This is a genomic window from Pseudomonas sp. B13(2017), assembly GCF_002113245.1.
Classification (GTDB): domain Bacteria; phylum Pseudomonadota; class Gammaproteobacteria; order Pseudomonadales; family Pseudomonadaceae; genus Aquipseudomonas; species Aquipseudomonas putida_Z.
Genome location: NZ_NEJX01000021.1, coordinates 1 through 57,671 on the forward strand (window position 1 = coordinate 1; position 57,671 = coordinate 57,671).

Sequence of the window (57,671 nt, forward strand, 5' to 3'; positions counted from 1 at the left end):
GGCATCCATGCCCGTCACCTCCCTCCGCAGTCCCTTCGCTCGGCCTCCTGAAGTCGCAATCGGCGGCGCCTGAACTATCGCGCGCTTAGAAGCAAAAGCCGAAGCAAGAGCAAGAGCAAGAGCAAAGCGGTTCGCTGTGCTAGCGCGGTTTCAAGTCCAACCGGCGCAGATGGCAGGTCACTTCCTCGCGGTCGTGATACAGCTGCTTGCAAGCAATCGACACCTTGATCTTGCGCGCCTTGAAGGTCGCCTCCATGCGGTCGAGCAGCCGGCGTACTTCGGCATAGCGCTGTTTCATCGGCAGCTTCAGGTTGACCACAGCTTCACGGCACAACCCCTCGCCCAGCCAGGTCTCGATCAGCGAGGTGGTACGCGCCGGTTTCTCGACGATGTCGCACACCATCCAGTCCACCGGCTGCTTCGGTTGCCAGGTGAAACCATCGGCCATCAGGTGCTGGACCAAGCCGGTGTCCATCAGGCTTTCGGCCATCGGCCCGTTGTCGATGGCGGTCACCAGCATGCCCCGGCGCACCAGCTGGTAGGTCCAGCCACCCGGCGAGGCCCCCAGGTCGACACCGGTCATGTCATCGCCCAGGCGCTGCTCCCACTGCTCGCGCGGAATGAACTGGTGCCAGGCCTCTTCCAGCTTGAGCGTCGAGCGGCTGGGCGCCTCGCGGGGGAATTTCAGGCGCGGGATGCCCATGGGCCACAGCGCACTGTTGTTGGCCGGGGCAACACCGGCAAATACCCGGCGGCCGCTGATGAAGGTGAGCAGCAGGCGTGGGCGGCTGGGGTCGTCGACCAGGCGGCCGGCCTTTTCCAAAGCCTTGCGCAGCGGCACCTCGAACTTGCGGCAGAAGGTGGACAGTTCCTTGCCTTCGTTGCTGTCCAGCACCTCCAGCCACAGGCTACCGAATACCGGGAACCCGGCCAGGTGCGCCAGCAGCACACTGATGCGGTCGCTTTCCGGCAGCTCGACATAACCGCCACAGGCCCACTGCCGCGGGAAAATCAGCTGGTTGAAGCGCAGTTCCCCCATCAACCGCTCGGCACCGCCCTCCTCGCTACAGACAAACTCGGCACTGGCACTTTGCGGCTTGCCTTTGGCATAGCCGGCAACACCCAGGCGGGCGGCATGTTCGCTGATTTCGGCGCACACCTCACCCTCGAAACCGGGCCGGCAATGCATGAACAGGGTATTCATCTCTCACTCCACTTCGGCTGGCGCGCCACAGGCGCCGGCAGGGCGGCGATGATAAAGGAAGATCGGAACCTGCGACACGCCCCGCCGGTCCAGAAAAGGGTCAGGTGGCGCAAAGCGGTCTAACCTGACCTTTCAGCCAGGTCCGTGCCGTGCGGATCGATACAGAGCGGTGCCACCGGCAGATCTTGCCAGGCACCGGCGCAGAAGGAGTTGGCAATGCCCTCGCTCGATAGCCTGAATACCCTCAAATCCCTACAGGTCGGCGACAAGACCTACCACTACTTCAGCCTCACCGAAGCCGCCCGCCAACTGGGCGACCTGCAGCGCCTGCCCATGTCGCTGAAGGTGCTGCTGGAAAACCTGCTGCGCTGGGAAGACGGCAAGACCGTCACCGGCGACGACCTGCGCGCCCTCGCCCAATGGCTGGGCGAGCGACGCTCCGACCGCGAGATCCAGTACCGCCCGGCGCGGGTGCTGATGCAGGACTTTACCGGTGTGCCGGCCGTGGTCGACCTGGCCGCCATGCGCGCAGCCATGGCCAAGGCCGGCGGCGACCCGCAGCGGATCAACCCGCTGTCACCCGTGGACCTGGTGATCGACCATTCGGTGATGGTCGACCGCTACGGCACGCCGCAGGCCTTCAGCGAGAACGTCGACATCGAAATGCAGCGCAACGGCGAGCGTTACGCCTTCCTGCGCTGGGGCCAGAGCGCCTTCGACAACTTCCGCGTGGTACCGCCGGGCACCGGCATCTGCCACCAGGTCAACCTCGAATACCTCGGCCGCACCGTCTGGACCCGTGAGGCCGATGGCCGCACCTACGCCTTCCCCGACACCCTGGTCGGTACCGATTCGCATACCACCATGATCAATGGCCTGGGCGTGCTGGGCTGGGGCGTGGGCGGCATCGAAGCGGAGGCAGCCATGCTCGGCCAGCCGGTGTCGATGCTGATCCCCGAAGTGATCGGCTTCAAGCTGACCGGCAAGCTGGGCGAAGGCATCACCGCCACCGACCTGGTGCTGACGGTGACGCAGATGCTGCGCAAGAAGGGCGTGGTGGGCAAGTTCGTCGAGTTCTATGGTGATGGCCTGGCCGAGCTGCCCTTGGCCGACCGGGCGACCATCGCCAACATGGCCCCGGAATACGGCGCCACCTGCGGCTTCTTCCCGGTCGACCAGGTGACCCTGGACTATCTGCGCCTGTCCGGCCGCCCCGAAGCGACCGTGCAACTGGTCGAGCAGTACTGCAAAGCCCAGGGCCTGTGGCGGCAGCCCGGCCAGGAGCCACTGTTCAGCGATAGCCTGGCGCTGGACATGCATGAGGTCGAGGCCAGCCTGGCAGGGCCCAAGCGGCCGCAGGACCGGGTAGCCCTGGGCCAGGTCAGCCAGGCCTTCGACCACTTCATCGAACTGCAACCCAAGCCGCTGGCCAAAGAGGTCAGCCGCCTGGAAAGCGAAGGTGGCGGCGGCGTGGCGGTAGGCAACGCCGACCAGGCGGGGGAGATCGACTACAGCCATCAAGGCCAGACGCACACACTGCGCGATGGCGCCGTGGTGATTGCCGCGATCACCTCGTGTACCAACACCTCCAACCCCAGCGTGATGATGGCCGCCGGGCTGGTGGCGAAAAAGGCCCTGGAAAAAGGCCTGCAACGCAAACCCTGGGTCAAGAGCTCGCTGGCGCCGGGTTCCAAGGTGGTCACCGACTACTTCAAGGCCGCCGGGCTCACCACCTATCTGGACCAATTGGGGTTCGACCTGGTCGGCTATGGCTGCACCACCTGCATCGGCAACTCCGGCCCGCTGGATGAAGCGATCGAAAAAGCCATCGGCAGCGCCGACCTCACGGTGGCTTCGGTGTTGTCGGGCAACCGCAACTTCGAAGGCCGCGTGCACCCGCTGGTCAAGACCAACTGGCTGGCCTCGCCGCCGCTGGTGGTGGCCTATGCCCTGGCCGGCAGCGTGCGCCTGGACCTGACCCGCGACCCGTTGGGCACCGGCAAGGATGGCCAGCCGGTGTACCTGCGCGATATCTGGCCCAGCCAACAGGAAATCGCCGCTGCCGTGGCCAAGGTCGACACGGCGATGTTCCACAAGGAATATGCCGAGGTGTTCGCCGGCGATGCACAGTGGCAGGCCATCGAGGTACCGCAGGCGGCCACCTACGTGTGGCAGGCCGACTCCACCTATATCCAGCACCCGCCGTTCTTCGACGACATCGGCGGACCACCCCCGCAGATCACCGACATCCAGGGTGCGCGAATTCTGGCGCTGCTGGGTGACTCGGTGACCACCGACCACATTTCCCCGGCCGGCAACATCAAGGCCGACAGCCCGGCCGGGCGCTACCTGCGTGAGCAGGGCGTGGAGCCCCGCGACTTCAACTCCTACGGCTCGCGGCGTGGCAACCATGAAGTGATGATGCGCGGCACCTTCGCCAACATCCGCATCCGCAACGAAATGCTGGCGGGCGAAGAAGGTGGCAACACCCTGCACGTGCCCAGTGGCGAGAAGCTGTCGATCTACGACGCGGCCATGCGCTACCAGCAGGAAGGCACTCCGCTGGTGGTGATCGCCGGCCAGGAATACGGCACCGGCTCGAGCCGCGACTGGGCGGCCAAGGGCACCAACCTGCTGGGGGTCAAGGCGGTACTGGCGGAAAGCTTCGAGCGCATTCACCGCTCCAACCTGGTAGGCATGGGCGTACTGCCTCTGCAATTCAAGGCCGGACACAACCGCAAGCAACTGGGGCTGACCGGCAAGGAGAAGATCGATGTGCTTGGCTTGAACGGCGCACAGATCCGCCCGGGCATGAGCCTGCCCTTGCGCATCACCCGCGAGGACGGGCAGCAGGAGCAGATCGAGGTGCTGTGCCGGATCGATACCGTGAATGAGGTGGAGTACTTCAAGGCGGGGGGGATATTACATTATGTGTTGCGCCAGCTGATTGCGGGCTGAGGCGGGTATGCTTGGGGCTGCTGTGCAGCCCATCGCCGGCAAGCCAGCTCCCACAGGTAAGTACAGCCCTCAGCCTTGATGCTATCCCTGTGGGAGCTGGCTTGCCGGCGATGGGCCGCGCAGCGGCCCCAATATTGTTCAACGAGAAGGACCACTCGTGCCTCGCTTCCACCTGATCGCACTTTTACTCTTGGCACTCGGCTACACCCTCGCCCTGAGCCAGGGCAACCTCGGCATCACCACCCTGCCCACCTTTCTCGCCCTGCTTGCCAGCGCCTTGCTCGCTCGCCGCCCCCAGCGCTGGCAACAAGCCCTCGGCCACACGTTGTTCATCCTCCTGGCCATCGCCCTGGCATTGCACTGGCTGCCCGGCTTCAACGCTGCCAAGGTCATCGACGGCGTTGTCCTCAGCTCCGGCGCCCTGCCCTTCACGATGTACCTGAACCTGGACAAACCGCTGATCGGCGCCTGGCTGCTGCTGGCCTGCCCTTGGCTGTTCCTGTGGCGCAGCCAGGGCCTGGCGACCAGCCTGCTGTACGCCCTGCCCCTCACCCTGCTCGCCTGCCTGGGCGGCGCCTGGGCACTGGGCATGCTGGCCTGGGCCCCGAAATGGCCCGACCAGGCCTGGCTGTGGCTGCTGAACAACCTGCTGCTGGTAAGCCTGACCGAAGAACTGTTGTTCCGCGGTTACATCCAGGCCGGCCTGCAACGGCTGCTGCGCCACCAAGGGTTGGCGTTGTTCGCCGCCGCCTTGCTGTTCGGCCTGGCCCACCTGGGGGCCGGCTGGCAATGGGTGTACCTGGCCACCCTTGCCGGTATCGGCTACGGCCTGGCGTATCGCTGGGGCGGCGTGGCGGCGGCGGTGCTCTGCCATTTCGGCCTGAACCTGGTGCACTTCACCCTGTTCAGCTATCCGATGCTGGCTCTTGGCTAGCTAATCGGTCATCATTCGACTTATACGTCATGAAACAGCAGTAAAAACGTAATAATGACGCCAACTTGCTTGAACGTGCTCGCTGGCTAACCCAGTTCAGCTGATGGCTTATTGCCACAGATCAAGCACATTAATTATTCATTCAATAAAACCAGCGGCTTGCCGATACCTGTCGAAAGCCCTGCGGACTATCAACCCATGCGTAACAACCAGCCGATTACCCAGAGAGAACGGACTTTCCCTGCCCAGCAGCGGTTGATCTCCACCACCAATGCCAAAGGGGTGATCACTTACTGCAACGATGCTTTCATCGAGATCAGTGGTTTCACCCGCGAAGAGCTGACCGGTGCGCCGCACAACCTGGTGCGCCACCCCGACGTGCCGCCAGCGGTGTTTGCCCACATGTGGCAAACCCTCAAGCAGGGCCAGCCGTGGATGGGTATCGTCAAGAACCGCTGCAAGTCCGGCGACCACTACTGGGTCAACGCCTATGTCACGCCGATCTTCGACAACAACCAGGTGGTCGGCTTCGAGTCGGTGCGGGTCAAGCCTACCGCCGAGCAGGTCCGCCGCGCCGAGGCGCTGTACCAGCGCATCAACCAGGGCAAGCCGCCGGTACCACGCCGGGACAAGTGGCTGCCGGTGCTGCAGGACTGGTTGCCGTTCATCCTGATCAGCCAGGTGGGCTTCCTGATCGGCAACTGGCTGGGCCATTCCTGGGGCTTCGCCCTGGCTGCCGGGCTTTCCGTACCGCTGGGCCTGCTGGGCCTGAGCTGGCAGCAGCGCGGCCTCAAGCGCCTGCTGCGCCTGGCCGAACAGACCACTTCCGACCCGCTGATCGCGCAGATGTACACCGACAGCCGTGGCGTGCAGGCGCGCCTGGAAATGGCCATGCTCAGCCAGGACGCGCGCATGAAAACCTGCCTGACCCGCCTGCAGGACAGCGCCGAACACCTCAGCGAACAGGCGCGCCAGTCCGACGAGCTGGCGCACAAGAGTTCTTCGGGCCTGGAACGCCAGCGGGTGGAGACCGAGCAGGTTGCCGCTGCGGTCAACCAGATGGCCGCCACCACCCAGGAAGTGGCCAACCACGTGCAGCGCACCGCCGATGCCACCCAGGAAGCCAACCGCCTGACCAGCCAGGGCCGGCAGATTGCCGGTGAAACCCGCGAGGCCATCGAGCGCCTGTCGGCGGCGGTGGGCGAGACCGGCCAGACGGTGACGCAACTGGCCAAGGACAGCGACGAGATTGGTGGCGTGGTCGATGTGATCAAGGGCATCGCCGACCAGACCAACCTGCTGGCGCTGAACGCGGCCATTGAAGCGGCACGTGCCGGTGAAATGGGCCGAGGCTTTGCCGTGGTGGCCGACGAAGTACGCCAGCTGGCCCAGCGCACTGCCGAATCCACCGGGCAGATCCACGGCCTGATCGCCAAGCTGCAACAAACCGCCAGCAATGCCGTGCTGACCATGGAAACCGGCCATCGCCAGGCGCAGGAAGGCGTCGACCGTGTGATGCAGGCCGACGAGGCACTGGTGGGCATCAGTGAAGCGGTAGCCAACATTACCGACATGGCCACCCAGATTGCTGCGGCGACCGAGGAGCAGACTGCAGTGGCTGACGAGATCAGCCGCAACATCAGCACCATCGCCGACCTGGCCGACCAGACTGCCGAACAGGCCCAGCACTCGGCGCTGCTCAGCGAAGAGCTGACCAGCACGGCGGGTACCCAGTACTCGCTGGTGGAGCGGTTCAACCGCTAAGGCGGCTTCCACAGGTACGGCATGCACTTTATACCTGCGCCGTACCTGTGGGAGTAACTGTCTTGCTCAAAATCCAAAAGATTGCGCGATCACTGTGGGAGCGGGTTCACCCGCGAACACCGGCGAAGCCGGTGCCATCCAGCGCGCTGGCTTCTTCGCGGGTGAACCCGCTCCCACAGGGGACCGCGCAAGCCTTCAGAGTGCATTCACGGCAGTTGCTCATGCAACGAGCGTGTGAGCATTACCAATCCAGCTGCAAGCAGCTCTCGAAGTAGCGCTCTTCCCCGCTCAGCGGGTCTGCAAAGCGCAGGCTCTGCGCCAGCAACTTCAGCGGCCGCTGGTAGTCATCCTCTTCGTTGACCAACTGCGGATAGAACGGGTCATTGCAGATCCCTGCCCCCAATGCCGCCATGTGCACACGCAACTGATGGGTCTTGCCAGTCACCGGCGACAGCCCGTAACGCCACAGTTCGCCATTCTTTTCCAGCACTTCGGCCAGGGTTTCGCTGTTGGCCTCCCCCTCGACCTCATGCATGCGGAAAAACGGCTCGCCATGTACCAGGCGGCTTTTGTGCACCAGCGGGAAATCGTGCTGCGGCATGGCCGCGGCAATGGCCTGGTAGCGCTTGTCGATACGTCGTTCGGGGAACAGCCGCTGGTAGGCACTGCGGCTCTGCGGGTTGGCGGAAAACAGCACAAGCCCGGCGGTATGCCGGTCGATACGGTGCAACGGCACCAGATGCGGGTTGCCCAGGCGGCGGATCAGGCGGCGCAGCAAGGTCTGTTCGACGTATTCGCCAGTCGGCGTCACTGGCAGGAAATGCGGCTTGTCGGCTACCACCAGGTGCTCATCCACATGCAGTACGGTCTCCTGCACCGGGATCGGCCGCTCGTTCGGCACCTCACGGAAGTAGTGCAAACGCATACCGCGCTTGTAAGGCAGTTCGGCAGAAACCGCCCGCCCCTCGGCATCCAGTACCCGGCCCCGGGCAAAGCGGTCGAGCCACTGGGCACGGTCGATGGCCTTGAAATGGTCACACAGGCAGTCGAGCACCGTCGCCCAGTTACCGGGGGGCAGGCACACCGTGCTGGCTTGCTGGCGGGCGGGGTCGAAAGGCGTGGTCATGGCAGGGCTCGAAACGTTCACGGCCGCGCATTATCCCCCAAGCCCGCGCCCTCAACCAGCCTGGGCAATGGCCTCGCAGCGCTCCTTCAGCCAGCGCAACACCTGCACCGGCTCCCAGCGCCCAGGGTCGTAGAGGGCATACAGCAACCCCTGGTAGCCCACCACATCCAGCCCACGGTGGTAGCCGGCACGCTGGAACAGGGCCTCGATCTCGGCGAAACAGGTATTGAAGTGGACCTTGCCGAACGGCGTACGGTCGTCGGTCACCAGGCCTTCGAGGCGCAGTTCCAGAACAGCGTCGGCCACCCGCTCGACGGGCATGCGGTTGACGCTGTACTTGAGTTGCTCGACATTGAGCATGGCTTCACCTCGATACTGTATTTATATACAGCATACGAATATCCCCTTGGCGCCGTCAATGCGCTTCATTGCAGCCCCGGCAGATAGCCGGTGCCTTTGCGGATGGTCAGAACCTGGCGCCGGGGGGCGCTACGCGACACGGCCAGGTGCACCCAGTCATCGAATTCGAGGATCAGTTGGTCGAAGGGGATGGCGCTTTCGCTGATCCGGCGCACCACCTCGCGCGGGCTCACTTCAATCACCGTGAAGTCAGCTGCCAGCCCCTGCAGATGCTTGCTCGTCAGCGCCCCGCCAATGCGCTGGTTGACTGCGGGGCTGCGATAGCCGCTGCTGACGATGACTGGTGCACCGAACAGCGCGCGCACCTGCTCCAGTGCATTGCACAGCAATTGCAGGTTGGCACGCGCTTCGGCTGGAGGATTGTTGTCGAGCCCTTCCCTGGCGGCGAGCTGCGAAATGGTCATTTCATCGAGGGTGAAATGGGGGGAAATACGCATGGCTGGGTTCCTGATGACCGGTGAAGGATGCCGGCCTCAACGTGCCGGCAGCGGATCATCACAACGCACCACACCGCATGGAGCAGGGATAGACCTCCCCTGGCGCGATTACTGCGCGAGAAACGCCACCACCTGTTCGGCATCGAACGGCCAGTGCAGCTCGGCGCCATTGTCACAGCGGCGCAGCACCGGAATGATCAGGCCATAGCGTTCGAACAGGGCTTCGTTCTCGGCAATATCGACCAGCTCCACCAGTAGGCCATGGTCGACGAAGGGCATCAGCACGGCCTCGGCCACTTCACACAGGTGGCAGCCGAGGGTGCCGAACAGTTGGCATTCAGGCAGCATGGGGGCAAGTCCGGTTTGGCAGGGAGAAACCTATTCTAGGTCCGTCCTGCCGTCCGTGCACCTGACCTGGCTCAATCCTGGCTGGTGGCGCCGATACGGTGCAGCGACAGGTCCGCGCCCTGGAACTCCTGCTCATGGCTCAAGCGCAGCCCGTGCAGCGCGCGGATTGCGCCGTACACGGCAAAACCGCCGGCCAATGCCACCACCACGCCCATCAGGCTGCCCAGCAACTGGCTGACCAGGCTGACACCGCCCATGCCACCCAGCACCTCCTGGCCGAAGATGCCGCAGGCCATGCCACCCCAGACACCGCACAGGCCATGCAATGGCCACACACCCAGCACATCGTCGATCTTCCAGCGGTTCTGCGCCGCGGTGAAGGTCCAGACGAACAGCGCGCCCGCCACCAGGCCGGTGGCCAGCGCACCAATCGGGTGCATCAGGTCGGAACCGGCACAAACCGCTACCAGCCCGGCCAGCGGCCCGTTATGCAGGAAGCCCGGGTCGTTACGCCCGGCCAGCAAGGCCGACAGGGTGCCACCGACCATGGCCATCAGCGAGTTGATCGCCACCAGGCCGCTGACACCCTGCAAGGTCTGGGCACTCATGACGTTGAAGCCGAACCAGCCGATGATCAGGATCCACGACCCCAATGCCAGGAAAGGAATGCTCGACGGCGCAAACGCCACCAGCCGGCCATCGCGGTAGCGCCCGCGGCGCGCGCCCAGCAGCAGCACCGCCGCCAGCGCCAGCCAACCACCCATGGCATGCACCACCACCGAGCCGGCAAAGTCATGGAACGGCGCGCCGAAGCGTGCCTGCAACCAGGCCTGAACGCCCAGGTTGCCGTTCCACACCACACCCTCGAAGAACGGGTAGATGAACGCCACGATCAACGCCGTGGCACACAGTTGCGGCACGAAGCGCGCCCGCTCGGCGATGCCCCCGGAGATGATCGCAGGGATCGCCGCGGCAAAGGTCAGCAGGAAGAAGCACTTGACCAGCGCATAGCCATGGTCGGCCGCCAGCGCCGCCGCTGGCTGGAAGAAGTTGACGCCGTAGGCGATCCAGTAGCCGATGAAGAAGTACACCAATGCCGAGATAGCGAAGTCGCTGAGAATTTTCGACAAGGCGTTGACCTGGTTCTTGTGGCGCACCGTGCCCACTTCGAGAAACGCGAAGCCGGCGTGCATGGCCAGCACCAGAATGGCGCCCATGAGAATGAACAGGGTGTTGGAACCATGGACCAGGGAGTCCATCGCGCTGTGCATGTTTTCCATGAAATAGGCAGACCTGCTGAAAAAGGCACCAGGACAGTTCAAGAACCTGCATCCCTGCACCGAATCGGTGCCAGCCCCCTGCCCTGTTTCGGTGATACGGGCGGAGCCTGCGTGGTTTTTTCTTGGGTTTGTCGTGGATTGGGTTAAGGTTTATCGGTATCCGCTGCGCTGGCGCCCCTAATCGGCGCAATATCTGCCTGGAGCGCCCCGCAACGTGGCAAAGCCTTAGCAAGGCCCATACCAGCGCCGGCACTTGAACCTTCCGCGCGTGCTATCACTCGAACTACCAACATTCATCGACAGGGAGACACCCATGGCCAGCAAATCGGCAAAGACTGCACAAGAGATATTGATGGCTGACTTCCAGGCACTGGTCCGCGACACCGAGAAGCTGCTGGCCGACACCGCCAACCTGGCCGGCGACCAGGCTGACGAATTGCGTGAACAGATCCACGAACGCCTGGCCCAGGCCCGCGAAAGCCTGCAGCTGACCCAGGACTCGGTGCGCGAGCGCGGCCAGGCAGCACTGGGCAGTGCCGAACAGTACGTGCAGGAAAAACCATGGCAGGCGATCGGCATTGCCGCTGGCGTCGGCCTGTTGATCGGCCTGCTGGCCAACCGGCGCTAAGGGGTTCCCATGGAGAACGACGCCAACGGCGCCAGCGCCTCGGGCAGGCGCCTGGGCGCTGCTGCCCTGGGGCTGCTGCACAGCCATATCGAACTGTTTGGCATCGAGTTGCAGGAGCAGAAGGGCCGCACCTTGAGCCTGCTGCTGTTCGCCGGCCTGGCCCTGGTATTCGCCCTGCTGCTGCTGACGGCGCTGTCCGGGCTGTTGCTGGTGTTGCTGTGGGACAGCTATCGCCTGGCCGGCATCATCGGTCTGTGCGTGTTCTACGGCATCGCCGCGCTGTATTGCGGCCTGCGCCTGAAGGCAGCGGTGTTCGACCAGTCGTCGCCCTTCGGCGCCACCCTCGAGGAACTTGCCAAGGACCGGGAGCGCCTGTTGCCATGAGCCTGCCAGAACTGCCAAACACCCGAAACCCGCGCGAACTGCGCAAGGCGCTGCTGCGCCTGCGCATGGAAATGCACCGCCAGGAAATCCGCCACGAGTCCGCGCAGTTGCTTGAGCCACTGCGCCGTGTGCGCGGCATGGGCAGCTCGCTGCACGACGGGCTGGGCATCAAGCATGCGCCGCTGTGGGGGATTGGCGCCGTGGTGGCGCTGGGTTTCCTCACCGGCAAGGGCGTGCGCAGCGGCAACCTGGCGCGGCTGTTGCGCCTGGGCACCAGCCTGCTGCCGCTGCTGCGCCTGTACCTGCAAGGCAGCCGCCGCCCCTGAGCGTTTTCCGTCGACTGCACCGGCCCTATCGCCGGCAAGCCGGCTCCCACCTCGACCGCATCGGCCTCAAGCCATGTGCAATCCCTGTGGGAGCCGGCTTGCCGGCGATAAGGCATTACAGGCTTACCCCTTGCGCTGCCCTTCCGGACACCGGAAGCTATACCCCTCGATCCACAGGAGACCGCGCCTTGGACTGGCACACCCTGCTCACCCGCGAACGCCTGGGCAAAGCCCTGTACAGCGCCGATGAACTCGGGCGCAGCCCCTTCCACAAGGACCACGACCGCATCATCTTCTCCGGTGCCTTCCGCCGCCTCGGGCGCAAGACCCAGGTGCACCCGGTTTCCAGCAACGACCATATCCACACACGCTTGACCCACTCGCTGGAAGTCAGCTGCGTCGGCCGCTCGCTGGGCATGCGCGTCGGCGAAACCCTGCGCGACAGCCTGCCGGACTGGTGCGCCCCCAGCGACCTGGGGATGATCGTGCAGTCGGCCTGCCTGGCCCATGACATCGGCAACCCACCGTTCGGCCACTCCGGCGAAGACGCCATCCGCCACTGGTTCCAGCAGGCCGCGGGGCGTGGCTGGCTGGACGACATGAGCGACGACGAGCGCGCCGACTTCCTCAACTTCGAAGGCAACGCCCAAGGCTTTCGCGTACTCACCCAACTGGAATACCACCAGTTCGACGGCGGTACCCGGCTGACCTATGCCACTCTCGGCACTTACCTGAAGTACCCGTGGAGCGCACGCCACGCCGACGCCCTGGGCTACAAGAAGCACAAGTTCGGCAGTTACCAGAGCGAACTGCCGCTGCTCGAACAGATCGCCCGCAAGCTCGGCCTGCCGCAACTGGAACACCAGCGCTGGGCGCGCCACCCGCTGGTATACCTGATGGAGGCTGCGGATGACATCTGCTACGCGCTGATCGACCTGGAAGACGGCCTGGAAATGGAGTTGCTGCAGTACGCCGAAGTCGAAGCGCTGCTGCTCGACCTGGTCGGCGATGACCTGCCGGAAACCTACCGCCAGCTCGGCCCAGGTGACTCCCGGCGGCGCAAGCTGGCGATCCTGCGTGGCAAGGCCATCGAGCACCTGACCAACGCTGCCGCCCGCGCCTTCGTCGAACAGCAGCAAGCCTTGCTGGCCGGCCAGCTGGCGGGCGACCTGGTCGAACACATGCACGGCCCGGCCAAGCGCTGCGTGCTGCAGGCCAAGGACATGGCACGCAACAAGATCTTCCAGGACAAGCGCAAGACCCTGCATGAGATCGGCGCCTACACCACGCTGGAGATTCTGCTGAACACCTTCTGCGGCGCCGCCCTCGAACAGCACGGCGGACGTACGCCGTCGTTCAAGAGCCGCCGGGTACTGGACCTTATCGGCAACAATGCCCCCGACCCACACGGCTCGCTGCACAGCGCCTTCCTGCGCATGATCGACTTCATCGCCGGGATGACCGACAGCTATGCCAGCGAAATGGCCCGGGAAATGACCGGGCGCTCCAGCCCGACCTGAGCCCTGCCGGTGCAGCCCGGGCATTGCCCGAAGCTGCACCGTGTATTGTGGGAAACTTCCTACATATACTGGCGACAAGTTAAACAGCACGAATAAAAATAAATGAAAAGTTACCAATCACGCTTTGACATCGAGTTAAACGCGCCTGTCTCGTAGCCCGTTTTGTTTTATCTTGTAAGCCATTTCCCATATAGGGCTAATAGCCCTTCCTCGCATGCCTGACGACTTCCAACTGCGATAAGGTGCCGCCTGTCACCCTCAATAGCCCGCAGGGAAGTTGAACATGCATTCCATATTTATCGTCGACGACCATCCCGTCATCCGCCTGGCCGTTCGTATGTTGCTGGAAAACCAGAATTACAAGGTTGTCGGCGAGTCGGACAACGGCGTTGACGCCATGCAGATGATTCGCGAAACCGCGCCCGACCTGGTCATCCTCGACATCAGCATCCCCAAGCTGGATGGGCTGGAGGTGCTTGCCCGGTTCCAGGCCATGGCCCTGCCCATGAAGGTGCTGGTACTGACCGCGCAGTCTCCCGCATTGTTTGCCGTACGCTGCATGCACTCGGGTGCTGCAGGCTACGTGTGCAAGCAGGAAGACCTGAGCGAACTGCTCAGTGCAATCAAGGCCGTGCTGGCCGGTTACAACTACTTCCCCAGCCAGGCAATCAAGCATAACCAGGCGACAGATGCCGACTTGCAACTTTTCCGCCAGGTAAATGACCGCGAACTGATGGTACTGCAACTATTCGCCCAAGGCCGCAGCAACAAGGAAATTGCCAAGGGCATGTTCCTCAGCAGCAAGACCGTCAGTACCTACAAGAAGCGCCTCATGCACAAACTTCAGGTCAATACGCTGGTCGACCTGATTGAAATGGCCAAACGCAACGCGCTGGTCTGAGGGTAGTCATGGCGCACCTTATCGTTCGCCTGCTGCTCACCCTGCTCCTGTTCAGCGGCGCGGCACAGGCTACCCATCACGAAGCTTCGTCCTATACATTGCTGGCACGCTCATCGGCCAGGCCGGCACTGCCTGCCCTCACCAGCGAACAACGGCAATGGCTCGAAGGCCGTCAGGAACTGGTGCTGGGTACCTCGGCACCAGACTACCCGCCGTTCGACATCACCAGTGGGGGCCGCGACTACCAGGGCCTTACCGCCGAGTACGCGAGCCTGATCGGCAAGGCCCTGCAGTTGCCCGTGCGAGTGCTGCGCTTTACCAGCCGGCAAGCGGCGGTGGAGGCGCTCCGGCAGGGCGACATCGACCTGCTTGGCAGCTCCAATGGCTACGAAGCGGCCAGCGATGGCCTGGCCCTGTCGCACCCCTATGCCATCGACCAACCAGTGCTGGTAACGCGCGAGGACGAAAGCCGGGCGCTGGACATGGGCCTGGCCGGCATGCGCCTGGGCATGCTCTACCACTACCTGCCCCGGCAGGAGGTGAAAAGCGCCTACCCCAAGGCCGAGCTGCTGGCCTTCGGCTCGTCCAGCCAGGCCCTGAGTGCCGTGGCGTTCGGCCAGGCCGACGTGTTCATCGGCGATACCATTTCCACCCACTACCAGCTCAATCGCGGCCACCTGCCGCGCTTGCGCATGGCCAGTTTCGGCAAGCACGAAGCCATCGGCTTCGGTTTTGCCCTGCGCCACGAGGACAGGGTGCTGATGGAGATGGTGAACGCCACCCTGAACAGACAGACCTCGGCCATACGCGCCAGTATCTTCAAGCGCTGGAGCGCCGGTAGCGACCTGCTGCTGACCGACCGCAAGCTGCAACTGACCGACACCGAAGAACAATGGCTGAAGGACCACCCGGTGATGCGCGTGGCAATCGATGACACCGCTGCACCGGTCTCCTACTTCGATGGTTCGGGGCATTTTCGCGGCATCACCGCCGACCTGCTCGAGCTCCTTCGCCTGCGCACCGGCTTGCGTTTCGAAGTGCAGCGCGCCAGCGGCCTTGCCGACATGATTGCCCGCCTCAAGGATGGCCGCGCCGATGTCATCGCCGCACTGGCCACCGGCGGGGTGAACGAAGACGACCTGCAAATCAGCCAGCCCTACCTGGAAAGCGCCTATGTGCTGGTCAGCCGCAAGGACAAACAACCCTTCACCTCGCTGGAACAGCTGCAGGGTCATCGCATCGCCATTACCCGCTACAGTGCCATGGACGCCATGCTGTCGCGGCACTATCCGCAAATCGGCTGGGTCGAGACCGAAAGTTCGTTCTATTCCATGGCGTTGCTCAACAGCGGTGCCGTCGATGCAGTGATCACCACCTTGATCGACGCCAACCATGCGCTGGCCGGCAACCCCGAACTGGTCATCCGGGCTACCGTCGGCAGCGAACCCGCCAACTTCGCCATGGCCACCAGTGCCCCGTCACAGGCGCTGGTGTCGATCCTCGACAAGGCGCTGCTGAGCATCTCGCCGGAAGAACTGGGGGTCATCAACAACCGCTGGCGCGGCTTCAGCCTGCACGAGGATGGCAACGACCAGGGCTACCGCCGGCTGGCGATTCAGGTGGTACTGGGCACCGCCGTGCTGTTGCTGCTGGCCTTGCTGTGGAATGCCCGCCTGCGCCTGCAGATTCGCCAGCGGCAACGCGCCGAACGGGCGCTGAACGACCAGTTGGCGTTCATGCGCGCCCTGCTCAACGGCACGCCCCACCCCATGTACGTGCGTGACCGCGAGGGCCGCCTGCAAAGCTGCAACTACAGCTATCTGGAAGCCGTGCAAGCCCGCTCCGAAGAGGTCATCGGCAAGAACCTGGAGGGGAGCCTGTTCGCCGATTTCGAGCAGACCCGGCAGATCCATGCCGACTACCTGAAGGTGATGGCCGAAGGCTCGCCACTGATCATGGACCGGCCACTACGGATCCAGGGCCGGGAGATGACCATCTACCACTGGATCCTGCCGTACCGCGACTCACTGGGTGAGGTGCAAGGCATCATCGGTGGCTGGATCGACATCAGCGAGCGCCGCCATCTGGTCATGGAGCTGCGCCAGGCCAAGCAGCAGGCCGACGATGCGAACCGCGCCAAAAGCACGTTCCTGGCCACCATCAGCCACGAAATCCGCACCCCGATGAATGCGGTCATCGGCATGCTCGAACTGGCAGTCAAGCGTGCCGACCAAGGCCGGGTAGACCGTTGCGCGCTGGAGCTGGCCCACCACTCGGCCAAGGACCTGCTGGGCCTGATCGGCGATATCCTCGACATCGTGCGCATCGAGTCGGGGCACTTGTCCCTCGCCCCGGAGGCCGTCGACCTGGCGGCCCTGGTCGAATCGGTGGGGCGCATTTTTGAAGGCCAGGCGCGGCAGAAAGGCCTGGCCCTGGAGGTGATGATCGCACCGGCCGCACGCTGCCATGCCCTGCTCGACCCCCTGCGTTTCAAGCAAGTCCTGTCGAACCTGGTGAGCAACGCCATCAAGTTCACCGAGCATGGCCAGGTGCGCATCTGCGTCAGCCTGGTGGACGACGGCAGCACTACCCCCGCCGTGCTGGAGCTGGAAGTGCGCGACAGTGGCATCGGTATTCACGCCGACGACCTGCAACGCCTGTTCAACCCGTTCATCCAGGCCAACCCGCATAGCCAGAGCGCCCGCGCGGGTACCGGGCTGGGCCTGGCCATCTGTCGCAACCTGTGCGAAATGATGGGCGGCAGCCTGACCATCAAGAGCCTGGAGGATGTCGGCACCCAGGTGCGCCTGAAGATGCCGCTGCAGCGGGTTGACGCTGCGGCGCAGCCGGCCCCGCTGATAGAGAACCTAGACGTGCCCGATCCACGGCTGAACGTGCTGGTGATCGACGACCACCCGGCCAACCTGCAACTGATGGCACAGCAACTTGGCTACCTGGGGCTGGAGCACACCAGCGCCCACGACGGTCGCGAAGGCCTGGCCACCTGGCGGGCGGGCGACTTCGATGTGCTGGTGCTCGACTGCAACATGCCGCACATGAACGGCTACCAGCTGGCCACCGCCGTGCGTACCGAGGAACGCCATGGCAAGCGGCCGCGCTGCACCATTCTCGGCTACACCGCCAACGCACAGCCGGAGGTACGCCGAAAGTGCCTGAGCGCCGGCATGGACGACTGCCTGCTCAAACCCATCAGCCTGGGCACGCTCAGCCAGCGCCTGGCCGGCATCCGCCCACGCCGCCAGCACAAACCGCGGCGCAAGCTGTACCACCTGGACGGCCTGGCCACAGTGGTCGGGCATGACCCGAACGACCGCCAGCGCTTCCTTCAGGCGTTGCAGCAGAGCCTGCAGGCCGACCTGGCCACCTTGATGGCATTGCATCCGCAGCACGACAGCGATGCCATTGCCGAACAGGCGCACAAGGTGCTCAGCGCCGCGCGGATGCTGGAAGCCCCCGCGCTGATGAAGGCCTGCGAAGCCCTGGAGGCAAGCGGCTTGCCTCCCGACCAGTTACGCCTGCGGCGCCAGGCACTGGCGCGGCATATGTGCCGGGTAGAACGTGCCCTGGCCAAGGAACTGGCCACAGGCACCTGCACACAGGCAGGCAGCCAGGCGTGTTAACTGGTAGACTGCGCGGCGTTATTACCTAAGAGGATTGTTTCATGGCCACAAACCGCTCCCGTCGTCTGCGCAAGAAGCTGTGTGTCGACGAGTTTCAGGAATTGGGCTTCGAGCTGAACCTGGAATTCAAGGAAGATCTGGATGACCAGGCAATCGATGCTTTCCTCGACGCGTTCCTGGCAGAAGCCATGGACGCCAACGGCCTGGACTATGTAGGCGGTGACGATTTCGGCCTGGTGTGCTCGGTCAAACGTGGCTCGGTCAGCGAAGAACAGCGTGCAGCCGTTGAAGCCTGGCTCAAAGGCCGTAGCGAACTGACCAAGATCGAAGTCAGCCCGCTGCTGGACGCCTGGTACCCGGAAAAGCCGATCAACAAGGCCGAGTAATACCGGCCCGGCTCGATCGCTGAAAAGGCCACCCCAAGGGTAATGCCTGTCAGATAGCGTTAATGGGGCTGCTACGCAGCCCATCGCCGGCAAGCCAGCTCCCACAGGTATGCGCAGAACTCAGGAATTGCGCAATCCTTGTGGGAGCCGGCTTGCCGGCGATGGGCCGCAAAGCGGCCCCAATTACTTGACTGACAGGCAATACCCTCAGGGGTGGCCTTTTTTATTGGGGGTGCTTTTCCGTCGAACGTGGCGCATCGTCGCTGCGCTTGGGGCATAATGCGTATTCTTTCACCCTGGGGCCATCATCCCTTACAGCCCCAATGCCCTTTTCCCTCGCCGTAGGGTATTTATCGATCATGATCAAAACGCTTCGTCCCCTCGTTCTTGCCGGCCTGCTGTTGCCACTCGCCTTGCCCAGCCAGGCCGCCGCCGTCAACACCACGCTGCCTGCCAAGGTGCAGCAGGCCCTCAAGGCCAACAAGCTGCAGGATTCTGCCCTGTCGCTGGTGATGCTGCCGCTGGACGGCCCCGGCACACCGACCGTGTTCAATGCCGATGTCTCGGTCAACCCGGCCTCGACCATGAAACTGGTCACCACCTACGCCGCCCTCGAACTGCTCGGCCCGACCTTCCAGTGGAAAACCGAGTTCTACACCGATGGCACCCTGAGCAACGGTGTACTCAACGGCAACCTGTACCTCAAGGGTGGCGGCGACCCGAAACTGAACATGGAGAAGCTGTGGCTGCTGATGCGTGACCTGCGCGCCAATGGCGTGCGCACCATCACCGGCGACCTGGTGCTGGACCGCAGCCACTTCGTGCAGCCCAACCTGCCGCAGTTCAACGACGACGGCGGTGATGAGAACAAGCCGTTCCTGGTCAAGCCCGACTCGCTGCTGGTCAACCTCAAGGCCCTGCGCTTCGTGGCCCGCAACGATGGCGGCAAGGTCACCATCGCGGTCGAACCGCCGATTGCCAGTATCCGCATCGACAACCAGGTCAAGGCGGTTGCCTCCAAACAGTGCTCGGGTGATGTGCGCTACAACCCGGTGCAGCAGGCCGATGGCATCAGCGTAACGGTCAGCGGCCAGCTGGGTGACGGCTGCAACTCGCAGACCTACCTGTCGCTGCTCGACCACCAAACCTACGCCGCCGGTGCCGTGCGCGCGATCTGGAACGAGCTGGGTGGCAGCATCCAGGGTGGCGACCGCTTCGAGAACGTGCCCAAGGGTGCTCGCCTGCTGGCCCGTGCCTTCTCGCCAGACCTGGTGGAAGTGATCCGCGACATCAACAAGTACAGCAACAACACCATGGCCCAGCAGCTGTTCCTGAGCCTTGGCGCGCAGTTCCGCACCGATGCCGACGGTGACGACGCCCGCGCCGCCCAGCGCGTGGTGCGCCAGTGGCTGGCGAAGAAGGGCATTACCGCGCCGCACCTGGTGATGGAAAACGGTTCCGGCCTGTCGCGTGCCGAACGGGTCAGCACCCGGGAGATGGCCGCGATGCTGCAGGCCGCCTGGAAGAGCCCCTATGCCGCCGAGTTCATGAGCTCGATGCCGCTGGTGGGTATGGACGGCACCATGCGCAAGCGCCTGAAGCGTACCGCCATGACCGGCGAAGGGCACATCAAGACCGGCACGCTGAACACCGTGCGGGCAATTGCCGGCTTCAGCCGCGACAGCAACGGCCATACCTGGGCGGTGGCGGCGATCCTCAACGACCCGAAACCGTGGGGTGCCTCGCAGGTGCTCGACCAGGTGCTGCTGGACCTGTATCGCCAGCCGAAACTGGCCGGCAGCACAGCGGCCAACTGATAGGTATAGGTTGCCAGTACCGGCCTCTTCGCGGGCTTGCCCGCTCCCACAGGTATTGCACCAAGTTCAATAACGGTGCAGTACCTGTGGGAGCGGGCAAGCCCGCGAAGGGGCCGGTACCGACAACCAAAAACGATCAGGCCAACTCCCCCTCCACCCGATCTCTCCCGGCCTGCTTGGCCGCATACACGCCTGCATCAGCCCGCAACAGCAAGGCATCGGCCCCTTCCCCCGGTCGCCAGCCCGCCACACCAAAACTCGCGGTCACCCTGCCCACGCCTTCCACCGGCACATTGCGCACCCCTTGCCACAGCTCCAGCGCCAGCAGCCGCGCCTGCTCGGCATTGCTGCCCGGGCACAGCACCATGAATTCCTCGCCGCCCAGCCGGCAGAACACATCGGTACGCCGCAAACGCTGGCCGATACGCAGGCACAGGCTGCGCAGCACGCGGTCGCCGACGGCATGGCCGAAATGGTCGTTGATGCGCTTGAAGTGATCGATATCGAGCATGATCACCGCCAGTGCCTGGCCATCGCGCTGGGCCCGTTCCAGTTCGAGCTTGAGCCGCTCCTGGAAGTAACGGCGGTTATGGATGCCGGTCAGCGAATCGGTCACCGACAGCGCACGCAACTCTTCCTCCACGCTCTTGAGGTCGGAGATGTCGGTCAGGTAGCCATGCCACAAGGTGCAGCCCTGCTCGCCCACCTCCGGTGTCGCCTCGCCACGCACCCAGCGCAACCCGGCACGCGGCAGGCAAACCCGATATTCCTCGCGCCAGGGCGACAGGTGTTCGGCCGAGTAACGCACCGAGCGGCGCACGCGCTCCAGGTCATCCGGGTGGATGCGCTCGAACACCGCCGTTGCATCCTCGCGCAACTGCTGCAGGTCGACTTCGTAGATGTCGTACAGGCCCATGCTGGCGTACGGAAAACAGGAATGGCCGTTGCCATCCAGGCGGTACTGGTAGATGCCGCCCGGTACCTCGGCACTGAGCTTTTCCAGAAGGCGGTCACGCGCCGCCAGCGCCTCATGCACCCGACGCCGTTCAGTGACATCGATGCAGATCGCCAGGTAACCGATCCACAACCCCTGTTCATCGAGCATGGCGGTGACCAGCATGTTGGCCACCAGTTGGCTGCCATCGGCGCGCAGCAAGGTCCATTCCCCCGGCTCGGCGCCATGCTCCTGCACCGTTTCGGCGAACATGGCCTGGCCACCTTCAATCGGCCGGCCGTAACGCAGGCTCAAGGCATGGGCACGCAGGCTCAACTCCTCGGGCAGCACCAGGTCCTCCAGGCGCAGCTGGCCGATCGCCTCACTGGCGGGGTAACCGAGCATGCGCTCGGCGCCGGCGTTGAAGGTGCTGACCACGCCCTTGAGGTTGGTGGCGATGATCGCCACCTGGGTTGCTGCATCCAGCACGCTGCGCAGCTGGTTGTGGGTGCCCCGCAGGGATTGCTCGCTGACCCGCAGCTCGGCGGTGCGCTGCTCGACCAGGGCCAAGGCGCGCTGGCGCTGGCTGAACAAGCTGTAGAGCAAGACACTGAGCAGCAGGCTCAACAAGCCGCCCAGCAGGCTCACCGCCAGCACCGCGGAGGAACGGTTGGCACGCACGAAGGCCAGGCTCGGCCGGATACTCAGCTGGAAGTGGTGGTCAGCCAGGTGCAACAGCTGGTTGGTGGCCAGCGGCAGGGGTGCGACCGGGTTCTGCGAATCGAACATCACCTCGGGGCCATGCAGCCCGGTGGGGTCGACGATACGCACCACCAGGTTATCGTCTGCCGAAACCGGGCGCCCGTCACTGACCAGCTCACGCATGCTCAGCAAGGCCATCACATAGCCCACTGCCGCGCCGTGGGGGTTGGCATCGGAAAACACCGGCGCCACCATCAGCAGGCCACGCGCATCCGAGCTGGTATCGAACATGGGCAGTGGCTCGGACACCGCCATGCTGCCCGGCCCCAGCGCCCGCGCCAGTGCCGCCAGGGGCACTTCCTGGCCGGCGAGGTCCAGCCCATAGGGCAGCCCGGGCAATTCACCCGACTGGGTATAGAGCACCGGGAAGTAATGGTCGCGCTGGGGGGATGGCCGCCACTGGCCTTGCTCATCCTGGTCGCGGATCACGTAGCCCGGGCCGGAATGCGCACTGGCCTGGCGCTCGAACTCGGCGCGTTGCGCGGCTTCGACACGCGGCGCCCAGGCGTAGGCCAGGGTCCGCTGCAGCAATGGCCTGGCGTAGCCGTCGAACTCGTGTGGGGTGATTTCGTTGGAAAAGCTGAAAAACCGCCGCAGCCCGTCAAGGCGCTGCTGCTGTTCGTCAAACCGCTCGGCGATACGGCTGAAACGCTCGCTGGCCAGCAGCTCGAAGCGCTGGCGCAGCTGCTGCTTGTAGAAGGTTTGCGTGGCTAACGCCAGGACGGCCGTCAACAGGCCGCCCACGACCAGGGCGACCAGGGCCACCGCCCAGGCGGACACCGCCTCTGTGCACAGGCCAAGCAACCGCGCACGCACGCCACCCTTTGACATACACCCATCTCGTCACGTCAGCGTCCTGCGGATTATCTTGCCCTGCCCTCAGTTATAGCTATTGGCCATTAGCCGCGCAATGTACCTCGTCGCCTCAACGAAGCTGCAGACGCCAGGCGCGATGGATACGGTTATTGCGGGCAAAGTCCGGGTCCAGGGTCTGGGCCGTGATTTCCTCCACCGCGTAACGCGCCATCAGGTGCTCGTCCAGCTGGAACTTGCGGAAGTTGTTGGAGAAATACAGCACGCCACCCGGCGCCAGGCGGGCCATGGCCAGGTCCAGCAGCTGCACGTGGTCACGCTGCACGTCGAACACGCCTTCCATGCGCTTGGAGTTGGAGAAGGTCGGCGGGTCGATGAAGATCAGGTCGTAGCTGTCTCGGTTGCCCTCCAGCCAGGCCATCACATCGCCCTGCTCCAGGCGGTTGCGCTCGGAGAAGCCATTGAGCGCCAGGTTGCGCCGCGCCCAGTCCAGGTAGGTTTTCGACAGGTCGACGCTGGTGGTGCTGCGCGCGCCGCCCTTGGCCGCATGCGCGGTGGCCGTGGCGGTGTAACAGAACAGGTTGAGGAAGCGCTTGCCGGCTGCTTCGCGCTGGATGCGCATACGCATCGGGCGATGGTCGAGGAACAGGCCGGTGTCGAGGTAGTCGGTGAGGTTGACCAGCAGCTTGACGCCGCCCTCGTTCACTTCCTGGAAGCGGCCTTCGGTTGCCTGGCGCTCGTACTGGCGCGTGCCGCTCTGCCGCTCGCGACGCTTGAGCACCACACGCTGCGGCGAAATGCCCAGGGCCTGCGGGATGGCTGCCAGCGCGTCGAGCAGGCGTGCCTGGGCCTTGTCCGGGTCGACCGAACGTGGCGCGGCGTATTCCTGCACGTGCACCCAATCCTGGTACAGGTCGACCGCCAAGGCGTACTCGGGCATGTCGGCATCGTACAGGCGGTAGCAATCGACCTGCTCGCGGCGGGCCCACTTGCCCAGTTGCCTGAGGTTTTTCTGCAGGCGGTTGGCGAACATCTGCGCCCCTTCCGACAGGCGCGCCGGCTCGCTGGCCGGTGCTGCCTGCTGGCGGCTTTCCGCGCCTTCAGGCTGCGCCTCGCGGCGCTCGCCGGTAACGAACTGGTCGGGCTGCACCTTGAACAGCAGCAGCTTGCACGGCAAGGCGCCGTTCCAGAACGCGTATTGCTTGTGGCTGCGAATGCCCATGCGCTTGCCCAACTGCGGCGCGCCAGTGAATACCGCCGCCTCCCAGCCCATGCAGGCCTGGCGCAGGCGCTCGCCGAGGTTCTGGTAGAGGTACAGCAGGCTGGCTTCGTCACCCAGGCGCTCGCCATAGGGCGGGTTGCTGATGACCAGGCCTTTCTGGTTCTGGTCCGGGCGCGGCTCGAAGGTGCTGACTTCGCCCTGGTAGATCTTCACCCAGTCGCCCAGGCCGGCACGCTCGACGTTGTTGCGGCCTGGCTGGATCAGCCGCGGGTCGGCCTCGTAGCCACGGATCCACAGTGGTGGCCTGGCCAGGCCGGCCTGTGCCCGCGCCTGCGCTTCGTCATGCACCTTGCGCCACAACGCCGGTACATGGCCGAGCCAGGCACTGAAGCCCCAGCGTTCACGCTTGAGGTTGGGCGCGATATCCGCGGCGATCATCGCCGCTTCGACCAGGAAGGTACCCACACCGCACATCGGGTCGGCCAGCGCGCCACCTTCGGCGGCAATGCGCGGCCAGCCGGCGCGGATCAGCACCGCCGCCGCCAGGTTTTCCTTCAGCGGCGCGGCACCTTGCTGCAGGCGGTAGCCACGCTGGTGCAGGCTGTGCCCGGAAAGGTCGAGGGAGAGAATGGCTTCGCCACGGTCCAGGCGCAGGTGCACGCGCACATCAGGGTCGATCTTTTCCACCGACGGGCGCAGGCCTTCGCGGTTGCGCAGCTTGTCGACGATCGCGTCCTTGACCTTCAGCGCACCGAAGTGAGTGTTGTCGATGCCCGAGCCATGGCCGCTGAACTCCACCGCCAGGGTGCCGTCGGCTGCCAGGTGATCGGCCCAGTCGACCGCGTGCACGCCGTCGTAGAGGTCGTCGGCGTTCTTCATGGAGAAGCGCTTGAGTACCAGCAGCACCCGGTTGGCCAGACGTGACCACAGGCACAGGCGGTAGGCGGTTTCCATGTCGGCGGCGCCGCGAATGGCCGAGGTGTGCTCGCGCACGTCATCCAGGCCGAGGCCCCGCGCCTCTTCGGCAAGCAGGCCTTCCAGGCCTTTGGGGCAGGTGAGGTAAAGTTCGAAACGGTCCGACATGAGTAATCCAGCGCCTTGGGCTATTTGACTGACGGGGCGACGCATCGCCCCGCGATGTTTGCCCGCACACCTTTCCAGCAGGCGTGCGGGTGGCCTTTCCCGGCACGCGAGCGTGCGGTGAAAGGCCGGGCCGCCTGACCGATCTGTGCTTGGCCCAGTGGCAAAGACAGCTTAGATCATCAGGCAGTACGAAAAATTCTGGCGATACCGGGGCCGATGTGACCCTTCGTCGCATTTCAAATTATTACTGTCATCCGCGAGCAACGCTGGCGAAATGGCGTCAATGATCGGCAAACCCTGATCATAGCGGGCTCAACGCTAAACAAGGTTGAGTCGCATTTATTTACTTATCCCCTCACCCTTGGAAAGGTTACGTGCTTATGACAAATCGATCATTCACACGGTGACTCGCATTCGATAGAACTGGTCTCAGGCCACTTCGCAACGAGGTGGCACTTTCAGCTCGCCACGCCGGCAGCGAGCGCACACCGGCAGAAAGACTCTGCCCGGCCTCGGAGAGGCCGACGGGACATTACAGTCAACAAGTGAGGGCAACACCCTATGAGAAGACTTAAGCGTGATCCGTTGGAAAGAGCATATTCACGTGGCTACCAATACGGGGTCACCGGCAAATCCCGCGAACTTTGCCCCTTCAATCTTCCTTCTGTTCGCCAAGCCTGGATCAACGGCTGGCGTGAAGGTCGCGGTGATAACTGGGACGGAATGACTGGCACCGCTGGCATCCATAGACTCAACGAAAATCACGCCGTTGGCTGAACGAGGACACTGAATTCGATTTACCATGCACGCCCTATCCGGGCGGCGGGCGAAGGCCCAGGGGCCCCTTGATGGGGCCCTTTTTTATGACTTCGAATCCATATCCGCGCTGGCTTCTTCGCGGGCTCGCCCGCTCCCACAGGCTTCAGCAGTGCGCTGGACCCTGTGGGAGCGGGCGAGCCCGCGAATGGGCCGGCCAGGTCACCGCGGCATCGCAGCGATAGCGTCCACCGCCTCGCGAATCAACGCTGGCCCTCTGTAAATGAAGCCCGAATAAATCTGCACCAGGCTCGCCCCGGCAGCGATCTTCTCGGCGGCATGGCGGCCTTCGGTAATGCCGCCAGCGGCAATGATCGGCAGCTTGCCGCCCAGCTCGCCCGCCAGCACCTTGACGATATGGGTGCTCTTCTCCAGCACCGGCGCGCCCGACAGGCCGCCCGCCTCGCCACCGTACGGCAACCCTTCGACACCTTCACGCCCCAGCGTGGTGTTGGTGGCGATCACCGCATCCATGCCCGACTCCATCAGCGCGGCGGCCACCAGGGCGGTTTCTTCGTCGCTCATGTCCGGGGCAATCTTGATTGCCAGAGGTACGCGCTTGCCATGCGTGCCGGCCAGTTGCTCGCGGCGCTCGGCCAGGGCATCGAGCAGCTGCTTGAGCGAATCGCCGAACTGCAGGCTGCGCAGGCCCGGGGTGTTTGGCGAACTGACGTTGACCGTGATGTAACTGGCGTCGGTGTACACCTTGTCCAGGCAGATCAGGTAGTCATCGACGGCACGCTCCACCGGGGTGTCGAAATTCTTGCCGATGTTGATGCCCAGCACGCCGTTGTAACGCGCAGCCCGCACCCGGCCGAGCAGGTGATCAACGCCCAGGTTGTTGAAACCCATGCGATTGATGATGGCCGTTGCCTCCGGCAGGCGGAACAGCCGCGGCTTGGGGTTGCCCGGCTGCGGGCGCGGGGTGATGGTGCCGATTTCGACGAAGCCGAAGCCCAGCTGGGCGAAACCGTCGATGGCCGCGCCGTTCTTGTCCAGGCCGGCCGCCAGGCCCACCGGGTTGGCGAAGTTCAAGCCCATGACCGTAACCGGCAAAGCCGCCGGCTGCTTGCACAGCATGCCGTTGAGGCCAAGACGGCCACCGGCGCCGATCAGGTCCAGGGACAGGTCGTGGGAGGTTTCCGGAGAAAGCTTGAACAGCAGCTGGCGGGCCAGGGTATACATGGGCGGGCAAGGCTCGGGGTGAATGAGGGGGCGATTATAGCCAGCGTGAGGCCGGCATGACAGCAAATCGTGGGGCTGCTGCGCAGCCCATCGCCGGCAAGCCAGCTCCCACAGGTACAACACAAGGGCTGAAACCTGTGCTGTATCTGTGGGAGCTGGCTTGCCGGCGATGAGGCCAATGCAGGCGGCACAAGGCAGTTGCTCCACAGGGAGGCTGCCAGATGGCACATCGGTTGCACCGGAAAAGCCCACAGCCTTATCAGTACGGGCGAGGAACCTTGTGAACACTGTACCCCGAGCAACGCCCCTGGCCTGGGTCAACGGCAGCGACGCGCCGGAAAAGCCCAGCCTGAACATCGGCTACATGGCCCTGACCGACTGCGCCTCGGTGGTAGTCGCCGCCACCCAGGGGTTTGCCCAGCAGCACGGCCTTACCCTCAACCTCAAGCGCCAGGGCTCCTGGGCCGGGCTGCGCGACAAGCTGGTCAGCGGCGAGCTGGATGCCGCGCACTGCCTGTATGGCCTGGTGTACGCCGTGCACCTGGGCATCGGCGGTGTACCGGCCAGCGCCATGGCCGTGCTCATGGGGCTGAACCAGAACGCCCAGGCCATAAACCTGTCCCCGGCCCTGCAGCGCAAAGGCGTGACCAACCCTGAAGCATTGGCACGCCTGGTGCACCAGCATGGCGCACGCCTCACCTTCGCCCAGACCTTCCCCACCGGCACCCACGCCATGTGGCTGTATTACTGGCTGGCCAGCCAGGGCATCCACCCATTGCGCGACGTCGACAGCGTGGTGGTGCCACCAGCGCAGATGGCCGCGCATATCCAGGCCGGGCGCATCGACGGTTTCTGCGTGGGCGAACCCTGGGCTGCCGATGCCGTAGCCACGGGCCAGGGCTTCACCCTGGCCACCAGCCAGTCGATCTGGCCGGACCACCCGGAAAAGGTCCTGGCCTGCGCCCGCGCCTTTGCCGAGCAATACCCCAACAGCGCCCGCGCGCTGATCAAGGCGGTCCTCGCCGCCAGCCGCTTCATCGAGCAAAGCCCGGAGAACCGCCGCAGCACTGCGCAACTGCTCAGCGGCAGCGCCTACCTGGACACCCCGCTGACAAGTATCGAACCACGCCTGCTCGGCAGCTACCACGATGGCCTGGGCAACCACTGGCAAGACCCGCATGCCCTGCGCCTGCACGACCATGGCCGGGCCAACCTGCCGTACCTGTCCGACGGCATGTGGTTCATGACCCAGTTCCGCCGCTGGGGCCTGCTGCGCGACGACCCCGACTACCTCGGCGTGGCCCGCCAGGTCCAGCAGCTGGCACTGTATGGCGAGGCGGCACAAAGCCTCGGCGTGGCCTGCCCCGAGCAGCCGATGCGCAGCAGCCTGCTGATCGATGGCAGCCGCTGGGACGGCAGTGACCCCTACGGTTATGCCCGCAGTTTCAGCCTGCATGCACTGGGCGACCTGCCCGATGCCCGTGTCGGCGCGTGAGGGGGACAGTTCATGTTGCGCATCCTGCTGATCGACGACACCCAGAGCAAACTCGGCCGCCTCAAGGCAGCCTTGAGCGAGGCCGGCTTCGAGGTCATCGAAGCCCCAGACATGACCATCGACCTGCCCGCCTGCGTCGAAACGGTGCGCCCGGACGTGGTGCTGATCGATACCGACTCACCGGACCGCGATGTAATGGAACAGGTGGTCCTGGTCAGCCGTGACCAGCCGCGACCGATCGTGCTGTTCACCGACGAGCACGACCCCGGGGTGATGCGCCAGGCGATCCAGGCAGGGGTCAGCGCCTACATCGTCGAAGGCATTCATGCCGCGCGGCTGCAACCGATCCTGGACGTGGCCATGGCCCGCTTCGAAAGCGACCAGGCGCTGAAGGCGCAGCTGCTTGCGCGCGACCAGCAACTGGCCGAGCGCAAGCGCATCGAGCAGGCCAAGGGTTTGCTGATGAAGATGAAGGACTGCAACGAAGAACAGGCTTACACCCTGATGCGCCGCCAGGCCATGAGCCGGCAGCAGAAGCTGATTCAGGTGGCCGAGCAGATCATTGCCATGCACGAGATGCTGGGCTGACGCCTCGTTCAAAACCTCACGCGATCCATGTGGGAGCGGCCTTGTGTCGCGAAAGGGGCGCGTAGCGCCCCCCCGAATTTTTCAGCTTCGCCGCAGATATTGCCGGGGCTGCTGCGCAGCCCTTTCGCGACACAAGGCCGCTCCCACATAACCCGAGTCAACCCACGGTCCGAGTTGGCCCATCTCTTGCTGAACAAATATCACCGGTAGCCAACGGCGGTTGCCCACTTGATCCCGACAAAGACGTCGCTCTCCCCTCCACCCACGTGGAGCGGGTAGCGGCGTCTTTTTCGTTCCGTTGCATTGCCGAGTGAGGTGTTCGATGAGTACCAGCTTCTGGAAATCCGGGCATGTGCCCACGCTGTTCGCCGCGTTCCTGTACTTCGACCTCAGCTTCATGGTCTGGTACCTGCTTGGCCCACTGGCGGTGCAGATTGCCGCCGATCTGCAGCTGAGTGCACAACAACGGGGCCTGATGGTGGCCACGCCGATCCTGGCAGGGGCGATCCTGCGCTTTGCCATGGGCGTGCTGGTCGACCGCCTGTCGCCCAAGACCGCAGGGCTGATCGGCCAGGTGGTGGTCATCATCGCCCTCGCCGCTGCCTGGCACCTGGGCGTGCACAGCTATGAGCAAGCGCTGCTGCTGGGCGTGCTCCTCGGCTTTGCCGGTGCCTCGTTCGCCGTGTCACTGCCGCTGGCCTCGCAGTGGTACCCGCCACAGCACCAAGGCAAAGCCATGGGCATTGCCGGTGCCGGCAACTCCGGTACGGTGTTCGCCGCCCTGCTGGCCCCGGCGCTGGCTGCGGGCTTTGGCTGGAACAATGTGTTCGGCTTCGCGCTGGTCCCGCTGTCGCTGGCCCTGTTGGTGTTCGCCCTGCTGGCACGCAATGCTCCGCAGCGGCCCAAGCCAAAAGCCATGGCCGACTACCTCAAGGCCCTGGGCGACCGTGACAGCTGGTGGTTCATGTTCTTCTACAGCGTCACCTTCGGCGGCTTCATCGGCCTGGCCAGCGCCCTGCCCGGCTATTTCAGCGACCAGTATGGCCTGAGCCCGGTCACCGCCGGCTACTACACCGCTGCATGCGTGTTCGCCGGCAGCCTGATGCGCCCGCTCGGCGGCGCTCTGGCCGACCGCTTCGGCGGCATCCGCACCCTGCTGGGCATGTACAGTGTGGCGGCCATCTGCATCGCTGCAGTCGGCTTCAACCTGCCTAGCGCCACCGCCGCACTGGCCCTGTTCGTCAGCGCCATGCTCGGCCTGGGGGCCGGCAATGGCGCGGTGTTCCAGCTGGTACCGCAACGCTTCCGCCAGGAGATCGGCGTGATGACCGGGCTGATCGGCATGGCCGGCGGCATCGGAGGCTTCCTGCTGGCCGCCGGGCTTGGCACCATCAAGCAGCACACCGGTGACTACCAGCTGGGGCTGTGGCTGTTCGCCAGCCTGGGCTTGCTGGCCTGGTTCGGCCTGCACGGCGTGAAACAGCGCTGGCGCACCACCTGGGGCTCGGCTGCGGTTACCGCGGCACGGGTCTGAGGCACAGCCATGAGCCTGCAACTGAACTTTGCCCAGGCCAGCGCCACCGGGCCGCGCGAGGAAAACCAGGACGCCCTGCGCCTGGTTACCCCGGCGCCGGAGCTGGCCGCCAGCAAAGGCTACCTGTTCGCCCTCGCCGACGGCGTCAGTCAATGTGCCGATGGCGGCCTGGCAGCCCGTGCCAGCCTGCAGGCGCTGGCCCTGGACTACTACGCCACCCCCGCGACCTGGAGCGTGGCCCAGGCCCTCGACCGCCTGCTGCTGGCGCAGAACCGCTGGTTGCGCGCCCAAGGCAGTGGCCAGCCACTGCTGACCACCCTCAGCGCGCTGGTGCTGCGCGGCCGGCGTTTTACCCTGGCCCACGTGGGTGACTGCCGCGTGTACCGCTGGCACGCTGGGCGCCTGCAATGCCTGAGCGAAGACCATGTATGGGACCAGCCAGGCATGCAGCATGTACTGAAGCGCGCACTGGGCCTGGACCAGCACCTGCTGGTGGATTATCTGGAAGGTGAGCTGCAGCCGGGCGAGAGCTTCCTGCTGTTGAGCGATGGCGTATGGGCCAGCCTGGGCGACCAGCACATCCAGGCGGTGCTGCGCGAGCAACCCGACCTGCAACTGGCCGTCGACACCCTGGTCGCCAGCGCGCACCTGAACGGCAGCCAGGACAACGCCAGTGCCTTGCTGGTGCAGGTCGAGCAACTGGGCACGGCCAACCTGGGCGACACCTTGGCGCAACTGCAGCAATGGCCAGTGCCCGGCCCCCTGCGTGAAGGCCAGGTGATCGATGGCTGGCAAGCCGAAAAGCTGCTTTCGCAAAGCCGCCAGTCGCTGCTGTACCGGGTGCGCGATGGCCAGGGCCAAGCCTGGCTGCTGAAGACCCTGCCCGCCGCACGCGAGCAGGAGCCCGGCGCGGCGCAAGGGCTGTTGCTGGAAGAATGGTTCCTGCGCCGGGTCGCTGGCCGGCACTTCCCCGAACTGCACACCGCCAGCCAGCGCCAGCACCTGTACTACGTGATGCGCGAATACCCCGGCCAGAGCCTGGCAGCGCTGCTGGCCGAGCACGGCCCGCTACCCATGCCGCAGTGGCTGGAGCTGGCCCGGCAGCTGCTGCAAGCGGTCGGCGTACTGCACCGGCGCAACCTGCTGCACCGCGACATCAAGCCAGAGAACCTGCACCTGGGCAGCGATGGCCAGCTGCGCCTGCTGGACTTCGGCCTGGCCTACTGCCCGGGCCTGTCCGAAGACCCGCTGCACGAGTTGCCGGGCACGCCGTCATACATTGCCCCGGAAGCGTTCGACGGCCAGCCGCCCAACCCACGCCAGGACCTGTATGCCGTGGGCGTGACGCTGTATCACCTGCTGACCGGGCATTACCCCTACGGCGAAGTGGAGGCTTTCCAGCGCCCGCGCTTCGGCCAACCGGTCAACGCCGCGCGCTACCGCCCCGACCTGCCGGAATGGCTGCAGCACAACCTGCAGCAGGCACTGGCAGCCGACCCTGCGCAGCGCTTCGAAACCGCCGAACACTGGTTGCTGCTGCTCGAACGTGGCGACCGCCAGGAACTGCCCAGCCGGCCACGGCCGTTGCTGGAGCGCGAACCGTTGAAGGTCTGGCGCACCCTGGCCCTGCTGTCCTTGCTGTTCAACCTGATACTGCTGCTCACCCTGCTCAAGGGCTGAACGCACCTTGCCGATGAGGAAACCCTGATGAATGCGAAAGTCTGGCTGGTTGGTGCTGGCCCTGGCGACCCCGAACTGCTCACCCTCAAGGCTGTACGCGCCTTGCAGCAAGCCGCTGTGGTGATGATCGACGACCTGGTCAACCCGGCGGTGCTGGAGCATTGCCCGCAGGCCCGGGTGATTGCCGTGGGCAAGCGCGGCGGCTGCCGCTCCACGCCGCAGGCGTTCATCCAGCGCCTGATGCTGCGCCATGCGCGACAAGGGCGCTGCGTGGTCCGGCTCAAGGGCGGCGACCCGTGCATCTTCGGCCGTGGTGGTGAAGAGGCGCTGTGGTTGCAGGGGCATGGCATCGAGGTGGAAGTGGTCAACGGGATCACCGCCGGCCTGGCTGGCGCCACGCAATGCGGGATTTCCCTGACCTCACGGGGTGTGAGCCGGGGCGTGACGCTGGTCACGGCACATACCCAGGATGACAGCGAACTGAACTGGGCGGCCTTGGCCCAGGGCGGGACGACGCTGGTGGTGTACATGGGCGTGGCCAGGCTGGAGCAGGTGCGCCAAGGGTTGCTGGACGGGGGCATGGCACCGGCGACGCCGGTGGCGATGATCGAGAATGCCTCGTTGCCGCAGCAGCGGGAGTGCAGGAGCGATGTGCGGGGGATGGTCGAGGATGCGCGGGGGTTTGGCTTGCGTAGCCCGGCGATTTTGGTTATTGGGGAGGTGGTTGGGGAACAGGTGGTTCAGGAATTGGTGGCAATTGCAGGATGATGCAGTGCCTGTAAAGGCCCCTTCGCGGGCTTGCCCGCTCCCACAGAGATTGCACACAGCCTGCGGCATACGACGAACCTGTGGGAGCGGGCAAGCCCGCGAAGGGGCCGGCACACGCCACACAAATCCCAGGCAAAGAAAAACCCGGCCGAGGCCGGGTTTTTCATGAAGCTTCAAACCAATTACTTGGCCTGGGCTTCTACCTGAGCTTCAACGCGACGGTTGACAGCACGGCCTTCTTCGGTGGCGTTGTCGGCAACCGGACGGGTTTCGCCGTAGCCAACCGAGTCAACACGGCTGGATTCCACGCCGTACTGCTGGGTCAGGACCTGCTTGACAGCGTTGGCACGACGCTCGGACAGCTTCTGGTTGTAAGCGTCTGGGCCGACGGAGTCAGTGTGACCTTCCACGGTGGTGGTGGTCTGTGGGTACTGCTTCATGAAGTCAGCCAGGTTCTTGATGTCGCCGTAGCTGTTTGGCTTGACGACCGACTTGTCGAAGTCGAACTTGACGTCCAGCTCAACGCGAACGACTTCGGCAACAGCCGGGCAGCCATCAGCGTCAACGGTAACGTTGGCCGGGGTGTCTGGGCACTTGTCGACGTTGTCGCAAACGCCGTCGTTGTCGGAGTCGGAGCACACTTCGGCAACTGGAGCCGGAGCGACTTCAGCTTGCTTCGGGCTACCGCCGAAGTTCAGACCAACACCAACGGTCGGGCCCCACTCGGTGTTGCCGTTGTCGATGTTGTACATGGCTTCTACGCCAGCACGGGCGAAGAACATGTCGGTGATGTACCACTTGGCGCCAGCGCCAACGTTGGCGAAGGTGGAGTGGTCGCGGCCGCTACGAGTGGCCTGGCCCAGGCTCTCGTGAGCGAAACCGGCGGAAACGTACGGACGCAGAGCGTCGCCCACGGTACCGAAGTGGTAGGTGGCGTCGAGCTTGGCCTTGGAACCTTTGATGTCTTTGTTGAAGACTTCACCACGAGCGTTGTGGGTCTCGTTGTAGCCGAGGTCCAGGGAAACGTCGTCGGTCAGGAAGTAGCCCAGGCGAACACCAGGATTGGTGCCGTCGTTCTTGAAGTTACGTTCGCTGTCGTAGTACTGCTTGGTAACGTTGCCTTCGATTTCCACAGCGCCTTGGCCTTGAGCCAGAACGCCGAACGAAGTAGCAGCGACGAGCGAGCCAATGGCCAAGCCCAAGGTGTTTTTCAATTTCATCCGTTAAATCCCCATCTGGTGATAGTTAAGCAGTCCCACCACAAACAAGGGGGACAACTCGACGGCAAGTCTAGCAGAACTCGCCGGTTCGTTAGAGATATTTGCACGCCACTAAGTTTCATCGAGGCCGGCAAATTTCTCCCGAAGCTTGTCTAGCGCGCGCTTGTAGCGCATTTTTGTCGCGCTCAGGCCCATGTGCATGATGTCGGCAATTTCCTGAAACTCCAGCTCTGCGACAAAACGCAGCACCAGGATTTCCCGGTCAATCGGGTTCACATGCACCAGCCACTTGTCCAGCCCGCCTTTTTCTTCCGGCTTCGGAGCCTTGTCTTCGGACGCCTCTTCAACAGGGTCCAGACTCAAGGCATCCATCAACCGACGTTTACGGCGCTCCTTGCGGTACTGGGTAATGCATTCGTTGTAGGTGATGCTGTAGAGCCAGGTCTTGAACTTGGACTTACCCTCGAAGTTCTTCAGCCCGTACAGCACTTTCAACATGACTTCCTGACAGACATCGTCCGCGTCACGGTCGTTCCCCAGATAACGCGCACAGACGTTGAACAGGGTCCGTTGGTAGCGCCGCATGAGCTCTTCATAGGCGCGGGTAACGTGGTACAGCTCCTCATGCGAACGCGCCACCAACTCTTCGTCGGTGAGCTCGCGGGGGTCATAACGCATGGGCGGCGAATGAACTTTATTCAAAACGGATCTGGCCGACAGTCAGGTCAATGTCGCCGCGCGACCCCGTGGGTCGATTTTCGCGGCGGCATACATTAACAGCTTTGTGCGGTTAGCGGCTATTGACTCGCTGTTCAAGCAGCTCACGATTGGACAGTGATACCAGTTCGCCATCATCGGTCAGCAGCGTCGTCTTGACCGTACCGATCTCCTCGATATGCCCTTCGACCTCGCCAATCCGCACCTGCTGGCCCACCTGGTACAGCTCGCGCACGTAGATGCCGGCCAGAATCTGCCCGGCGATTTCGCGGCTGCCCAGGCCCATTGCCAACGCAACGGCCAGACCAACGGTAATCAGCCCGATCACGATCACATGGTTCAGCAGGTCGGTTTTCACCTCCAACTGGCTGATGGCCACCGAGATGCTGATGATGATCACCAGGCCCTGGGTGATACGCCCCAGGCCTGCCGAGTATTCCAGGCCGATGCCTTCGGCAGCGCCGCGAACCAGGCCGTTTGCCACCTGGGCCAGCAGCACGCCAGCCAGCAGCACCAGGGCTGCGCCGAACACCTTCGGCAGGTACAGGGCAAGCATGTCGAGGGTTGCCGAGACCCGCTCCAGGCCCAGCGACTCGGCGGCCGAGACCAGGAAGATGAGCAGCACGAACCAGTAGACGATCTTGCCGATCAGGGTGGAGATGGGTACCTGGATGCCGACCCGGCCAAGCATCTTGGTCAGGCCGGTGCCGGCCATCAGGCGGTCCAGGCCGAACTTGGCCAGCAGTTTGGACAGCAACGTGTCGAGCAGCTTGGCCACCACGAAACCGAGCAGCACCACGACCAGCGCGCCGAACAGGTTGGGGATGAAGTTCGCTACCTTGGTCCAAAGGGCAGTCATGGCGGTGACCAGGCTCTGGGTCCAGAGATCGAGTTCCATATTCAATCGGCCTTATCTGCTTTGCTGCCGTTGGCAGCGTTGCGGGAAGAGTGTCGACGCACCGGCGCAACATGCGCCGCGCCATTGTTCACGGCGATCAGCAGCGCCTGGCTCCAGCGGCCAAGCAGGCTGAACAGATCGCCCGCGCCAACCTGGCGGTTGGCGGTTTTCAGCACGCGACCCAGGCAAGCGGCGTCGTCCCGGTCGTCCCGGTCATTGCCGGAGGGTGACGCCTTGAGCAGGTCGCGCAGGGATTCTTCAAACGGATCGTGCATGGGCACCTCGCGCAGTGTCAGTCAGAGACGAGATGGCCGGTCGATGGGTCACACATCGCATTGGGACGAGTGTTTCAAAATGAATGGCGCTTGCCTGCACTGGCCCTATCGCCGGCAAGCCAGCTCCCACAGGGGTACCACAAGCCTTGAAACCTGTGGTGTACCTGTGGGAGCTGGCTTGCCGGCGATAGGGCCGGTGCAGGTCAATGAGCATCTATACCCACCGCAACCGCCGGAACAGCCACCACTGCCCCACCGCCAGCCCCAGCACGACGATGCAGGCAAACAGGAAGCCATAGGGGTTTTCCGCCCCGGGGATGCCGCCGACATTGATGCCCAGCAGCCCGGTGATGAAGCTCATGGGCAGGAAGATGCAGGTGATGATGCCGAAGCGGTACATGGTGCGGTTCATGCGCTCGCTGCGCCGGCGATCCTGGCTTTCCAGCACCAGGGCGGCCCGTTCGCGGGTCAGTTCCAGCTCTTCGAGGTAGCGGATCAGGCTGTTGTTCAGCTCGTTCCAGTAATCGGCGTCGGCATCGACGAACCAACTCCATTTGCTACGCGACAGCTGGGCGTAGATCTCTCGCTGCGGAGCCAGGAAACGCCGCAGACCGGCGGCACGCCGGCGGATCTGCTGCAGGCAGCCATTCTCTGGGGTATACCGTTCGTCGGATTCGACCTTTTCTTCTTCCAGGTCGACCAGTTCGGACAGGTCGCTGACCAGGCCCTGGACCTTTTCGGTCAGCAGTTCGCCCATCAGCAGCAACAGCTCGGAAGCCGATTTCGGGCCCCTGCCCTCTTCGAGCTGCTGGAGAATCTCGTCACTGGCGCGCAACGGCCGCAGGCGCAGCGAGATGACCCGCTGCGCCTCGGCGAAGATGCGCACCGAGACCATGTCTTCGGGCTCTGCACCCGGGTTCAGGTTGACCCCACGCAGGAACAGCAACAACTGTTCATCGGCCATGGGCAGCAGGCGCGGCCGGGTATTTTCTTCCAGCAGCAGCTCGCAGGCGAACGCGCTCAGGCCGCTGTCGTGCAGCAGCCAGGTGCGGGTTTGCGGATGGCTGCGGTCCCAGTGCAGCCACAGGCTCTGCTCGGGTTGCAGCTGCAGGTCGTCCAGCTCGGTACGGGCAATCGAGCGCGCGCCGCCTTTGCCATCGAGCACCAGGGCGTGTACCAGCCCCCACTGCGCGTTGTCTTCCTCGAACATCAAAGCTCCATCAGCGCGGGCGGCGCATCACTCCGGCATTTTCAGCGGGCTTGGCGAGACCAGCACGCCATTGTTGTCGGCATACACGTACTCGCCCGGGCGGAAGGTCACCCCGGCGAAGGTCACTGCCACGTTGAGGTCGCCGATGCCGCGCTTGTCGGTCTTCATCGGGTGGCTGGCCAGGGCCTGCACGCCGACGTCGGTCTGGATCAGCACGTCGACGTCACGCACGCAGCCGTAGATGACCAAGCCTTCCCAGCCGTTCTTGGCAGCCTTCTCGGCGAGCATGTCGCCGAGCAGTGCGCGGCGCAGCGAGCCACCACCATCGACGACCAGGACCTTGCCCTTGCCATCGAGTTCGACCTGCTCCTTGACCAGCGAGTTGTCTTCGAAGCACTTGATGGTGACGATCTGGCCGCCGAACGAATCGCGGCCGCCGAAATTGCTGAACATCGGTTCCAGCACCTGCACCAGGTCCGGGTAGGCATCACACAGGTCGGGCGTAACGTAATGCTGCATGGGAAGCTCCTGTCAGTCACAACGAAAGCGGGTATCGGCCAAGGCTACACCGTAGAGCCCATTGCAGTCATCCGGGACCAAGCAGTCAGTTGTGTTTTACCTGTACCGGCCCTATCGCCGGCAAGCCAGCTCCCACAGGCCCCCGCTGGCTTCAGGCTAGTGGTACTCCTGTGGGAGCTGGCTTGCCGGCGATAGGGCCAGTACAGACACAGCAGAATCAACTGGCGGGCACAGGCTCCGCCGCCACCGTGGATTCATGCACCGGCACCAGCGGATCCCGCAGCCAACGCTCCACCAGCGGCCACACCTGCACCTGCGCGGCCTTGCTCACCAGCATGTCGACATGCCCGAAAGCCTCGAAGCCTTCCTCGAGCCCCAGCCGCAAAAACTGCTTGCGCTCACCGCCCAATTGCTCGAACAACTTGCGGCAGGCCCACACCGGGTCCTGGAAGTCCCCCGCACCCGCCACCGCCAGCAGCGGTACATCCACCTCGGCCAGCCCCGCCCACCAGTCGCTGTGCCTGTCGCCAAAGCGCCCGAACAGGCCATGCCAGCGCATGCTCTCCAGGGCCAGGCCGATCGGCTCATCCTCCGGCCCACGCTTGAAACGCGGCCCGGAAATCTGCCCCCAGCGCTTGAGCAGCAGCTTCGCCCCCCAGGCCAGCGGCGGCACCTTCAACGGCCAGTACACGCGGCTGATCTGGGTACCGAACAGCGCCACGCTGGCCACCTGCTCGGCAGGCAGAAAACCACCGCCCAGCGCTGCCGCCAGGGTCGTACCACCCAGGGAATGGCCGACCCAGTGCGGCGCCTGGCCCGATTGCTCGCGCACGAACGCGGCAATCAGCGGCAGGTCATCGCGGGCATAGGCGGCAACGCTGTTGTGCTTCCAGTCATGGTTACGCGGCGACAGGCCGTGGCCGCGCATTTCCGGGATCCACACATCGAAGCCGGCGCGGGCGAGATAGGCCCCCAGGCCAACCCCTTTGGGCGAGTACCAGAAGCGGCGGTTGGAGAAGCTGCCGTGCAGGAGAATGACCGGCACGCCCTGGGCCTTGCCCTGATCGGCCAGCCCCAGGCGGGTGACAGCCAGCTCGACGCTGGGGTCAGGGCTGTTGCCGGCCTTGATCCGGTACACGTCTTCGCTGAGGTCGCCGCGGCGCTCGGCACTGAGCAGGGCCACGGGGAATAGAGTGCTGCTGCTTTGCATAAGGTTGCTTGGTGCACAAAAAAGGGCGGGATCCATTGCTGGAGCTCGCCCTGGAAAAAACCAGGCGGGGGTACGCCAGACGTACCCCCGCGTTTTACTGCATCAGACCGCGCCCTGCCCTTCGGCCAGGTAGAACCAGGTTTCGAGTACCGAGTCCGGGTTCAGCGACACGCTGTCGATGCCTTGTTCCATCAGCCACTTGGCCAGGTCCGGGTGGTCCGACGGGCCCTGGCCGCAGATGCCGATGTACTTGCCAGCCTTGTTGCACGCGGCAATGGCGTTGGCCAGCAGCTTCTTCACCGCAGGGTTACGCTCGTCGAACAGGTGGGCGATGATGCCCGAGTCACGGTCCAGGCCCAGGGTCAGCTGGGTCAGGTCGTTGGAGCCGATCGAGAAGCCGTCGAAGTATTCCAGGAACTCTTCGGCGAGGATGGCGTTGGACGGCAGTTCGCACATCATGATCACGCGCAGGCCGTTTTCGCCGCGGGCCAGGCCGTTTTCGGCAAGCAGGTCGACGACCTGGCTGGCTTCACCCAGGGTGCGTACGAACGGCACCATGATCTCGACGTTGGTCAGGCCCATCTCGTTGCGGACGCGCTTGAGCGCACGGCACTCGAGCTCGAAGCAGTCACGGAACGATTCGCTGATGTAGCGCGAAGCGCCACGGAAGCCCAGCATCGGGTTTTCTTCTTCCGGCTCGTACAGCTTGCCGCCGATCAGGTTGGCGTACTCGTTGGACTTGAAGTCCGACAGGCGCACGATGACCTTTTTCGGGTAGAAGGCCGCAGCCAGGGTGCTGATGCCCTCGACCAGCTTCTCGACATAGAAGCCTACCGGGTCGTTGTAGCCGGCGATACGCTTGTCGACGCTGTCCTTCAGGTCGGCCGGCAGGCCGGCGTAGTTCAGCAGTGCCTTGGGGTGCACGCCGATCATGCGGTTGATGATGAACTCCAGGCGCGCCAGGCCGACACCGGCGTTGGGCAGCTGGGCGAAATCGAAGGCACGGTCCGGGTTGCCGACGTTCATCATGATCTTGAACGGCAGGTCAGGCATGGCGTCGACCGAGTTCTGCTTGACGTCGAAGCCCAGCTCGCCCTCGAAGATGAAGCCGGTATCGCCTTCGGCACAGGATACGGTCACACCCTGGCCGTCTTTCAGCACCTGGGTGGCGTTGCCGCAACCGACCACGGCCGGAATGCCCAGCTCACGGGCGATGATCGCCGCGTGGCAGGTACGCCCGCCACGGTTGGTGACGATGGCGCTGGCGCGCTTCATCACCGGTTCCCAGTCCGGGTCGGTCATGTCGGAGACCAGCACGTCGCCCGGCTGGACCTTGTCCATTTCCGATACGTCGTTGATCACGCGGACCTTGCCGGCGCCGATGCGCTGGCCAATGGCGCGGCCTTCGACCAGAACGGTGCCCTTCTCTTTGAGCAGGTAGCGTTCCATGACGTTGGCGCTGGAGCGGCTCTTCACCGTCTCGGGGCGCGCCTGGACGATGTACAGCTTGCCGTCGTCACCGTCCTTGGCCCATTCGATGTCCATCGGGCGCTGGTAGTGCTTCTCGATGATCATGGCCTGCTTGGCCAGCTCGCTGACCTCGGCATCGGTCAGGCAGAAGCGCGCGCGCTCGGCGCGGTCCACTTCGACGGTCTTGACCGAACGGCCGGCCTTGGCTTCTTCGCCGTAGACCATCTTGATGGCCTTGCTGCCCAGGTTGCGGCGCAGGATGGCCGGGCGGCCGGCCTCCAGGGTTTGTTTGTGCACGTAGAATTCGTCAGGGTTGACCGCACCCTGCACCACGGTTTCGCCCAGGCCGTAGGCGCCGGTGATGAATACCACGTCGCGGAAGCCCGACTCGGTGTCGAGGGTGAACATGACGCCGGCGGTGCCGGTTTCGGAGCGGACCATGCGCTGCACGCCGGCGGACAGGGCTACCAGCTTGTGGTCGAAGCCCTGGTGCACGCGGTAGGCGATGGCACGGTCGTTGAACAGCGAGGCGAACACTTCCTTGGCCGCGCGGATCACGTTGTCGACGCCGCGGATGTTGAGGAAGGTTTCCTGCTGACCTGCGAACGAGGCGTCCGGCAGGTCTTCGGCGGTGGCCGAGGAACGCACGGCAACTGCCATGTTGTCGTTGCCGGCAGCCATTTCGGCGAAGGCCGTACGGATTTCCGAATCCAGGCGGGCCGGGAAGTCGGCTTCCATGACCCACTGGCGAATCTGCGCGCCGGTCTTGGTCAGGGCGTTGATGTCATCCACGTCGAGTGCGTCGAGCGCGGCGTGGATACGGTCGTTGAGACCACTCTGTTCGAGAAAATCGCGGTACGCCTGCGCCGTAGTGGCAAAGCCGCCCGGCACCGATACACCAGCACCTGCGAGGTTGCTGATCATCTCGCCCAGGGATGCGTTCTTGCCCCCCACATGCTCCACATCATGGACGCCGAGCTTATCGAGGGAAACTACGTACTCTACCAAGGTGATCTCTCCACTAACTGTATTGGAAAAGCTCAAGGGCGCCCGCCTGCCTTCGTTGACTTGGCCGGACGCTTGTGGCCTGTACCTGGAAAATAAGTGAGAATGCCGACAGCCGCATTCGGCAAACCGAACTTATCATATCCAAGAAACGTCATCAGCTTAAGGCCCAGATCGCAAATGAAACGAACCGCGTTCTTCATCTCCGACGGCACCGGCATCACTGCCGAAACCCTGGGCCAGAGTCTGCTCGCTCAATTCGAGAGCATTCCGTTCAATAAATTCACCCGTCCCTACATCGATTCGCCGGAAAAGGCGCGGACCATGGTCCAGCAGATCAACGCCGCGGCCGAGCGCGATGGTGTACGCCCGATCATCTTCGACACTATCGTCAATCAGGACATCCGTGAGATCCTGGCTACCTCGAATGGCTTCATGATCGACATCTTTTCTTCGTTTTTATCCCCGCTTGAACAAGAATTGACTGCCCATTCGTCGTATTCCGTCGGCAAGTCGCACTCCATTGGCGGCAATTCCAACTACATGGAACGCATCGAGGCGGTGAATTTCGCCCTGGACAACGACGATGGCGCGCGCACCCACTACTACGACAAGGCCGACCTGATCCTGGTAGGCGTATCGCGCTGCGGCAAGACCCCCACCTGCCTGTACATGGCCATGCAGTTCGGCATCCGCGCCGCCAACTACCCGCTGACCGAGGACGACATGGAGCGCCTGCAGCTGCCGGCGGTGCTGAAAAAGCACCACAACAAGCTGTTCGGCCTGACCATCGACCCCGACCGCCTCACCGCCATCCGCCACGAGCGCAAGCCCAACAGCCGCTATTCCAGCTTTGCCCAGTGCGAGTTCGAAGTGCGCGAGGTGGAGAACCTGTTCCGCCGGGAGAACATTCCCAACATCAATTCCACGCATTTTTCCGTGGAAGAGATTTCGGCGAAGATTCTGGTGGAGAAAGGGGTGGAGCGCAGGTTTAAGTAAGCCTGTACCGGCCTCTTCGCGGGCGCGCCCGCTCCCACAGGGACCTCACTACACTCAAGTCTTGTGATATCCCTGTGGGAGCGGGTTCACCCGCGAAAGGGCCAGCACAGGAATAAAAAAGCCCCGGCATCACTGCCGGGGCTTTTCATTTCAGCTCATGGCTCAGGACGGCACCACCGCCGCCTGCCCGCTCATGGCCAGGTCGACCAGCTCGCGGTTGGCTACCGCGTACATCGCATAGTCGGTACCAGTGGCATTGCGCAGGTCATCCAGCATGGCGCGCCAGCGCTCCACCATCACCCGGTGCTGCTCGGCCCACAGCGCCACGCGGGCGTCCATGTCTTCCGGCGCATCGGCCATCTGCAGTACCGAGATGGTGATCGCCCGCTGCTGCAGGTCGATGTCGTCGCGGAACGCCTCGCGGGCCAGCGCCTGCCAGTTGTTCTCCACCGGCAGGTTGCTGATTTCCTGCAGGTACCAGGTCAGGTCCAGCGCGCTGCCCACGGCGAAGAACGCCTTGGCCACCTGCGCCGGGTCATGGCCGGTAACGTCCGAAGCCTCGATGATCGGCAACAGGGTGTACAGGTGGGTAGTGCCAGCCACCATGCGCGCCAGCAACTCCGGCACACCAGCCTCGACGAAGCCCTGGTAGCGCACCATCCAGCGCTCGCGGGTCGGGCCTTCGAGCAACTCGTCGAGCTTGAGCCCCAGTTGCGCAATCTTCGGCCCGAAGTGCGCGGTGTCGCGCCCGGCATCCTGCTCGTTGCGGCGGCTGCGCAGGAACCAGCGGGTGGCTCGGCGGCCCAGGCGCATCAGCTCGTCCATCAGGGTCAGCTGGATTTCCGCCGGCACCTGGTAGTCCAGTGCCTCGATCTGGCGGAACCAGTGCGGCAGGTGGAAGATGTCGCGCACGATCACATAGGCCCCAGCCACGTTGGCCGGGCTCATGCCGGTCGACTCCTTCAGGCGCTGGACGAAGGTGATGCCCATGTTGTTGACCAGGTCGTTGGCGATCTGGGTGCTGACGATTTCGCGCTTCAGGCGGTGGCGGCGCATGGACTCGGCGAATTTGCTGACCAGCGACGGCGGGAAGGCGGTTTCCATGTCGCGGGTCAGGTAGTCGTCGTCCGGCACCAGCGACTTGAGCAGCTGTTCCTTGAGGTCGATCTTGCTGTACGAGATCAGCACCGACAGCTCGGCGCGAGTCAGGCCCTGGCCGGCGGCCAGGCGCTCGGCCAGCTGCTCTTCGGACGGCAGGAACTCGATGGCACGGTCCAGCTTGCCTCGGGCCTCCAGGTCGGCCATCAGGCGCTTGTACTCGGCAATCCGCTCGCGGGCACGGCGGGCCGCCAGCGACAACGCCTGGGTCTGCTTGTAGTTGTTGCCCAGCACCAGGCCGGCCACTTCGTCGGTCATGCTGCCCAGCAGCTGGTTGCGCTGCTTCTCGGTCATGTCGCCACCCTGCACCACTTCGTTGAGCAGGATCTTGATGTTGACCTCGTGGTCGGAGCAGTCCACGCCGCCGGCGTTGTCGATGAAGTCGGTGTTGGTGGCGCCGCCATGCAGGCCGAACTCGACCCGGCCAAGCTGGGTCATGCCCAGGTTGCCGCCCTCGCCCACCACCTTGCAGCGCAGTTCATTGCCATTGACCCGCAGCGCGTCGTTGGCCTTGTCACCGACGTCGGCGTGGCTCTCGGTGCTGGCCTTGACGTAGGTACCGATGCCACCGTTCCACAGCAGGTCTACCGGTGCCTTGAGCAGCGCATTGAGCAGCTCGGTCGGGGTCAGGCGGTCGGCTTCGATGGCGAAGCGCTCTTTCATCTGCGGGCTGATGGCGATGCTCTTGGCACTGCGCGGGAAGATCCCGCCGCCTTCGGACATGATGCTGGTGTCGTAGTCGCTCCAGGCCGAGCGCGGCAGGTCGAACAGGCGCTTGCGTTCGGCAAAGCTTGCGGCCGGCTCCGGGTTCGGGTCGATGAAGATGTGCAGGTGGTTGAACGCCGCCACCAGTTGCAGCTTGTCGGACATCAGCAGGCCGTTGCCGAACACGTCGCCGGCCATGTCGCCGACGCCAATGACGGTGATCGGGTCTTCCTGCACATTGATGCCGCGCTCGCGGAAGTGGCGCTGCACGCCCACCCAGGCGCCGCGCGCGGTAATACCCATCTTCTTGTGGTCGTAACCGGCCGAGCCGCCCGAGGCGAAGGCGTCGCCCAGCCAGAAGCCGTAGTCGATGGCGATGCCGTTGGCGATGTCCGAGAAGGTTGCGGTGCCCTTGTCGGCCGCCACCACCAGGTACGGGTCGTCATCGTCATGGCGCACCACGTTGGCCGGCGGTACCACGCCACCGTCCTTGAGGTTGTCGGTGATGTCGAGCAGGCCGGAAATGAAGATGCGGTAGCACGCCACGCCTTCGGCGGCGATCTCGTCACGGCTGCCGCCCAGCGGCAGGCGGCGCGGCAGGAAGCCGCCCTTGGCACCGACCGGCACGATGACCGAGTTCTTCACCTGCTGGGCTTTCACCAGGCCCAGCACCTCGGTGCGGAAGTCTTCCTCACGGTCGGACCAGCGCAGGCCGCCGCGGGCGACGTTGCCAAAGCGCAGGTGCACGCCTTCGACCCGTGGCGAGTAGACGAAGATCTCGAACTTGGGCACTGGTTTAGGCAGTTCGGGGATCAGCTTGGGGTTGAACTTGAAGCTGAAGTACGACTTGTTGTGGCCGTTGGCGTCCGGCTGGTAGAAGTTGGTGCGCAGGGTGGCCTTGATCAGGTCCAGGTAGCGACGCAGGATGCGGTCTTCGTTGAGCACCTGCACGTCGTCCAGCGCGGTCAGGATGGCTTGTTCCAGGCGCAGTTGCTTGTCATCCAGGTCTTCCTGGGTGAGCTTGCGCGCCAGGTAGAAACGAGTCTTGAACAACCGGGTCAGCTCGCGGGCGATGTCGGTGTGGTTGTTCAGGGTGCTGGCGATGTAGCCCAGGTCGAAGCCCAGGCGAATCTGCTTCAGGTAACGGGCGTAGGCGCGCAGCAGCGCCACGTCGCGCCATGGCAGGCCGGCGGTCAGCACCAGACGGTTGAAGGCGTCGTTCTCGGCATCGCCGCGGACGATGTGGATGAAGGCATCCTGCAGGGTGTCGTTGAGCTGCTGGATGTCCAGGCTCAGGCCTTCGCTGTATGTGAAGGCGAAGTCATGGATCCAGTAGCCGCGGCCACTGGCATGGCGCAGGCGGTACGGGAACTCGCCGAGCACGCGCAGGCCAAGGTTCTCCAGGATCGGCAGCACGTCGGACAGCGCCAGCGGCGTGTCGGCGTGGTACAGCTTGCAGTGCAGGGTGCGCTCGCCGACCTGGGTCAGCGGCTGGTAGAAGCTCATCGCCAGCGGCTTGCTTTCCGACAGGTTCAGCACGTGCTGCAGGTCGACCACTGCCGAGTGCGCGGCGAAGCGCTCGCGGTAGCCGGCCGGGAAACCTTTGGGGAAGTCGGCGAGGATGTTGGTGCCCTGGGCTTCGCCGAAGTTCTCGATCACCAGTGCCGAGTAGTCGTCATGCCACGAACGGCAGGCCTGGATCACTTCGCGTTCCAGCTGCTGCGGGTCGATGTCGATGCGGTTTTTCGGGTCTACCCGCAAAATCAGCTGCACACGGGCCAGCACCGACTCGGAGAAGAAGGTCCAGAACTCGCAGTCGCTGGCCTTCAGGCGCTCCATCAGCACCTGCTGGATCTTCTGCCGCACTTCGGTGGAGTAGATTTCCCGCGGTACATAGGCCAGGCAGTAGCAGAAGCGGCCGTACGGGTCCTTGCGCAGGAACACGCGGATCTTGTTGCGTTCCTGGATCTGCACGATCGACATGACGGTACTGAACAGCTCGTCGACCGGGGTCTGGAACAGGTCGTCGCGCGGCAGCACTTCCAGCACCTGGGCCAGTTCCTTGCCCAGGTGGGCCTTGGGATCGAAGCCCGAGCGGCGCTCGACTTCGGTGACCTTCTGCCGGATATAAGGGATGGCATGCACGCTTTCGCCGTACACCGACGAGGTGTACAGGCCCATGAAGCGGTGTTCCTTGATCACCTTGCCATCGGCGTCCAGCTGGCGGATCGACACGTAGTCCGGGTAGGCCGGGCGGTGTACGCGGCTTGGCAGCGCGGCCTTGGCGAACGACAGCAGCAACGGTTCGTTGAGGTAGGCCACGGCATAGTCTTCGATGCGCAGCTCGTCGCTCGTCAGGCCCACGCGCAGGCGGCGCGGCAGGCCGAGGAACGACTGCTCGTCGTAGACCATCTGGCCGCCATCGGCGTCGCCCTTTACGGTGAATTCTTCATAGCCCAGGAAGGTGAAGTGGTTGTCCAGCAGCCACTCGAGAAAAGCCTTCACCTCGCCCTTTTCGTGCTGCGCCGGGCCAAAGGCGGTCTGCTCCACCTCCGCCACCACTTCACGCAGCTTGGCCTTCATCGGTTCGAAGTCGGCAACCACCACCCGCACCTCGGCCAGCACCTGCTCGATCTCGCGGGCCAGGACCGTCAGCTCGGCGGCGTTGGCGCAACGGTCGATCTCCAGGTACATCAGCGACTCATGGCGTACGCCCTCGCCCTGGGTGCCCTTGGGCAGCAGTTCAAGCAGCTCGCCCTTGGCGCCGCGGCGCACGCTGAGCACGGTGGTCTGCAAGGTGTGGATGCTGTAGCCGCGGCGGTTGAGCTCGGTGCGTACCGAGTCGACCAGGAACGGCAGGTCGTGGTGCAGCACTTCGACCACGCTGTGGGTCGATTGCCAGCCATTGCGTTCGTAATCGGGGTTGTACACCCGTACTTGCGGGTATTCGGGGTCGAAACGCTCGATGATGCGCCAGGCTGACAGGGTGCAGCCGGCCAGGTCGGAAAGCCTGCGTTGGGTGAGTTCGTCCAGAGAGATGATGCCGAAGAACTGCTCGGCGAACAGCGCGACTTGTGGCAGGGACTGTTCGCTGATGTGCTGCGCCAGGGCCGCTTGCAGTTGATGCTGGAAGTCGGCTTTGCTGGCTGCGGTGAAGAACGCCATCTGTGGTACTCCGCTTGGGCTTTGTAATAATTGAAGCGTCGCTGCGTGCGCCGTGTACGGATCAACGATAGCCAACCCGTGGCAAGGCGGACGGTAAAACCAGGCGTTGAACGTGCGCAGGCACGCCCAGGGCTCGCCGAAGCTTAACGACTGATCGGTCATCAAGGCTTGCAGCGCTGCGACAATTTCGGTCAAGGGGGGGTAACTTTACGTTTATGCCTGTCGGCAAGACTGTCAGAATTCCCTTCCGTTTCCTTTGATCCGAGCCTTGTCCATGCAAATCAATACTGCCCTGCTGTTCGCCACCCCTTGCGATGACGAGGAAGACAACATGGCGACCCTGTGCTGCCACAGCGACAAGGGTCAGATGTTCCTGCTGACCCGCTACCCGGACGAAGACACCGTCGACCTGACCCTGGATGACGAGCCGTCGACGCTGGATGGCCTGAAAGTGACCCTGAGCGCCAAGCGCTTGCTGATCGAAGTGGCGGCCGGCGACCGGGATGCGCTGAAGGGGGATGAAGTGCTGGAGATCAACCTGACCAGCGAGTTGAGTGACATGGATGAAGTGAAGGAAACCCTGGAGAACATCCTGGCCGGGACCGGCACCTTCGTCTGCGAACTCTGAGCCATACAGCAATCCAAACGCTTGCGCGATCCCTGTAGGAGCGGCCTTGTGTCGCGATGGGCCGCAAAGCGGCCCCAGAATCTCGGCGTCACGGCATACATTGCTGGGGCCGCGTTGCGGCCCATCGCGACACAAGGCCGCTCCTACAAAGGCCGCGCCAGGCTTCAGATCAGTGCCGCTTGCATCTCTTGGGCCTGTTGCCGCAACGCCTGGCAAAACGGCTCCACCGCCGCCGACGCCGGTCGGTGGTCCGGCCTGATCAGCATCACCTGGTACGGCACCGAAACCCGCAACCGCCGGATCGGCAACCCGCCCTGCGCCGCCTCCAGCCCGCTCAGCGGGTTGATGATCGCCACCCCCAGGCCTTGCCTGACCATGGCACACACCGAGGCAGCACTGGTGGTCTCGATGACCGTGCGGCGATTCACCCCTGCCGCGCGAAAGTGCTGGTCCAGGCGCTGCCGGTAGGTGTCCAGGCTGGCCAGGTTGATGAAGTCGACCTCGTGGAAATCGCTCAGCTCCAGCTCGGCCCTGGCCTGCAACGGGTGCCCGTCGGGCAGCACGCACACCATGTTGGCGCTGAACAGCAATTCGCCGTAGGCGCCACGCGGTATCTGTTCTACCTCGGTCAGGCCCAGGTCATGCTGCTGGGCAACCAGCGACTCCTCCAGCAACGGCGACTCCTGTGCCAGGATACTCACGCTCACGCCCCGGTGCTGCTGGTGAAAGCGCTGGCAAGCCTTGGGCAGCAAGGTCTGGGAAAACAGCGGCAGGCAGGTAATGGCCAGCCGGCCCTGCTCGAAATTGCGGATGGCCTGGGCAAAGCGGTCTATGCGCTCCAGCCCTACGTAGGCCCGCTCAACCTCCTCGATCAACAGCAGCGCCTGAGCCGTCGCCACCAGGCGGCCACCTTCGCGCTCGAACAGGTTCAGCCCGGTTACCTGCTCCAGCCGCGCCAGTTCGCGGCTGACGGTGGGCTGCGAGGTGAACAGCAGGCGCGCCGCACCGGTGACGCTGCCAGCGGCCATGATGGCGCGGAACACTTCGATATGGCGGACGGACAGTTTCACGGGCAACACCTGGCAAGTCGGCAATGGTCATATCAGATATGAATGGCTGACAGAAAAATAGCTATTTTTCTGAATTCCTGCTTTGGCTCATTCTCGTGGTCTTCCTTATATGAGTAGCGCCACCATGACTGCACCCTTCACTCTTCTGGCCGATGCTGTCCGCCAGCACGGCTCGCCGCTGTGGGCCTACGACGCCGGCACCATCGCCGAGCGTGTCGAACAGCTGAAGGTGTTCAACACCGTGCGCTTCGCCCAGAAGGCCAACCCCAACCTGCATGTGCTGCGCCTGATGCGCGCCCACGGCTTGGTGCTGGACGCAGTGTCGCTGGGCGAAATGGAGCGGGCTTTTGCCGCGGGCGCCAGCGTGGATGGCGACCCTGCCGGCGTGGTGCTGACCTGCGACGCGCTGGACCGGCCTACCCTGGAGCGGGTGGTGGCCTCGAAGATCGAAGTCAACGCCGGTTCCATCGACATGCTGCGCCAACTGGGTGAACGCTCGCCCGGCCACCGCGTGTGGATCCGCATCAACCCCGGCTTCGGCCATGGCCACAGCCGCAAGACCAACACCGGCGGCGAGAACAGCAAGCACGGCATCTGGCACGAAGAGCTGGGTGAAGCGCTGGCCTGCGTGAAAACCCATGGCCTGCACCTGGTAGGGGTGCACATGCACATCGGCTCGGGGGTGGACTACCAGCATCTGGAGCAAGTGGCGCGCTCGATGATCGAGCTGATCGGCCGCCTGGGCGTGGACATCGAGGCGTTCTCCATTGGCGGCGGCCTTTCCACCCCGTACCGCAGCAGCGACAAGCCGGTCGACCTGCAACGCTACGCCCGGACCTGGGCCGTGGCCCGCAAGGAGATCGAAGCGATGCTGGGCCACCCCGTGCGCATGGAGATCGAGCCAGGGCGCTTCCTGGTGGCGGAATCGGGCTACCTGGTAGCCGAGGTACGCGCCGTGAAGCAGGTGGGCCGCAATACCTTCGTCATGATCGATGCCGGTTTCAACGACCTGATGCGCCCGGCGATGTACGGGGCCTACCACCGCATGACCCTGCTCGACGCCGACGGCCAGCCGGTTGACCGCCCACGGCAGCCGACCGTGGTGGCCGGGCCGCTGTGCGAGTCGGGTGATGTGTTTACCCAGGATGACCAGGAACTGACCCCGCACGACCTGCCCCAGGCGCAGGTGGGTGACCTGCTGGTGATCCACGACGCCGGGGCCTATGGCGCGTCGATGTCGTCGAACTACAACAGCCGGCCGTTGCTGCCGGAGTTCCTGATCGAGGATGGAGCGCTACGGATGATTCGCCGCAGGCAGACGGTGCAAGACCTGCTGGGCCTGGAGGCAGGCTTCTAACTATCGATGTGGATTGCAGTCGAGCCCATCGATGGCACGGGCTTCGCCCATGTTCGCGGGTAAACCCGCTCCCACAGGTACGGCGCCGGGCTCGAGGGCAGTGCCGTACTTGTGGGAGCGGGTTTACCCGCGAAAGGGCCGGCCCGGGCAACACATCAGCTGATGCCCTGCCCCACCGTCCATTGCCCCGCCCCACACAATCCGGGTACCCTTTTTTCCTCCCGGTCTCCCCAGGCATGACTCCATGATCATTCGCCAAAGCATCGCTGCAGACCACCCGCAACTGCTCGATATCTGGCTGTGCGCCGTGCGCGCCACGCACCACTTTCTGCAAGCGTCCGACATCGACGCGCTGCTGCCGCAATTGCGCGACGTCTACTTCCAGGCCGTCGAGCTCTGGGTCGCGGTTGACACCGAAGACCGCCCGCTGGGCTTCATCGGCTTCAATGGCAACCACGTGGAAATGCTCTTCGTCGCCCCCGAGCGCCATGGCCAGGGCATAGGCCGCGCGCTGCTGGATTTCGGCCGCCAGAAGCACAACGTGATGAGCGTCGATGTCAACGAGCAGAACCCGCAGGCGGTGGGGTTCTACCGGCACTACGGTTTCATCCAGACCGGCCGCTCACCGGTGGATGGCGAAGGCCGGCCGTTCCCCTTGCTGCATATGAGCCTGCCTGCCCAGGTTTGATATGCCTGCTCAGAGCGCTGCCCCGGGAGCCCGCCCCAGCACTCGCGAATACTCCTCACGCGCCGTCTGCTCGGTAAACTCCCCCGCCCACTTGGCCACCACCACTGTCGCCACGCTATTACCAATAGTGTTGCAAGTAGCCATGGCCATGGACATGAAGCGGTACACGCCAAACAGTAACGCGAGCCCTTCCACCGGCAGCACGCCGATGGCGGTCACGGTGGCGGCGAATACCACGAAACTGCCCCCCGATACTGCCGCCGCCCCCTTGGAGGTCACCAGCATGATCGCCAGAATCCCCAACTGCTGTTCCCAACCCAGCGGCACACCGTAGGCATTGGCAATGAACAGCACACACATCGACATGTAGATCGAGGTGCCATCCAGGTTGAAGGCATAACCGGTCGGCAACACCAGGCCCACGCTCTGCTTCGAGCAGCCAAAGCGCTCGAGCTTCTGAAGCAGCCGTGGCAACGCACTTTCGGACGAGGCCGTACCAAGCACGATGAAGATCTCGTCCTTGATGTACTTCAGGAAGCGCCACAGGCTGAAACCAGACAACCGGCACACGGCACCCAGCACCACGAACAGAAAGAAGGCGATCGCCACATAGAACATCAGCACCAGGTTGGCCAGCGATATCAGCACAGCCGAACCATTGCTGCCCACCGCATAGGCTACCGAGCCGAACGCCCCCAGCGGGGCGAACTTCATGATCAGGTTGATGAACTCGAAGAAGCACTCCGATACCCGGTTCAAGCCGTCCTCGATCACCGCCCGGCGCTCATGCTTCAAGGCCAGCAGGGCGAAGCCGAACAGCACGGCGATCACCAGCACCTGCAGCAACTGGCCACCGGCGAAGGCACCGACGAAGTTGTCGGGGAAGATGCCATAGATGAAGTCCATGGTCGAACTCGGCGCATGGCCTTTGGCAACCGCAGCGCTGGCTGCCGCCGAGGCGGCACTGCTGGCGTGTGCACCATGCATGCCCGAGCCGATGCCGATCAGGTTGCCCCAGAGCAGACCCAGAGCCAGGGCAAAGGTAGACAGCAGTTCGAAGTACACCAGCGCGCGCCAGCCTACCTTGCCGACCCGTTTGATATCACCGGCCGAGGCAATGCCGTGGACCACGGTGAAGAACACCAGCGGCGCGACGGCAGTCTTGATCAGCTTGAGAAAGATGTCCCCGAGTATCTTGAACTTGGCAGCGAGTTCGGGGGCAAGGAAACCGAAGGCGATGCCCAGCAGCATCGCGGCGAGCACCTGGAAGGTCAGGTCCTTGTACAGCGGCTTTTTCGACGTGGAAACCATGGTAGCGTTCTCATTGTTCTTGTACGGGGTCTCAGGTCGGAGCCCGGGCAGGCCGGGCCCCAGGCGTATCAGCGGGCGACTGCGCCCTGGCGAGCCAGGGCCTGGTCGACCATCTGAGGTGCCAGGCCCAGGTAGTTGGCCGGGTTGCACAGCTGCTCGAGGGTTGCCAGGTCCAGGCGAGCGGCGGCCTGCCCCTGGGCCTTCAACGCTTCCAGCAGGCTTATGCCTTGGTCATTGGCCATGCGGCAGGCGGCATAGACCACGTCGTGCGCCACCTGGCGGCCCAGCGCCGGTGCCAGGCCCATCATCACCGCTTCGGCCACGATCAGGCCCTGGGTCATGTCGAGGTTCTTGCGCATGCGCTCAGTACGCACGTCCAGGCCAGCCAGCATGAAGCACGCCTGGCCCAGCGAGGCGCCGGTCAGGGCGAAGGCTTCGGGGATGGCGATCCACTCGGCCTGCCACGGGCCAGTGGAGCGCTCGAAGTCCTGGATCATGGCGTCGAGCATCAGCCCGGCCTGCTGACGCACACCCTTGGCGGCGGCGTACATCAACTCGCAGGAAATCGGGTTACGCTTCTGCGGCATGGTGCTGCTGGCGCCCCGCCCTTTGACGAACGGCTCGTAAGCTTCACCCAACTCGCTGGTCATCATCATCATGATATCCAGTGCCACCTTGCCCAAAGAGGCGCTGACCAGGCCGAGGAAGTTCAGGGTTTCGGCCAGGCCATCCCGGGCCACGTGCCAGGTAGCCTGCGGCACGCCCAGGCCCAGTTCGTCCATCAGTGCGGCCTGCACTTCCAGGCCCTTGTCACCCAGCGACGCCAGGGTACCGGCAGCACCGGCAAACTGCCCCACTTCCACTCGCGGGCGCAGCTGCGCCAAGCGCTCGGCGTGACGGTCGAACATGCTCAGCCACACCGCGCACTTGTAGCCGAAAGTGATGGGCAGCGCGTGCTGCAGGTGGGTGCGGCCGGCCATCGGCGTGTCACGGTAGCGCTGCGCCAGTTCGGCCAGCAGGCCGCGCACGGTCTGGATGTCACGCGCGACGATGGCCAGGGCTGCGCGCACCTGCAGGACCACGGCGGTGTCCATGATGTCCTGGGTGGTGGCGCCCCAATGAACGTAGCGGCCGGCCTCGCCACACAGCTTCGACAGCTGCTCGACCAGCGGCAGGATCGGATAGCCGACGATTTCGGTTTCGTGCTGCATCAATGCCAGATCCAGCGCCTCGTAGCGCGACAACTCGGCAATTTGCGCTGCGGCTTCGGCAGGGATGACGCCGCAGCGCGCTTCGGCCTTGGCCAGGGCCACTTCGACTTCGATGTAACGCTCGATCACCGATTTGTCGGAGAACACCGCGCGCATTTCGGCAGTGCCGAACATGTCACGGAACAGGGTGGAATCGAAAACGGTGGTGGACATGGGCAGGGATCCTGAAATGTTGTTTTTGACCGTACAAATTAGTTATGTACGTACATAATTCTTGCCCTGCCGCTGTTACACTGTCAACCGATGAAATTCGCGAGACAGACCAAAGGTATGAACCCGACGCGCTATACCACCGTGGCAAAGGACTTGATGGAAGGCATCGCCAGCGGCCGCTACCCGGTGGGCAGCCTGCTGCCGACCGAGTTCGAGCTGTGCGACCTGTACGATGTGAGCCGACACACGGTGCGTGCGGCGATCAACCAGTTGCTCAACCAAGGGCTGGTATCGCGGCGCAAGCGCGTGGGTACCCGGGTGGAGGCCAGCAGCCCGCGCGGTGGCTACTCGCAGTCACTGGCCAGCGTGGCGGACCTGGCGCACCTGGCGGAAACCCAGCAACGGGAAATCCAGGACGTGCGCCACTTCGTCGCCGACCTGAGCGAGGCGGCGCGGCTGGGGCTGGTTCCGGGCGAGCACTACTTCTGCGTGTCGAGCATCCGTGTCGACCGCGTGCACAACGCGGCGCCGCTGTGCTGGACCGATGTGTACGCGCAGCGCGACTATGCCGAGGTCATCGAGTTGGCCCGCGAGCACCCCGACCAACTGATTGCGGGGCTGATCGAGCAGCACTATGGCCGGGCGATCGCGGTGGTCGACCAGCAGGTGCGGGCAGTGTTGCTGAGTGCGGAAATGGCCCGGGTGCTGAAGGCCGAGGCAGGCGCGCCGGGGCTGAAGATCATTCGCCATTACCGCGAGGAAAACGGCGACCTGATGGCGGTGTCCGAGACGGTGCACCCGGATGATCGCTTTACCCTGGTTACCCAGATGCGCCGCGACCGGTCGCCGTCCTGATCGGGCAATCGGGGCCGCTATGCGGCCCATCGCCGGCAAGCCAGCTCCCACAGAGATAGCGCATGGCTTGAGGACAATGCGATCGAGGTGGGAGCTGGCTTGCCGGCGATGGGCTGCGCAGCAGCCCCGATGGCCCTGTTTCCTCCTCACACGCCCAACACCCGCTCAGCCTCCGCCAACTGCTGCCCCCGCACCGTGGTCACCCGATGATCGCGCGCCAGCAAGGCATAGATCGTCGGCAGCACAAACAGGGTAAACAAGGTCCCCACCAGCATCCCGCACACGATCACCACCCCCAGGCCAAAGCGGCTGTTGGCCCCGGCGCCGGTGGCGAACAGCAGCGGCAGCACGCCGAAGGTCATCGCCGCTGTGGTCATCAGCACCGGCCGCAGGCGTATCTGCGCGGCGCGGACGATGGCGGCGGCACGGTCGAGGTTGTCACGCACCTGGATCTCGTTGGCGAACTCCACCATCAGGATGCCGTGCTTGCTGATCAGGCCGATCAGGGTCACCAGGCCGATCTGCGTGTAGATGTTCAGCGTGGCCCAGCCCAGCGCCAGCGGCAGCAGCGCACCGCAGATCGACAGCGGCACGGTCACCAGGATGATCAGCGGGTCCACCAGGCTTTCGTACTGCGCGGCCAGCACCAGGTAGATCACCACCAGGGCGGCGAGAAACGCCCACATCAGGGCAAAGCCCTCTTGCACGTACTGACGCGACTCCGATTGCCAGTCATGGCTGAAGCCAGGTGGCAGTTCGGCGGCAAGCTGTTCGAGAAATGCCACGGCATTACCCATCGACACACCGGGCGCCGGGATCGCCTGCAGGGTACTGGCGTTCTGCTGGTCGAACTGCAGCAAGCGGTTGGGCGCCACTTCGATGTCCAGGTGCACCACCGTGGCCAGCGGCACCAGGCTGCCGTTTTCGGCGCGCACGTACTGGCGGTTCAGCGCCGCCGGCGTCAGGCGCTGGTCCTGGATGCTTTGCGGGATCACGTCGTAGGAGCGCCCGAACAGGGCGAAGCGGTTGAGGTACTGTTCGCCCACCAGCACGCCCAGCGACTCGCCGATGGCCTGCATGCTGATGCCCAGGCTGGCCGCCTTGGCGCGGTCGATGCGCACCTTGACCACCGGGTTGTTGTAGTCGAGGTCGCTGTCCACCACGCTGAACAGGCCGCTGTCGCGGGCGCGCTGCTTGATCATCTCCATGGTCTGGTACAGCTCGGGGTAGTCCTGTGCGCTGCGCAACACCATCTGCACCGGCAAGCCACCGCTGGAACCCGGCAGCGAGGCCACCTGGAAGGCGAAGATGCTGCTGCCCTCGATGTCCGCCACGGCCTGCTGCAACTGCGCCTGCACCTGCGCGGCGGAACGCTCGCGGGCCTGCCAGGCGCTGAGGTTGATGCCGCCGAAACTGGCGGCCGGGCCGTCGGCGCCGTTGATGATCCAGGTGTCGGTGGTTTCGGCGAGGGACTTCATCACCTGGTCCAGCTTCAGGGCAAAGCGCTCCACATAATCCAGGCTGGCATGCTGCGGCGACTTGATGGCCGTCAGCACCGCCGCCTGGTCCTCGGGCGGGGCCAGTTCGCGCTGCGGCAGCAGGTACAGCCAAGGCAGGCTCAGGCACACCAGAAGCGCCACACCACCACTGATCCAGCGATGCGACAGGGTGTAGGCGAGTACTCGCCCATAGGCCCCGGTCAGCATGCCGAACAGGCGGTCGGCCATGTTGGCCATGGCGCCATGCTGCTGGCCGGGTTGCAACAACAGCGAACTCATCACCGGCGACAGGGTGAGCGCGACGATGCCGGACACGATCACCGCCCCCGCCAGTGTCAGGGCAAACTCACGGAACAGCGTGCCGGTCAGCCCGCCCATCAAGCCGATCGGCGCGTATACGGCGGCCAGGGTCAGGGTCATGGCGATCACCGGCCCGGCGATTTCCCGCGCCCCGGCCAGTGCCGCGGCAACCGGCGACTTGCCCTCTTCGATATGGCGGTGCACGTTCTCCACCACCACGATGGCATCGTCCACCACCAGGCCGATGGCCAGCACCATCGCCAGCAAGGTCAGCAGGTTCAGGCTGAAGCCGAACAGCAGCATCAGGCCCGCCGCACCGAGCATCGATAGCGGGATGGCCACCACCGCGATCACCACGCTGCGCAGCGAACCCAGGCACAGCCAGATGACCAGCACCACGATCAGCATGGCCTCCACCAGGGTGCGCAGCACCTCGTCGATCGAGGCGTCGATGAAACGCGCGGTCTCGTAGGCCAGCGCCACCTCCACCCCGGGTGGCAGGGTCTGGCGGATCTGCGGCAGCAGCTGGCGAATACCCTCGACGATCACCAGCGGGTTGCCGGTTGGGGTGGGGAACAGCCCCAGGTGCACGGCGGGCTTGCCGTCCATGGTGGCGCTGGTCTGTGTGGCGGCCGCGCTCAGCTCGACGGTGCCGACATCGCGCAGGCGCACCAGGTCGGTGCCATCGTTGCGGATGATCAGCTCGCGGAAGTCCTCGACCCGGGTCAGGTCGGTGTCCACCTGGATATCGGCCAGCACGTACTGCCCACGCACCTGCCCCGGCGTCGCCTGGTAGTTGTTGGCACGCACCGCCTGCGCCACGTCGGCGGCCGTCACCCCGCGCCCGGCCATCTGTTCGCTGTCCAGCCACAGGCGCATGGCCAGGCGCTGCCCGCCGAACGACTGCACCTTGGCCACACCGTCGATGCCGGAGAACTGCGGTTCCACCACCCGCGACAGGTAATCGCTCAGTTCGGGTATCGACAAGGTTTCGCTGGCAAAGCCCACGTAGGCCACCGCCGTGGAGTCACCTG

At 64.2% G+C, this 57,671-nt stretch carries 44 protein-coding genes (1 of these 44 running past the window's edge); 22 read left to right on the forward strand and 22 right to left on the reverse strand.

Annotation, left to right across the window (positions count from 1 at the left end):
• Positions 1–139 precede the first annotated feature (139 nt).
• Positions 140–1,204 carry a 23S rRNA (cytidine(2498)-2'-O)-methyltransferase RlmM gene (gene rlmM, locus CAG44_RS22740; protein ID WP_085693043.1) on the reverse strand — a complete coding sequence of 355 codons (1,065 nt, stop codon included), beginning with the start codon at positions 1,202–1,204 and terminating at the stop codon, positions 140–142.
• A 216-nt stretch (positions 1,205–1,420) separates the two neighbouring features.
• Here rlmM and acnA point away from each other — a divergent pair, with 216 nt between their 5' ends.
• From acnA to CAG44_RS22755, 3 genes are all read left to right on the forward strand, one after another.
• Positions 1,421–4,162, forward strand: a complete 2,742-nt coding sequence (gene acnA, locus CAG44_RS22745) for an aconitate hydratase AcnA (protein WP_085693044.1) — start codon at positions 1,421–1,423, stop codon at positions 4,160–4,162.
• 157 nt (positions 4,163–4,319) lie between these two features.
• Positions 4,320–5,096 carry a CPBP family intramembrane glutamic endopeptidase gene (locus CAG44_RS22750; protein WP_085693045.1) on the forward strand — a complete coding sequence of 259 codons (777 nt, stop codon included), beginning with the start codon at positions 4,320–4,322 and terminating at the stop codon, positions 5,094–5,096.
• Between the two features lie 198 nt (positions 5,097–5,294).
• The gene (locus CAG44_RS22755) at positions 5,295–6,860 is read left to right on the forward strand and encodes a PAS domain-containing methyl-accepting chemotaxis protein (protein WP_025338303.1); all 1,566 of its coding nucleotides are present in this window, start codon (positions 5,295–5,297) and stop codon (positions 6,858–6,860) included.
• Between the two features lie 241 nt (positions 6,861–7,101).
• Here CAG44_RS22755 and CAG44_RS22760 read toward each other — a convergent pair whose 3' ends face one another.
• The 5 genes from CAG44_RS22760 to CAG44_RS22780 form a co-directional block, all read right to left on the reverse strand.
• On the reverse strand, positions 7,102–7,986 hold the full coding sequence (locus tag CAG44_RS22760; protein ID WP_025338302.1) for a pseudouridine synthase: 885 nt from the start codon (positions 7,984–7,986) through the stop codon (positions 7,102–7,104).
• Positions 7,987–8,037: 51 nt separating this feature from the next.
• The gene (locus CAG44_RS22765; RefSeq protein WP_004376097.1) at positions 8,038–8,346 is read right to left on the reverse strand and encodes a hypothetical protein; all 309 of its coding nucleotides are present in this window, start codon (positions 8,344–8,346) and stop codon (positions 8,038–8,040) included.
• A gap of 65 nt (positions 8,347–8,411) precedes the next feature.
• Positions 8,412–8,843: a D-Ala-D-Ala carboxypeptidase family metallohydrolase gene (locus CAG44_RS22770; protein WP_085589404.1), complete on the reverse strand. Its 432-nt coding sequence runs from the start codon at positions 8,841–8,843 to the stop codon at positions 8,412–8,414.
• A gap of 108 nt (positions 8,844–8,951) precedes the next feature.
• Positions 8,952–9,191 (reverse strand): glutaredoxin family protein, encoded by a 240-nt coding sequence (locus CAG44_RS22775; protein WP_063913871.1) that lies wholly within the window; start codon positions 9,189–9,191, stop codon positions 8,952–8,954.
• A 71-nt stretch (positions 9,192–9,262) separates the two neighbouring features.
• Positions 9,263–10,471, reverse strand: coding sequence for an ammonium transporter (locus CAG44_RS22780; protein ID WP_025338299.1), 1,209 nt, complete (start codon positions 10,469–10,471; stop codon positions 9,263–9,265).
• A 313-nt stretch (positions 10,472–10,784) separates the two neighbouring features.
• On the opposite strand from CAG44_RS22780, the gene CAG44_RS22785 reads away from it, so the two are divergent.
• From CAG44_RS22785 to dacB, 8 genes are all read left to right on the forward strand, one after another.
• Positions 10,785–11,099 (forward strand): YqjD family protein, encoded by a 315-nt coding sequence (locus CAG44_RS22785; protein WP_075044200.1) that lies wholly within the window; start codon positions 10,785–10,787, stop codon positions 11,097–11,099.
• 9 nt (positions 11,100–11,108) lie between these two features.
• Positions 11,109–11,483 carry a phage holin family protein gene (locus tag CAG44_RS22790; RefSeq protein ID WP_085589401.1) on the forward strand — a complete coding sequence of 125 codons (375 nt, stop codon included), beginning with the start codon at positions 11,109–11,111 and terminating at the stop codon, positions 11,481–11,483.
• Complete coding sequence (locus tag CAG44_RS22795; RefSeq protein ID WP_013971682.1) at positions 11,480–11,809, forward strand: hypothetical protein; 330 nt, start codon at positions 11,480–11,482, stop codon at positions 11,807–11,809. The genes CAG44_RS22790 and CAG44_RS22795 overlap by 4 nt, the downstream gene beginning before the upstream one ends.
• Before the next feature lie 188 nt (positions 11,810–11,997).
• Positions 11,998–13,329 (forward strand): deoxyguanosinetriphosphate triphosphohydrolase, encoded by a 1,332-nt coding sequence (locus tag CAG44_RS22800; protein ID WP_013971681.1) that lies wholly within the window; start codon positions 11,998–12,000, stop codon positions 13,327–13,329.
• 283 nt (positions 13,330–13,612) lie between these two features.
• Positions 13,613–14,230 carry a response regulator transcription factor gene (locus tag CAG44_RS22805; RefSeq protein WP_085589399.1) on the forward strand — a complete coding sequence of 206 codons (618 nt, stop codon included), beginning with the start codon at positions 13,613–13,615 and terminating at the stop codon, positions 14,228–14,230.
• A gap of 8 nt (positions 14,231–14,238) precedes the next feature.
• On the forward strand, positions 14,239–17,871 hold the full coding sequence (locus CAG44_RS22810) for an ATP-binding protein (RefSeq protein WP_085693046.1): 3,633 nt from the start codon (positions 14,239–14,241) through the stop codon (positions 17,869–17,871).
• A 41-nt stretch (positions 17,872–17,912) separates the two neighbouring features.
• The gene (locus CAG44_RS22815) at positions 17,913–18,257 is read left to right on the forward strand and encodes a YggL family protein (RefSeq protein ID WP_004376110.1); all 345 of its coding nucleotides are present in this window, start codon (positions 17,913–17,915) and stop codon (positions 18,255–18,257) included.
• Between the two features lie 359 nt (positions 18,258–18,616).
• A complete protein-coding gene (gene dacB / locus CAG44_RS22820; RefSeq protein ID WP_025338294.1) occupies positions 18,617–20,074 on the forward strand; it encodes a D-alanyl-D-alanine carboxypeptidase/D-alanyl-D-alanine-endopeptidase in 1,458 nt (485 codons plus the stop codon).
• Between the two features lie 136 nt (positions 20,075–20,210).
• Here the strand turns inward: dacB and CAG44_RS22825 are convergent, their stop codons facing one another.
• Positions 20,211–22,601: a diguanylate cyclase gene (locus tag CAG44_RS22825; RefSeq protein WP_085693047.1), complete on the reverse strand. Its 2,391-nt coding sequence runs from the start codon at positions 22,599–22,601 to the stop codon at positions 20,211–20,213.
• Positions 22,602–22,695: 94 nt separating this feature from the next.
• Positions 22,696–24,888, reverse strand: coding sequence for a bifunctional 23S rRNA (guanine(2069)-N(7))-methyltransferase RlmK/23S rRNA (guanine(2445)-N(2))-methyltransferase RlmL (rlmKL, locus tag CAG44_RS22830; RefSeq protein WP_085589393.1), 2,193 nt, complete (start codon positions 24,886–24,888; stop codon positions 22,696–22,698).
• A 561-nt stretch (positions 24,889–25,449) separates the two neighbouring features.
• Here rlmKL and rmf point away from each other — a divergent pair.
• Complete coding sequence (gene rmf / locus CAG44_RS22835; protein WP_003248687.1) at positions 25,450–25,665, forward strand: ribosome modulation factor; 216 nt, start codon at positions 25,450–25,452, stop codon at positions 25,663–25,665.
• 201 nt (positions 25,666–25,866) lie between these two features.
• On the opposite strand, the gene CAG44_RS22840 is transcribed toward rmf, so the two are convergent.
• Positions 25,867–26,889 (reverse strand): quinone-dependent dihydroorotate dehydrogenase, encoded by a 1,023-nt coding sequence (locus CAG44_RS22840; RefSeq protein ID WP_085693048.1) that lies wholly within the window; start codon positions 26,887–26,889, stop codon positions 25,867–25,869.
• Positions 26,890–27,169: 280 nt separating this feature from the next.
• Here CAG44_RS22840 and CAG44_RS22845 point away from each other — a divergent pair, with 280 nt between their 5' ends.
• The 5 genes from CAG44_RS22845 (at position 27,170) to cobA (ending at position 32,954) form a co-directional block, all read left to right on the forward strand.
• On the forward strand, positions 27,170–28,384 hold the full coding sequence (locus CAG44_RS22845; protein ID WP_085589391.1) for a CmpA/NrtA family ABC transporter substrate-binding protein: 1,215 nt from the start codon (positions 27,170–27,172) through the stop codon (positions 28,382–28,384).
• Positions 28,385–28,396: 12 nt separating this feature from the next.
• Entirely contained in the window at positions 28,397–28,972 is a 576-nt protein-coding gene (locus CAG44_RS22850; protein ID WP_085693049.1) for an ANTAR domain-containing response regulator, read from the forward strand.
• 322 nt (positions 28,973–29,294) lie between these two features.
• On the forward strand, positions 29,295–30,506 hold the full coding sequence (locus tag CAG44_RS22855; protein WP_085693050.1) for a NarK/NasA family nitrate transporter: 1,212 nt from the start codon (positions 29,295–29,297) through the stop codon (positions 30,504–30,506).
• A gap of 9 nt (positions 30,507–30,515) precedes the next feature.
• Positions 30,516–32,186 (forward strand): bifunctional protein-serine/threonine kinase/phosphatase, encoded by a 1,671-nt coding sequence (locus CAG44_RS22860; protein WP_085589387.1) that lies wholly within the window; start codon positions 30,516–30,518, stop codon positions 32,184–32,186.
• A gap of 27 nt (positions 32,187–32,213) precedes the next feature.
• The gene (gene cobA / locus CAG44_RS22865) at positions 32,214–32,954 is read left to right on the forward strand and encodes a uroporphyrinogen-III C-methyltransferase (RefSeq protein WP_085589385.1); all 741 of its coding nucleotides are present in this window, start codon (positions 32,214–32,216) and stop codon (positions 32,952–32,954) included.
• A gap of 182 nt (positions 32,955–33,136) precedes the next feature.
• Here cobA and CAG44_RS22870 read toward each other — a convergent pair whose 3' ends face one another.
• From CAG44_RS22870 to ppsA, 8 genes are all read right to left on the reverse strand, one after another.
• Positions 33,137–34,174, reverse strand: coding sequence for an OmpA family protein (locus CAG44_RS22870; RefSeq protein WP_004376136.1), 1,038 nt, complete (start codon positions 34,172–34,174; stop codon positions 33,137–33,139).
• A gap of 111 nt (positions 34,175–34,285) precedes the next feature.
• A complete protein-coding gene (sigX, locus tag CAG44_RS22875; protein WP_003248665.1) occupies positions 34,286–34,852 on the reverse strand; it encodes an RNA polymerase sigma factor SigX in 567 nt (188 codons plus the stop codon).
• A 112-nt stretch (positions 34,853–34,964) separates the two neighbouring features.
• Positions 34,965–35,789, reverse strand: a complete 825-nt coding sequence (locus tag CAG44_RS22880; protein ID WP_004376138.1) for a mechanosensitive ion channel domain-containing protein — start codon at positions 35,787–35,789, stop codon at positions 34,965–34,967.
• A gap of 2 nt (positions 35,790–35,791) precedes the next feature.
• Positions 35,792–36,064, reverse strand: a complete 273-nt coding sequence (locus CAG44_RS22885) for a hypothetical protein (protein ID WP_004376140.1) — start codon at positions 36,062–36,064, stop codon at positions 35,792–35,794.
• A 214-nt stretch (positions 36,065–36,278) separates the two neighbouring features.
• Positions 36,279–37,274 (reverse strand): zinc transporter ZntB, encoded by a 996-nt coding sequence (locus tag CAG44_RS22890; protein WP_063913854.1) that lies wholly within the window; start codon positions 37,272–37,274, stop codon positions 36,279–36,281.
• A 27-nt stretch (positions 37,275–37,301) separates the two neighbouring features.
• On the reverse strand, positions 37,302–37,793 hold the full coding sequence (gene rraA, locus CAG44_RS22895) for a ribonuclease E activity regulator RraA (RefSeq protein ID WP_021785500.1): 492 nt from the start codon (positions 37,791–37,793) through the stop codon (positions 37,302–37,304).
• 217 nt (positions 37,794–38,010) lie between these two features.
• Complete coding sequence (locus CAG44_RS22900; RefSeq protein ID WP_256575291.1) at positions 38,011–39,003, reverse strand: alpha/beta fold hydrolase; 993 nt, start codon at positions 39,001–39,003, stop codon at positions 38,011–38,013.
• A 102-nt stretch (positions 39,004–39,105) separates the two neighbouring features.
• Entirely contained in the window at positions 39,106–41,481 is a 2,376-nt protein-coding gene (ppsA, locus tag CAG44_RS22905; protein ID WP_075044190.1) for a phosphoenolpyruvate synthase, read from the reverse strand.
• A gap of 177 nt (positions 41,482–41,658) precedes the next feature.
• Here ppsA and CAG44_RS22910 point away from each other — a divergent pair, with 177 nt between their 5' ends.
• A complete protein-coding gene (locus tag CAG44_RS22910) occupies positions 41,659–42,477 on the forward strand; it encodes a pyruvate, water dikinase regulatory protein (RefSeq protein WP_024086557.1) in 819 nt (272 codons plus the stop codon).
• A 162-nt stretch (positions 42,478–42,639) separates the two neighbouring features.
• Here the strand turns inward: CAG44_RS22910 and CAG44_RS22915 are convergent, their stop codons facing one another.
• Positions 42,640–47,505 (reverse strand): NAD-glutamate dehydrogenase, encoded by a 4,866-nt coding sequence (locus CAG44_RS22915; protein ID WP_085589292.1) that lies wholly within the window; start codon positions 47,503–47,505, stop codon positions 42,640–42,642.
• A 274-nt stretch (positions 47,506–47,779) separates the two neighbouring features.
• Between CAG44_RS22915 and CAG44_RS22920 the strand changes: the two genes are divergently transcribed.
• Complete coding sequence (locus tag CAG44_RS22920) at positions 47,780–48,133, forward strand: hypothetical protein (RefSeq protein WP_013971664.1); 354 nt, start codon at positions 47,780–47,782, stop codon at positions 48,131–48,133.
• A 164-nt stretch (positions 48,134–48,297) separates the two neighbouring features.
• On the opposite strand, the gene CAG44_RS22925 is transcribed toward CAG44_RS22920, so the two are convergent.
• A complete protein-coding gene (locus tag CAG44_RS22925; protein ID WP_025338281.1) occupies positions 48,298–49,203 on the reverse strand; it encodes a LysR family transcriptional regulator in 906 nt (301 codons plus the stop codon).
• Between the two features lie 124 nt (positions 49,204–49,327).
• On the opposite strand from CAG44_RS22925, the gene lysA reads away from it, so the two are divergent.
• On the forward strand, positions 49,328–50,560 hold the full coding sequence (gene lysA / locus CAG44_RS22930; RefSeq protein WP_085693052.1) for a diaminopimelate decarboxylase: 1,233 nt from the start codon (positions 49,328–49,330) through the stop codon (positions 50,558–50,560).
• 244 nt (positions 50,561–50,804) lie between these two features.
• Positions 50,805–51,248 carry an acetyltransferase gene (locus CAG44_RS22935; protein ID WP_085693053.1) on the forward strand — a complete coding sequence of 148 codons (444 nt, stop codon included), beginning with the start codon at positions 50,805–50,807 and terminating at the stop codon, positions 51,246–51,248.
• Between the two features lie 9 nt (positions 51,249–51,257).
• Here the strand turns inward: CAG44_RS22935 and CAG44_RS22940 are convergent, their stop codons facing one another.
• Together CAG44_RS22940 and CAG44_RS22945 are read right to left on the reverse strand one after the other, a co-directional pair.
• A complete protein-coding gene (locus CAG44_RS22940; RefSeq protein ID WP_085589286.1) occupies positions 51,258–52,559 on the reverse strand; it encodes a cation:dicarboxylate symporter family transporter in 1,302 nt (433 codons plus the stop codon).
• Between the two features lie 68 nt (positions 52,560–52,627).
• On the reverse strand, positions 52,628–53,983 hold the full coding sequence (locus CAG44_RS22945; RefSeq protein ID WP_085589284.1) for an adenylosuccinate lyase family protein: 1,356 nt from the start codon (positions 53,981–53,983) through the stop codon (positions 52,628–52,630).
• A gap of 117 nt (positions 53,984–54,100) precedes the next feature.
• Between CAG44_RS22945 and CAG44_RS22950 the strand changes: the two genes are divergently transcribed.
• Positions 54,101–54,838: a GntR family transcriptional regulator gene (locus tag CAG44_RS22950; protein ID WP_085589282.1), complete on the forward strand. Its 738-nt coding sequence runs from the start codon at positions 54,101–54,103 to the stop codon at positions 54,836–54,838.
• Positions 54,839–54,984: 146 nt separating this feature from the next.
• Here CAG44_RS22950 and CAG44_RS22955 read toward each other — a convergent pair whose 3' ends face one another.
• Positions 54,985–57,671, reverse strand: partial view of a MexW/MexI family multidrug efflux RND transporter permease subunit gene (locus CAG44_RS22955; RefSeq protein WP_085693054.1) — the 3' portion only. Its footprint extends 394 nt past the window's final position; 2,687 of the gene's 3,081 nt are visible here — the last part of the coding sequence; the start codon falls outside the window, past its right edge; it ends in the stop codon at positions 54,985–54,987.

Excerpts from the sequence above, each read along its gene's own strand:
- rlmM (WP_085693043.1), bottom strand. The coding sequence starts at position 1,204 with ATGAATACCCTGTTCATGCATTGCCGGCCCGGTTTCGAGGGTGAGGTG.
- acnA (WP_085693044.1), top strand. The coding sequence starts at position 1,421 with ATGCCCTCGCTCGATAGCCTGAATACCCTCAAATCCCTACAGGTCGGC.
- CAG44_RS22755 (WP_025338303.1), top strand. The coding sequence starts at position 5,295 with ATGCGTAACAACCAGCCGATTACCCAGAGAGAACGGACTTTCCCTGCC.
- CAG44_RS22760 (WP_025338302.1), bottom strand. The coding sequence starts at position 7,986 with ATGACCACGCCTTTCGACCCCGCCCGCCAGCAAGCCAGCACGGTGTGC.
- CAG44_RS22765 (WP_004376097.1), bottom strand. The coding sequence starts at position 8,346 with ATGCTCAATGTCGAGCAACTCAAGTACAGCGTCAACCGCATGCCCGTC.
- CAG44_RS22770 (WP_085589404.1), bottom strand. The coding sequence starts at position 8,843 with ATGCGTATTTCCCCCCATTTCACCCTCGATGAAATGACCATTTCGCAG.
- CAG44_RS22775 (WP_063913871.1), bottom strand. The coding sequence starts at position 9,191 with ATGCTGCCTGAATGCCAACTGTTCGGCACCCTCGGCTGCCACCTGTGT.
- CAG44_RS22780 (WP_025338299.1), bottom strand. The coding sequence starts at position 10,471 with ATGGAAAACATGCACAGCGCGATGGACTCCCTGGTCCATGGTTCCAAC.
- CAG44_RS22785 (WP_075044200.1), top strand. The coding sequence starts at position 10,785 with ATGGCCAGCAAATCGGCAAAGACTGCACAAGAGATATTGATGGCTGAC.
- CAG44_RS22790 (WP_085589401.1), top strand. The coding sequence starts at position 11,109 with ATGGAGAACGACGCCAACGGCGCCAGCGCCTCGGGCAGGCGCCTGGGC.
- CAG44_RS22795 (WP_013971682.1), top strand. The coding sequence starts at position 11,480 with ATGAGCCTGCCAGAACTGCCAAACACCCGAAACCCGCGCGAACTGCGC.
- CAG44_RS22805 (WP_085589399.1), top strand. The coding sequence starts at position 13,613 with ATGCATTCCATATTTATCGTCGACGACCATCCCGTCATCCGCCTGGCC.
- CAG44_RS22810 (WP_085693046.1), top strand. The coding sequence starts at position 14,239 with ATGGCGCACCTTATCGTTCGCCTGCTGCTCACCCTGCTCCTGTTCAGC.
- CAG44_RS22815 (WP_004376110.1), top strand. The coding sequence starts at position 17,913 with ATGGCCACAAACCGCTCCCGTCGTCTGCGCAAGAAGCTGTGTGTCGAC.
- dacB (WP_025338294.1), top strand. The coding sequence starts at position 18,617 with ATGATCAAAACGCTTCGTCCCCTCGTTCTTGCCGGCCTGCTGTTGCCA.
- CAG44_RS22825 (WP_085693047.1), bottom strand. The coding sequence starts at position 22,601 with ATGTCAAAGGGTGGCGTGCGTGCGCGGTTGCTTGGCCTGTGCACAGAG.
- rlmKL (WP_085589393.1), bottom strand. The coding sequence starts at position 24,888 with ATGTCGGACCGTTTCGAACTTTACCTCACCTGCCCCAAAGGCCTGGAA.
- rmf (WP_003248687.1), top strand. The coding sequence starts at position 25,450 with ATGAGAAGACTTAAGCGTGATCCGTTGGAAAGAGCATATTCACGTGGC.
- CAG44_RS22840 (WP_085693048.1), bottom strand. The coding sequence starts at position 26,889 with ATGTATACCCTGGCCCGCCAGCTGCTGTTCAAGCTTTCTCCGGAAACC.
- CAG44_RS22850 (WP_085693049.1), top strand. The coding sequence starts at position 28,397 with ATGTTGCGCATCCTGCTGATCGACGACACCCAGAGCAAACTCGGCCGC.
- CAG44_RS22855 (WP_085693050.1), top strand. The coding sequence starts at position 29,295 with ATGAGTACCAGCTTCTGGAAATCCGGGCATGTGCCCACGCTGTTCGCC.
- CAG44_RS22860 (WP_085589387.1), top strand. The coding sequence starts at position 30,516 with ATGAGCCTGCAACTGAACTTTGCCCAGGCCAGCGCCACCGGGCCGCGC.
- cobA (WP_085589385.1), top strand. The coding sequence starts at position 32,214 with ATGAATGCGAAAGTCTGGCTGGTTGGTGCTGGCCCTGGCGACCCCGAA.
- CAG44_RS22870 (WP_004376136.1), bottom strand. The coding sequence starts at position 34,174 with ATGAAATTGAAAAACACCTTGGGCTTGGCCATTGGCTCGCTCGTCGCT.
- sigX (WP_003248665.1), bottom strand. The coding sequence starts at position 34,852 with ATGCGTTATGACCCCCGCGAGCTCACCGACGAAGAGTTGGTGGCGCGT.
- CAG44_RS22880 (WP_004376138.1), bottom strand. The coding sequence starts at position 35,789 with ATGGAACTCGATCTCTGGACCCAGAGCCTGGTCACCGCCATGACTGCC.
- CAG44_RS22885 (WP_004376140.1), bottom strand. The coding sequence starts at position 36,064 with ATGCACGATCCGTTTGAAGAATCCCTGCGCGACCTGCTCAAGGCGTCA.
- CAG44_RS22890 (WP_063913854.1), bottom strand. The coding sequence starts at position 37,274 with ATGTTCGAGGAAGACAACGCGCAGTGGGGGCTGGTACACGCCCTGGTG.
- rraA (WP_021785500.1), bottom strand. The coding sequence starts at position 37,793 with ATGCAGCATTACGTTACGCCCGACCTGTGTGATGCCTACCCGGACCTG.
- CAG44_RS22900 (WP_256575291.1), bottom strand. The coding sequence starts at position 39,003 with ATGCAAAGCAGCAGCACTCTATTCCCCGTGGCCCTGCTCAGTGCCGAG.
- CAG44_RS22910 (WP_024086557.1), top strand. The coding sequence starts at position 41,659 with ATGAAACGAACCGCGTTCTTCATCTCCGACGGCACCGGCATCACTGCC.
- CAG44_RS22915 (WP_085589292.1), bottom strand. The coding sequence starts at position 47,505 with ATGGCGTTCTTCACCGCAGCCAGCAAAGCCGACTTCCAGCATCAACTG.
- CAG44_RS22920 (WP_013971664.1), top strand. The coding sequence starts at position 47,780 with ATGCAAATCAATACTGCCCTGCTGTTCGCCACCCCTTGCGATGACGAG.
- lysA (WP_085693052.1), top strand. The coding sequence starts at position 49,328 with ATGACTGCACCCTTCACTCTTCTGGCCGATGCTGTCCGCCAGCACGGC.
- CAG44_RS22935 (WP_085693053.1), top strand. The coding sequence starts at position 50,805 with ATGATCATTCGCCAAAGCATCGCTGCAGACCACCCGCAACTGCTCGAT.
- CAG44_RS22940 (WP_085589286.1), bottom strand. The coding sequence starts at position 52,559 with ATGGTTTCCACGTCGAAAAAGCCGCTGTACAAGGACCTGACCTTCCAG.
- CAG44_RS22945 (WP_085589284.1), bottom strand. The coding sequence starts at position 53,983 with ATGTCCACCACCGTTTTCGATTCCACCCTGTTCCGTGACATGTTCGGC.
- CAG44_RS22950 (WP_085589282.1), top strand. The coding sequence starts at position 54,101 with ATGAACCCGACGCGCTATACCACCGTGGCAAAGGACTTGATGGAAGGC.